General features: G+C 37.9%; 60 protein-coding genes, 1 pseudogene and 4 riboswitches (1 of these 65 running past the window's edge). Of the genes and pseudogenes, 9 read left to right on the top strand and 52 right to left on the bottom strand.

The window, feature by feature from the left end; genetic code table 11:
- Both mprF and RV13_RS11300 read left to right on the top strand, forming a co-directional pair.
- Nucleotides 1-2,450: the 3' portion of a bifunctional lysylphosphatidylglycerol flippase/synthetase MprF gene (gene mprF, locus RV13_RS11305; RefSeq protein WP_010744602.1), read on the top strand. The gene continues 130 nt to the left of window position 1, outside the view; the window shows 2,450 of its 2,580 coding nt (coding positions 131-2,580); its start codon lies beyond the left edge, outside the window; the stop codon is at nucleotides 2,448-2,450.
- A 357-nt stretch (nucleotides 2,451-2,807) separates the two neighbouring features.
- Nucleotides 2,808-3,554 carry a hypothetical protein gene (locus RV13_RS11300; protein ID WP_010744601.1) on the top strand — a complete coding sequence of 249 codons (747 nt, stop codon included), beginning with the start codon at nucleotides 2,808-2,810 and terminating at the stop codon, nucleotides 3,552-3,554.
- A 42-nt stretch (nucleotides 3,555-3,596) separates the two neighbouring features.
- Here the strand turns inward: RV13_RS11300 and RV13_RS11295 are convergent, their stop codons facing one another.
- The 35 genes and pseudogenes from RV13_RS11295 to RV13_RS11125 form a co-directional block, all read right to left on the bottom strand.
- The gene (locus RV13_RS11295; RefSeq protein ID WP_010744600.1) at nucleotides 3,597-4,583 is read right to left on the bottom strand and encodes a plasmid pRiA4b ORF-3 family protein; all 987 of its coding nucleotides are present in this window, start codon (nucleotides 4,581-4,583) and stop codon (nucleotides 3,597-3,599) included.
- A 98-nt stretch (nucleotides 4,584-4,681) separates the two neighbouring features.
- A complete protein-coding gene (dnaJ, locus tag RV13_RS11290) occupies nucleotides 4,682-5,842 on the bottom strand; it encodes a molecular chaperone DnaJ (protein WP_010744599.1) in 1,161 nt (386 codons plus the stop codon).
- Nucleotides 5,843-5,991: 149 nt separating this feature from the next.
- Complete coding sequence (gene dnaK / locus RV13_RS11285; RefSeq protein WP_010744598.1) at nucleotides 5,992-7,821, bottom strand: molecular chaperone DnaK; 1,830 nt, start codon at nucleotides 7,819-7,821, stop codon at nucleotides 5,992-5,994.
- Nucleotides 7,822-7,871: 50 nt separating this feature from the next.
- Nucleotides 7,872-8,429: a nucleotide exchange factor GrpE gene (grpE, locus tag RV13_RS11280; RefSeq protein WP_010744597.1), complete on the bottom strand. Its 558-nt coding sequence runs from the start codon at nucleotides 8,427-8,429 to the stop codon at nucleotides 7,872-7,874.
- A 33-nt stretch (nucleotides 8,430-8,462) separates the two neighbouring features.
- Entirely contained in the window at nucleotides 8,463-9,503 is a 1,041-nt protein-coding gene (gene hrcA, locus RV13_RS11275) for a heat-inducible transcriptional repressor HrcA (protein ID WP_010744596.1), read from the bottom strand.
- 121 nt (nucleotides 9,504-9,624) lie between these two features.
- The gene (gene hemW, locus RV13_RS11270; RefSeq protein WP_010744595.1) at nucleotides 9,625-10,773 is read right to left on the bottom strand and encodes a radical SAM family heme chaperone HemW; all 1,149 of its coding nucleotides are present in this window, start codon (nucleotides 10,771-10,773) and stop codon (nucleotides 9,625-9,627) included.
- A gap of 127 nt (nucleotides 10,774-10,900) precedes the next feature.
- On the bottom strand, nucleotides 10,901-11,794 hold the full coding sequence (locus RV13_RS11265; RefSeq protein ID WP_010744594.1) for an LCP family protein: 894 nt from the start codon (nucleotides 11,792-11,794) through the stop codon (nucleotides 10,901-10,903).
- A gap of 178 nt (nucleotides 11,795-11,972) precedes the next feature.
- A complete protein-coding gene (locus RV13_RS11260) occupies nucleotides 11,973-12,551 on the bottom strand; it encodes a histidine phosphatase family protein (protein ID WP_010744593.1) in 579 nt (192 codons plus the stop codon).
- The gene (gene cobS, locus RV13_RS11255; RefSeq protein WP_010744592.1) at nucleotides 12,548-13,309 is read right to left on the bottom strand and encodes an adenosylcobinamide-GDP ribazoletransferase; all 762 of its coding nucleotides are present in this window, start codon (nucleotides 13,307-13,309) and stop codon (nucleotides 12,548-12,550) included. Before cobS ends, RV13_RS11260 begins: the two co-directional genes overlap by 4 nt.
- Nucleotides 13,306-13,893: a bifunctional adenosylcobinamide kinase/adenosylcobinamide-phosphate guanylyltransferase gene (gene cobU / locus RV13_RS11250; RefSeq protein ID WP_010744591.1), complete on the bottom strand. Its 588-nt coding sequence runs from the start codon at nucleotides 13,891-13,893 to the stop codon at nucleotides 13,306-13,308. Before cobU ends, cobS begins: the two co-directional genes overlap by 4 nt.
- 6 nt (nucleotides 13,894-13,899) lie before the next feature.
- On the bottom strand, nucleotides 13,900-14,679 hold the full coding sequence (locus RV13_RS11245) for an AIR synthase related protein (protein WP_010744590.1): 780 nt from the start codon (nucleotides 14,677-14,679) through the stop codon (nucleotides 13,900-13,902).
- On the bottom strand, nucleotides 14,642-15,337 hold the full coding sequence (locus RV13_RS11240; RefSeq protein ID WP_010744589.1) for a uroporphyrinogen-III synthase: 696 nt from the start codon (nucleotides 15,335-15,337) through the stop codon (nucleotides 14,642-14,644). Before RV13_RS11240 ends, RV13_RS11245 begins: the two co-directional genes overlap by 38 nt.
- 10 nt (nucleotides 15,338-15,347) lie before the next feature.
- A complete protein-coding gene (hemC, locus tag RV13_RS11235; RefSeq protein ID WP_010744588.1) occupies nucleotides 15,348-16,292 on the bottom strand; it encodes a hydroxymethylbilane synthase in 945 nt (314 codons plus the stop codon).
- Between the two features lie 37 nt (nucleotides 16,293-16,329).
- Nucleotides 16,330-16,896 (bottom strand): cob(I)yrinic acid a,c-diamide adenosyltransferase, encoded by a 567-nt coding sequence (locus RV13_RS11230; RefSeq protein WP_010744587.1) that lies wholly within the window; start codon nucleotides 16,894-16,896, stop codon nucleotides 16,330-16,332.
- Complete coding sequence (locus tag RV13_RS11225) at nucleotides 16,893-18,395, bottom strand: cobyric acid synthase (protein ID WP_010744586.1); 1,503 nt, start codon at nucleotides 18,393-18,395, stop codon at nucleotides 16,893-16,895. The genes RV13_RS11230 and RV13_RS11225 overlap by 4 nt, the downstream gene beginning before the upstream one ends.
- Entirely contained in the window at nucleotides 18,395-19,204 is an 810-nt protein-coding gene (locus RV13_RS11220) for an ATP-binding cassette domain-containing protein (RefSeq protein ID WP_010744585.1), read from the bottom strand. Before RV13_RS11220 ends, RV13_RS11225 begins: the two co-directional genes overlap by 1 nt.
- Nucleotides 19,205-19,230: 26 nt before the next feature.
- Nucleotides 19,231-19,872, bottom strand: coding sequence for a cobalt ECF transporter T component CbiQ (cbiQ, locus tag RV13_RS11215; RefSeq protein ID WP_231371789.1), 642 nt, complete (start codon nucleotides 19,870-19,872; stop codon nucleotides 19,231-19,233).
- A 22-nt stretch (nucleotides 19,873-19,894) separates the two neighbouring features.
- Entirely contained in the window at nucleotides 19,895-20,194 is a 300-nt protein-coding gene (locus RV13_RS11210; RefSeq protein ID WP_035016513.1) for an energy-coupling factor ABC transporter substrate-binding protein, read from the bottom strand.
- Entirely contained in the window at nucleotides 20,181-20,939 is a 759-nt protein-coding gene (locus RV13_RS11205; protein ID WP_028020549.1) for an energy-coupling factor ABC transporter permease, read from the bottom strand. Before RV13_RS11205 ends, RV13_RS11210 begins: the two co-directional genes overlap by 14 nt.
- Nucleotides 20,936-21,646, bottom strand: coding sequence for a cobalt-factor II C(20)-methyltransferase (locus RV13_RS11200; RefSeq protein WP_010744581.1), 711 nt, complete (start codon nucleotides 21,644-21,646; stop codon nucleotides 20,936-20,938). The genes RV13_RS11205 and RV13_RS11200 overlap by 4 nt, the downstream gene beginning before the upstream one ends.
- A pseudogene (locus RV13_RS11195) lies at nucleotides 21,639-22,420 on the bottom strand (sirohydrochlorin cobaltochelatase). Before RV13_RS11195 ends, RV13_RS11200 begins: the two are co-directional and overlap by 8 nt.
- 2 nt (nucleotides 22,421-22,422) lie before the next feature.
- Nucleotides 22,423-23,847: a uroporphyrinogen-III C-methyltransferase gene (gene cobA / locus RV13_RS11190; protein WP_010744579.1), complete on the bottom strand. Its 1,425-nt coding sequence runs from the start codon at nucleotides 23,845-23,847 to the stop codon at nucleotides 22,423-22,425.
- A 4-nt stretch (nucleotides 23,848-23,851) separates the two neighbouring features.
- The gene (cobK, locus tag RV13_RS11185; protein WP_010744578.1) at nucleotides 23,852-24,592 is read right to left on the bottom strand and encodes a precorrin-6A reductase; all 741 of its coding nucleotides are present in this window, start codon (nucleotides 24,590-24,592) and stop codon (nucleotides 23,852-23,854) included.
- Nucleotides 24,589-25,314, bottom strand: coding sequence for a precorrin-3B C(17)-methyltransferase (gene cobJ, locus RV13_RS11180; protein WP_010744577.1), 726 nt, complete (start codon nucleotides 25,312-25,314; stop codon nucleotides 24,589-24,591). Before cobJ ends, cobK begins: the two co-directional genes overlap by 4 nt.
- Nucleotides 25,293-26,351 (bottom strand): cobalt-precorrin 5A hydrolase, encoded by a 1,059-nt coding sequence (locus RV13_RS11175; protein WP_010744576.1) that lies wholly within the window; start codon nucleotides 26,349-26,351, stop codon nucleotides 25,293-25,295. The genes cobJ and RV13_RS11175 overlap by 22 nt, the downstream gene beginning before the upstream one ends.
- Complete coding sequence (locus tag RV13_RS11170) at nucleotides 26,344-27,111, bottom strand: cobalt-precorrin-4 methyltransferase (protein WP_010744575.1); 768 nt, start codon at nucleotides 27,109-27,111, stop codon at nucleotides 26,344-26,346. The genes RV13_RS11175 and RV13_RS11170 overlap by 8 nt, the downstream gene beginning before the upstream one ends.
- 4 nt (nucleotides 27,112-27,115) lie before the next feature.
- On the bottom strand, nucleotides 27,116-27,670 hold the full coding sequence (locus RV13_RS11165; protein WP_028020552.1) for a decarboxylating cobalt-precorrin-6B (C(15))-methyltransferase: 555 nt from the start codon (nucleotides 27,668-27,670) through the stop codon (nucleotides 27,116-27,118).
- A complete protein-coding gene (locus RV13_RS11160; protein WP_010744573.1) occupies nucleotides 27,660-28,271 on the bottom strand; it encodes a cobalt-precorrin-7 (C(5))-methyltransferase in 612 nt (203 codons plus the stop codon). Before RV13_RS11160 ends, RV13_RS11165 begins: the two co-directional genes overlap by 11 nt.
- On the bottom strand, nucleotides 28,268-29,389 hold the full coding sequence (gene cbiD / locus RV13_RS11155; RefSeq protein ID WP_028020554.1) for a cobalt-precorrin-5B (C(1))-methyltransferase CbiD: 1,122 nt from the start codon (nucleotides 29,387-29,389) through the stop codon (nucleotides 28,268-28,270). The genes RV13_RS11160 and cbiD overlap by 4 nt, the downstream gene beginning before the upstream one ends.
- A complete protein-coding gene (locus RV13_RS11150) occupies nucleotides 29,389-30,039 on the bottom strand; it encodes a cobalt-precorrin-8 methylmutase (protein ID WP_010744571.1) in 651 nt (216 codons plus the stop codon). Before RV13_RS11150 ends, cbiD begins: the two co-directional genes overlap by 1 nt.
- Nucleotides 30,040-30,053: 14 nt before the next feature.
- Entirely contained in the window at nucleotides 30,054-31,010 is a 957-nt protein-coding gene (gene cbiB, locus RV13_RS11145; RefSeq protein WP_028020555.1) for an adenosylcobinamide-phosphate synthase CbiB, read from the bottom strand.
- A complete protein-coding gene (locus RV13_RS11140) occupies nucleotides 31,007-32,362 on the bottom strand; it encodes a cobyrinic acid a,c-diamide synthase CobB (RefSeq protein WP_028020556.1) in 1,356 nt (451 codons plus the stop codon). The genes cbiB and RV13_RS11140 overlap by 4 nt, the downstream gene beginning before the upstream one ends.
- Nucleotides 32,253-33,242: a GHMP family kinase ATP-binding protein gene (locus tag RV13_RS11135; protein ID WP_010744569.1), complete on the bottom strand. Its 990-nt coding sequence runs from the start codon at nucleotides 33,240-33,242 to the stop codon at nucleotides 32,253-32,255. Before RV13_RS11135 ends, RV13_RS11140 begins: the two co-directional genes overlap by 110 nt.
- Complete coding sequence (cobD, locus tag RV13_RS11130) at nucleotides 33,239-34,303, bottom strand: threonine-phosphate decarboxylase CobD (RefSeq protein WP_010744568.1); 1,065 nt, start codon at nucleotides 34,301-34,303, stop codon at nucleotides 33,239-33,241. Before cobD ends, RV13_RS11135 begins: the two co-directional genes overlap by 4 nt.
- Before the next feature lie 21 nt (nucleotides 34,304-34,324).
- Entirely contained in the window at nucleotides 34,325-34,825 is a 501-nt protein-coding gene (locus RV13_RS11125) for an ECF transporter S component (RefSeq protein ID WP_028020557.1), read from the bottom strand.
- A 107-nt stretch (nucleotides 34,826-34,932) separates the two neighbouring features.
- Nucleotides 34,933-35,103, bottom strand: a riboswitch (cobalamin riboswitch).
- 401 nt (nucleotides 35,104-35,504) lie between these two features.
- Between RV13_RS11125 and RV13_RS11120 the strand changes: the two genes are divergently transcribed.
- Genes RV13_RS11120 through RV13_RS21370 form a run of 3 tightly spaced genes read left to right on the top strand, consistent with a single transcriptional unit; the run spans nucleotide 35,505 to nucleotide 37,501 of the window.
- Nucleotides 35,505-37,025, top strand: a complete 1,521-nt coding sequence (locus RV13_RS11120; protein WP_231371785.1) for an amino acid permease — start codon at nucleotides 35,505-35,507, stop codon at nucleotides 37,023-37,025.
- A gap of 24 nt (nucleotides 37,026-37,049) precedes the next feature.
- The gene (locus RV13_RS21375; RefSeq protein ID WP_010744565.1) at nucleotides 37,050-37,313 is read left to right on the top strand and encodes a precorrin-2 dehydrogenase/sirohydrochlorin ferrochelatase family protein; all 264 of its coding nucleotides are present in this window, start codon (nucleotides 37,050-37,052) and stop codon (nucleotides 37,311-37,313) included.
- Nucleotides 37,220-37,501, top strand: coding sequence for an NAD(P)-dependent oxidoreductase (locus RV13_RS21370; RefSeq protein ID WP_231371784.1), 282 nt, complete (start codon nucleotides 37,220-37,222; stop codon nucleotides 37,499-37,501). The genes RV13_RS21375 and RV13_RS21370 overlap by 94 nt, the downstream gene beginning before the upstream one ends.
- Before the next feature lie 56 nt (nucleotides 37,502-37,557).
- Here the strand turns inward: RV13_RS21370 and RV13_RS21540 are convergent, their stop codons facing one another.
- Together RV13_RS21540 and tenA are read right to left on the bottom strand one after the other, a co-directional pair.
- Complete coding sequence (locus RV13_RS21540) at nucleotides 37,558-37,680, bottom strand: hypothetical protein (protein ID WP_010744564.1); 123 nt, start codon at nucleotides 37,678-37,680, stop codon at nucleotides 37,558-37,560.
- A gap of 118 nt (nucleotides 37,681-37,798) precedes the next feature.
- The gene (gene tenA / locus RV13_RS11110; protein WP_010744563.1) at nucleotides 37,799-38,455 is read right to left on the bottom strand and encodes a thiaminase II; all 657 of its coding nucleotides are present in this window, start codon (nucleotides 38,453-38,455) and stop codon (nucleotides 37,799-37,801) included.
- Between the two features lie 180 nt (nucleotides 38,456-38,635).
- A riboswitch (TPP riboswitch) is annotated at nucleotides 38,636-38,727 on the bottom strand.
- 139 nt (nucleotides 38,728-38,866) lie between these two features.
- Here tenA and RV13_RS11105 point away from each other — a divergent pair.
- Nucleotides 38,867-39,712 carry an aminoglycoside 6-adenylyltransferase gene (locus RV13_RS11105; protein ID WP_010744562.1) on the top strand — a complete coding sequence of 282 codons (846 nt, stop codon included), beginning with the start codon at nucleotides 38,867-38,869 and terminating at the stop codon, nucleotides 39,710-39,712.
- A 50-nt stretch (nucleotides 39,713-39,762) separates the two neighbouring features.
- Here the strand turns inward: RV13_RS11105 and RV13_RS11100 are convergent, their stop codons facing one another.
- On the bottom strand, nucleotides 39,763-40,671 hold the full coding sequence (locus RV13_RS11100; RefSeq protein ID WP_010744561.1) for a DUF2268 domain-containing putative Zn-dependent protease: 909 nt from the start codon (nucleotides 40,669-40,671) through the stop codon (nucleotides 39,763-39,765).
- Nucleotides 40,672-40,821: 150 nt separating this feature from the next.
- Between RV13_RS11100 and RV13_RS11095 the strand changes: the two genes are divergently transcribed.
- Both RV13_RS11095 and RV13_RS11090 read left to right on the top strand, forming a co-directional pair.
- On the top strand, nucleotides 40,822-41,550 hold the full coding sequence (locus RV13_RS11095; protein WP_010744560.1) for a DUF2087 domain-containing protein: 729 nt from the start codon (nucleotides 40,822-40,824) through the stop codon (nucleotides 41,548-41,550).
- A gap of 28 nt (nucleotides 41,551-41,578) precedes the next feature.
- Complete coding sequence (locus RV13_RS11090; protein WP_010744559.1) at nucleotides 41,579-42,016, top strand: VOC family protein; 438 nt, start codon at nucleotides 41,579-41,581, stop codon at nucleotides 42,014-42,016.
- 47 nt (nucleotides 42,017-42,063) lie between these two features.
- On the opposite strand, the gene RV13_RS11085 is transcribed toward RV13_RS11090, so the two are convergent.
- The 12 genes from RV13_RS11085 to RV13_RS11020 form a co-directional block, all read right to left on the bottom strand.
- The gene (locus RV13_RS11085) at nucleotides 42,064-42,930 is read right to left on the bottom strand and encodes an arginase family protein (RefSeq protein WP_010744558.1); all 867 of its coding nucleotides are present in this window, start codon (nucleotides 42,928-42,930) and stop codon (nucleotides 42,064-42,066) included.
- 99 nt (nucleotides 42,931-43,029) lie between these two features.
- On the bottom strand, nucleotides 43,030-43,248 hold the full coding sequence (locus tag RV13_RS11080) for a hypothetical protein (protein ID WP_010744557.1): 219 nt from the start codon (nucleotides 43,246-43,248) through the stop codon (nucleotides 43,030-43,032).
- The gene (locus RV13_RS11075; RefSeq protein WP_010744556.1) at nucleotides 43,229-43,504 is read right to left on the bottom strand and encodes a hypothetical protein; all 276 of its coding nucleotides are present in this window, start codon (nucleotides 43,502-43,504) and stop codon (nucleotides 43,229-43,231) included. Before RV13_RS11075 ends, RV13_RS11080 begins: the two co-directional genes overlap by 20 nt.
- A gap of 243 nt (nucleotides 43,505-43,747) precedes the next feature.
- Nucleotides 43,748-46,018 (bottom strand): ATP-binding cassette domain-containing protein, encoded by a 2,271-nt coding sequence (locus RV13_RS11070; protein WP_010744555.1) that lies wholly within the window; start codon nucleotides 46,016-46,018, stop codon nucleotides 43,748-43,750.
- A 383-nt stretch (nucleotides 46,019-46,401) separates the two neighbouring features.
- Complete coding sequence (gene grdD / locus RV13_RS11065; protein ID WP_010744554.1) at nucleotides 46,402-47,559, bottom strand: glycine/sarcosine/betaine reductase complex component C subunit alpha; 1,158 nt, start codon at nucleotides 47,557-47,559, stop codon at nucleotides 46,402-46,404.
- Between the two features lie 10 nt (nucleotides 47,560-47,569).
- Nucleotides 47,570-49,105 carry a glycine/sarcosine/betaine reductase complex component C subunit beta gene (gene grdC, locus RV13_RS11060; RefSeq protein WP_010744553.1) on the bottom strand — a complete coding sequence of 512 codons (1,536 nt, stop codon included), beginning with the start codon at nucleotides 49,103-49,105 and terminating at the stop codon, nucleotides 47,570-47,572.
- Between the two features lie 11 nt (nucleotides 49,106-49,116).
- Entirely contained in the window at nucleotides 49,117-49,440 is a 324-nt protein-coding gene (gene trxA, locus RV13_RS11055) for a thioredoxin TrxA (protein ID WP_010744552.1), read from the bottom strand.
- Complete coding sequence (locus RV13_RS11050; protein WP_010744551.1) at nucleotides 49,437-50,405, bottom strand: NAD(P)/FAD-dependent oxidoreductase; 969 nt, start codon at nucleotides 50,403-50,405, stop codon at nucleotides 49,437-49,439. Before RV13_RS11050 ends, trxA begins: the two co-directional genes overlap by 4 nt.
- 100 nt (nucleotides 50,406-50,505) lie before the next feature.
- Nucleotides 50,506-51,807 (bottom strand): glycine reductase complex selenoprotein B, encoded by a 1,302-nt coding sequence (grdB, locus tag RV13_RS11040; RefSeq protein ID WP_081630576.1) that lies wholly within the window; start codon nucleotides 51,805-51,807, stop codon nucleotides 50,506-50,508.
- Nucleotides 51,808-51,825: 18 nt separating this feature from the next.
- Nucleotides 51,826-52,299 carry a glycine/sarcosine/betaine reductase complex selenoprotein A gene (gene grdA, locus RV13_RS11035; RefSeq protein ID WP_081630575.1) on the bottom strand — a complete coding sequence of 158 codons (474 nt, stop codon included), beginning with the start codon at nucleotides 52,297-52,299 and terminating at the stop codon, nucleotides 51,826-51,828.
- 23 nt (nucleotides 52,300-52,322) lie between these two features.
- On the bottom strand, nucleotides 52,323-53,609 hold the full coding sequence (locus RV13_RS11025; protein WP_010744546.1) for a glycine/sarcosine/betaine reductase component B subunit: 1,287 nt from the start codon (nucleotides 53,607-53,609) through the stop codon (nucleotides 52,323-52,325).
- Between the two features lie 38 nt (nucleotides 53,610-53,647).
- Nucleotides 53,648-54,037, bottom strand: a complete 390-nt coding sequence (locus RV13_RS11020) for a GrdX family protein (protein ID WP_010744545.1) — start codon at nucleotides 54,035-54,037, stop codon at nucleotides 53,648-53,650.
- Nucleotides 54,038-54,148: 111 nt separating this feature from the next.
- Nucleotides 54,149-54,218, bottom strand: a riboswitch (glycine riboswitch).
- Nucleotides 54,219-54,221: 3 nt separating this feature from the next.
- Nucleotides 54,222-54,328, bottom strand: a riboswitch (glycine riboswitch).
- Between the two features lie 741 nt (nucleotides 54,329-55,069).
- Here RV13_RS11020 and RV13_RS11015 point away from each other — a divergent pair.
- Entirely contained in the window at nucleotides 55,070-55,747 is a 678-nt protein-coding gene (locus RV13_RS11015; protein ID WP_010744544.1) for a DUF1003 domain-containing protein, read from the top strand.
- A 128-nt stretch (nucleotides 55,748-55,875) separates the two neighbouring features.
- On the opposite strand, the gene RV13_RS11010 is transcribed toward RV13_RS11015, so the two are convergent.
- Together RV13_RS11010 and RV13_RS11005 are read right to left on the bottom strand one after the other, a co-directional pair.
- Complete coding sequence (locus RV13_RS11010) at nucleotides 55,876-56,811, bottom strand: phosphotransferase family protein (protein ID WP_010744543.1); 936 nt, start codon at nucleotides 56,809-56,811, stop codon at nucleotides 55,876-55,878.
- Nucleotides 56,780-57,671: DMT family transporter (locus RV13_RS11005; protein ID WP_071875961.1), on the bottom strand; the 892-nt coding region annotated here is incomplete at its 5' end. The genes RV13_RS11005 and RV13_RS11010, both read right to left, overlap by 32 nt.

Here is a 57,671-nt window from a genome sequence, read left to right as displayed (position 1 = left end):
CGACTATCTTTAGCACAATCAGTCCTTGGAATATCCTATTCATGGCACTGATTGGTTTAGTTTCAGTCATTCCGATGATCGGCTATGATTTTACCTTGAATAATATTTTAGGACAAAAACCAAAAAAACTTTATGTTTTTGAAACAAGTTGGTTGGTGAATACCTTAAACAATATTGCAGGTTTTGGTGGTTTTGTTAGCGCTGGCTTGCGATCTGAATTTTATGGCAAAAAAACTTCAGGAAAAAAAGTAGTACAGGCTCTGTCCAAAATTTTAGTTTTTACTATGTCTGGATTGTCTATCTATGCCTTGCTCTCTTTTTTCCTTGTTATGTTTGATGATCACAATCAATATTTGCGTCAATATTGGATTTGGTTGATCGGGGGCGGATTATATTTCCCAATTGTCTTCTGTCTTAGTATTTTTGGTAAAGGAGAATATTTAGGGGATCTGAAGAACTCCCATCGTTTAGAATTGATCGGGACATCCTTTTTAGAATGGACTGGTGTCCTCGTCAGTTTTATTTCTACAGGTCTCTTAATGGGCATAGAAGTTAGTATTCGTGATGTTGTCCCTTTGTTTATTGCTGCTACAGTAATTGGAATTGTCTCTATGATCCCTGGAGAACTCGGCAGCTTTGATTTAATGATGATCATCGGCCTTTCTGCTCTAGGCACTCCAAGAGAAACTGTCTTTGCTTGGCTTTTATTATTTCGGTTATTCTACTACTTAGTACCTTTTGCGATTGGGTTAATATTATTTTTCAAAAACTTAGGCACAACAATCAATACGCGATACAAAGGCATTCCTGTTAGTTTACTAAAAGAATTGGCACATAAACTGGAAGGTTTTCTTCTTTATTTCACAGGAATTATGTTAGTTCTATCGGCTACGATTCCCGAAGCATTCATTCGATTGCCTTTTCTGCAACGATTAAATCCGATCCACTCTCGGGTAATCGTCGTTTTCCCAGCAATTTTATTGGGCTTTTTATTAATTGTTTTAGGTAGAGGAATTTCAGCACGAGTTAAGCGTGCGTATATTCCTACGATTATAATTGTTACGTTAACCTTTCTTTACTCGTTATTAGCTGGATTTCGTATTTCAACTGGTATTTTTCTCGCCTTGCTTTTGTTATTTGTTATTTTCTCTAAGAATGAGCTATTTAGAGAACAACTGGTTTATTCTGCCGAATGGATAACGATTGATGGCATCATCATGGGCGGGTTAACGATTTTATACATCATTATCGGTGTTTACAACAGCCCTAAAATCCATCATCGTCATCGGTTGCCGGAATTCTTCCTATTTCCTAGTGAACGAATATGGGGTGTAGGCTTTGTTGCAATTTTAATTGTCGCCTTCATTATTTTGTTACTGATTCGTTTTTTAAAAAACAAACGAAGACAAATTGGCGAACCATTAGATGAACAACGGGTCCAACATATTTTGGAAACCTACGGTGGAAATCCAGATAGTCAACTCGTTTTTCTTAAAGATAAAAAAGTGTTTTATTACAATAATGGCGAGGAAGATACTGTTTTCTTCCAGCTATCAACTTTTAACAACAAAATCTTAATAATGGGAGATCCCTCTGGAAAAACAAGCGATTTCGAAGCTGCTACTGAAGCTCTGATCAATGAAGTAGATCGTTATAACTACTTGCCGGTTTTTTATGAAAATAGCGAAGAGATGGTTATGATCCTTCATGAGTTTGGCTATGATTTTATCAAATTCGGCGAGCGAGCACATGTTTATTTACCAGACTTTACTTTAAGTGGAAAGAAAATGAAGGGACAGCGCTCAAGTTTCAACAAAGTTATTAAAGAAGGCTATCAATTCGATGTGATCCATCCTCCTTTCACAAATGAAATAATCAAACAGTTACGATCCGTCTCAGATGAATGGTTAAATGGACGAAAGGAAAAGGGCTTTTCTCTCGGATTCTTTTCAGAAGATTACTTACAACGTGCGCCAATCGCAGTAATTAAAAACACTGAGCAAGAAATTGTCGCTTTCGCGAACTTTATGCCGACTTATACCAAGAATATCGGAACCATTGATTTGATGCGTCACAGCCCTGAAAAAGCTCCCGGAGGAACCATGGATTTTCTTTTCATCAATTTATTTCAATATATGCGTGATGAAATGGGGATCGAATATTTCGACCTGGGAATGGCGCCTTTGGCCAATGTGGGAACCTCAAGAAAAAGTTTTACTCAAGAGCGAATCGCTTACTTAGTTTACAATTTTGGTTCTCGTTTTTATTCTTTTGGCGGCTTAAAGGAATATAAAGATAAGTATGCGAATAAATGGTTGCCAGAATATGTCTTATATTCGCGAGATAGTTGGATTGGATACGTGATGATAGCGTTACTTATTACTGATAACGCACCTGTTCAGGAAGAAAAAAAATATCGCGGTTTGCGCCGTTTTATTCTCAGAGATTAGCAACTTCGTAAATGAAGTTGCTTTTTTGTCTTGACAAGCCCGAACAATCTGTCTAGAATAAGTCACAACATAAATTAAATCAGTTTGGGGCGTTTATTATGACTCAATTACTTTCTGCACAACTGAATAATTTTTACTTTAGCTATTTTAGATAAGTTTGTATTCATTTTTCATGGATACAGACGTCCTTGTTTGTATCTATGATGGCTAATGCTTTTAACGCTGACTTATTGCCGCATAGATGAAAATCTATTGTGGCTTTTTATTTTTTTCAAGAAGCTCATTGTAGATTTTCAAATCTATAATGAGCTTTTCTTTTTGCATTGCTCGTCAAAAACCAATATTGGAGGAATTATTATGAACAATGGATCAAAAATTATGATGAAACCAGACGCTATTCAATCAATCGGTAGTTACACTGCTTCTTTATGGACAAATAAAAAAATTGTACTCCTATGCGACCAGAAAGCATTCGATACTTATGGCTCAGAAATTCTCCAATACTTAACCATTTTTGGTTTTGACGTTCATTCATGTATTTTAAACGAAGTGATTTATACCTCCGATACTGCAAATCTAGTTTATGACTTTCTGACAGAGCAAAACATGACTGAAGCAGATGGAATAATCGGATTAGGTGACGAAGCACTTTGTCAGCTTAGTGGATACGTAGCTTCAACTTATAGCGGCGGACTATCCATCATTCAAATTCCAACAACTTTGATTGGACAGATTCTTATTTCCAATCAAAGGCAGGCATTTTTGCCGAATCTTAAAGCCAAATATTTACAAACGGCGCCCACCAATCCAGATGGTATCGTGATTCATACTGATTTGGGAAATATTGTAGCAAAAGATGAATTAAAGATTGCTCAGAATTTGCTACTACAGTTAGGCGTACCTCAGGATCACGCTTGTCGTCATGAGCTAAGAAAGAAAGCACAGATAATAGACTACCGACTAGATTATAAACAGTTGCTTGTTGAATTACCTATTCCCCTTTCAAATAGTAAACAACTGAGGTTTATTTTGAATAAAAAAAATATTTTTTCTCAATCAACCTCAAATTTGGATATTGAAAACAAAAAAAGAAAAAGAGTCTAGATGGATATATCTAGACTCCTGGAAATAGGACAATCAAAAAAATTATTCTTTCTTCAGTTGTTTATTTATTCTTGTTATATCATAGGGTTTCCATAGGTCTTCACCACGAGAATCTTCAAGTGGCGTTTCCCCTCTTGCTTTCAAACAGACTGCATGATTAAACTGCGGCGAAGATTGATCAATCTCTTTCTCTACCACAATTTGATGGGCCCAATCACAGCCGAAGTCATAGATATATTCAAGCTTGACACCTTCATGAAAATCCATATCGATCGTACGTTTTGCTTCATCAAACTGTATCATCTCTAGTTCATTGGGGCCAACCATTATCGTTCGATCAACAAAAAAGCTGTGGAGATGACTGTCTTCCCAGCCAAAAGCAACTTGTAAAATCCGATGCAATTGTTGATAAGATAGTTTTGCAGGAATCTGAAGTCTTCGCCAAATCGGCGGTTTGAATCCCTTTAAATCTACACGAATCACGTAGTTTAATGTTTGCTTTTCGGCAGTTTTATTTTGAGCTGGAAATTTTAAAATATTATCTGGCTTATGTTTCTTTACTGGTTCTTTGAGGTCATAATGCTCAACATTGTAGGGATCTTCTACTTCAAAATTCCCCTCACGCCACTCGTCCATAATTGCCAATTTAGTTTTTGACCAATAATTCGGATTGCTCATACGGGTCAAAAAAGCCGTTTTGTTAAGATAAAGAAAATACTGCATATCTTTGCATTCTTCTTCGGTAATAATTTTTTCATGAAATAAGGCACTGTAAAGATCAAGTAAGATTTGATAAGCATAAAAGCTTTCGTCGATAAATAGCGGCATATGTTTAGGCATGTGGTGAATTAATGCATCTTTGACGATTTCCTCATCCAGCAGTTTATCACTAAGCTTTCCCTTATCAACAAAGCTCAAAAAAAATTCTATCGTGCGAACAAGTCCATCCGGTTCAGCAAGTCCTCCAGCAATAAAATAATGCATCATGTCTCTCGTCATTCGGTCAAATAACTTGTCCAGCTTGTCCATACAAACCTCCTTCAACACTTATTCTCTTATTAATAATAGTAAAAGAAAAAAGAGGTTCAATCAATAGCGAATTGATTGAACCTCTAAGTTTATTCAGTTTATTTCTTTCCACCAAAGGCATCTTTCACCTTACCAAAGAAACCCTCTTCTTTTTGTTCGCTAACTGTTTGACCGCCAGCTTCTGCAAACGCTCGTAAGGCCTCTCGCTGTTTATCGTTCAAATTCTTAGGAGTAATGATTTTAACCGTTACTTGTTGGTCACCATTCGTGTTCCCTCGAAGTCTTGGTGCTCCTTTTCCACGAAGTCTAAACTTAGCACCTGTTTGTGTTCCAGCAGGGACTTTTAGTTTCACGTCACCGTGAACTGTTGGTACATTAATTTCATCACCTAAAGCCGCCTGTACAAAACTCAAAGGCAACGTATAATAAATTTCAGCACCATCACGATCAAAGATGTCACTTTGTTTTACTTTAAAGACTACATAGAGGTCTCCATAAGGCCCTCCATTAATCCCAGCTTCGCCTTGATCCGCTAAACGCATTTGTTGTCCATCTTCCACACCAGCTGGAACTTTTACCTTAACAGTATGCGGACGTTTTTCATGTCCAGATCCATGACAAGTTGGACAAGGGTCTTTAATTTCTTTCCCTGTTCCATGACAAACATCACAGGTTTGTCGGCTCATTACACGACCTAGAGGTGTTTGATGTTCTACATTAATTGAACCCGAACCATGACACTTATGACACACTTCTGGTTGGGTTCCAGGTTTTGCACCATTTCCGTGACAAGTATGACATGTCTCTTCACGATTGTATTTGATATCTTTTTCTACACCAAAAATCGCTTCTTCAAATTCCAAATTAATTGAGTATTGAAGGTCAGCACCTTGTCTCGGCGCTTTAGGATCGGCTTGACGAGAACCGCCTCCACCGAAGAACGATTCAAAAATATCTTCAAATCCAAATCCACCTGCTCCGCCAAAACCACCAGCGCCACCGAATCCACCTGCTCCGCCAGCTCCAAAGTTTGGATCTGTTCCAGCATGTCCATATTGATCGTAAGCAGCACGCTTCTGCGGGTCGCTCAGAATCTCATAAGCTTCTGAAATTTCTTTAAACTTTTCTTCAGCATCGGCCTCTTTGTTAATATCCGGATGGTATTGTTTGGAAAGCTTGCGGTATGCCTTTTTGATTTCATCATCCGAAGCCCCTTTTTGTACCCCAAGGACTTCGTAATAATCCCGTTTTGTAGCCATTGGCTTCCCTCCATAATTTCATAGAATCGTTAGTATTGTATCACACTCAAATTCGATACGATACTTTTCTTAGATTTTTTCTAAAGGAATGGCTAATCTTGAAAGAAAAAAGACCAAAGCGATGACTTTGGCCTTTATCAACGAATCAATTATTTGTCGTCATCGTTAACTTCTTCAAAATCAGCATCCACGACATCATCCGCGCCGCCTTGAGCTGCGTTTGGATCAGCCTCAGCTTGTTGTTGTGCTGCTTGTTCATAAAGTTTAACTGTTAAGTTTTGTACGATTTCGTTCAATGCGTCACGTTTTTCCTTCATTTGTTCGATATCGTTTGCTTCAACTGCCGCTTTTAATTCGTCACGAGCATCTTCCGCTTTCTTAACTTCGTCAGCATCCACTTTGCCTTCTAATTCTTTCAATGTTTTATCAACAGAGAATAGCAAAGCATCTACATCATTACGTAAATCTACTTCTTCTTTACGAGCTTTATCTGCATCAGCATTTGCTTCAGCATCTTTCACCATACGTTCGATTTCATCATCTGATAAACCTGATGAAGATTTAATTGTGATTTTTTGTTCCTTTTGTGTTCCCAAGTCTTTCGCAGAAACATTTACAATCCCGTTTTTATCAATATCGAAGGATACTTCGATTTGAGGAATTCCACGTGGTGCCGCAGGAATATCAGTCAATTGGAAACGACCTAATGTTTTATTGTCTGCTGCCATTGGACGTTCACCTTGTAAAACATGAATGTCTACGGCTGGTTGATTGTCAGCGGCCGTTGAGAATACTTGTGATTTGCTTGTTGGGATTGTTGTGTTACGATCAATTAGTTTCGTGAACACACCACCCATAGTTTCAATACCTAATGATAATGGTGTTACATCTAGCAATACTACGTCTTTGACATCACCAGTGATAACCCCACCTTGAATGGCTGCACCCATAGCTACAACTTCATCTGGGTTAACTGATTTGTTTGGTTCTTTTCCAGTTTCTTTACGTACCGCTTCAACAACAGCTGGAATACGAGTAGAACCACCAACTAGAATAACTTCGTCAATATCAGATTGACTTAATCCAGCATCTTTCAAAGCTTGACGAACAGGGGCTTTTGTACGTTCTACTAAATCAGCCGTGATTTCGTCAAATTTTGCACGTGAAAGAGTTGTTTCTAAATGCAATGGACCAGCATCTCCAGCAGTGATAAATGGTAAGCTAATTTGAGTTGAGCTAACGCCAGACAAATCTTTTTTAGCTTTTTCAGCAGCATCTTTCAAACGTTGCATTGCCATTTTGTCTTTAGATAAATCAATACCGTTTGCTTGTTTGAAATCAGCAACTAAATAATCAATGATCTTGTTATCAAAGTCATCCCCACCTAGACTGTTATCACCAGCAGTTGACAATACATCAAAGACGCCATCGCCTAATTCTAGGATAGATACGTCGAAAGTACCACCACCAAGGTCAAATACTAGGATTTTTTCGTCTTTATCTGTTTTATCTAACCCATATGCTAAAGCTGCTGCAGTTGGTTCGTTGACGATACGTTCAACTTCTAATCCAGCAATTTTACCAGCATCTTTTGTTGCTTGACGTTGTGAATCATTGAAATAAGCTGGAACAGTGATAACTGCTTTTTCAACTTTTTCACCTAAATAGTCTTCAGCAAAACCTTTAATGTATTGTAGAACCATTGCAGAGATTTCTTGTGGTGTATAAGATTTTCCGTCTGCTTCTACTTTATAGCCAGCTTCACCCATATGACGTTTAATTGAAGAAATCGTGTTTGGGTTTGTTACTGCTTGACGTTTCGCTACTTCACCAACTTGAATTTCACCATTTTTAAATGAAACGACTGAAGGTGTTGTACGATTTCCCTCAGGATTAGTGATGATTTTAGCTTCTCCGCCTTCTAAAACAGCAACTGCTGAATTTGTAGTACCTAAGTCAATACCAATAATTTTACTCATAATTGAAAATCTCCTTTTCTATTATATGTTTAATTTAGTAGTCTCTATATTTATTGTGCTACAATCACCATTGCTGGACGCAACACGCGATCATGTAGCTGATACCCTTTTTGCAAAACATTAACAACCGTATCAGGTTCAACATCACCCTCCGCAGGAACAGTTTGGACTGCCTGATGCAGATTAGGGTCAAAAGTTTCACCTTCAGCTTTAATTTCTGTAATGCCTTCTTCTTTTAAAGCAACTGTTAAACTTTCAAGAACCATTTCAACACCTTTTTTTAAGCTGGCTCCTTGATCATCCGTAACTTCAGTTGCTAGGGCTCTCTCTAAATTATCGATCGCAGGTAATAATTTTTTCCCGAGATCTTGTGAACGATATCGAACTAATTGTTCACGTTCGTTTTTGTTGCGGTTAGACATATTCGCAATTTCAGCACGAGCTCTTAGGAATTTGTCTTCCATTTCGTTAAACTTGCTTGTTAGTTCCTCAACTTCAGAAACTTCAGGAATATCTATCTCTTCCGCTTCTTTTTCGTTCGAATCATTTTCAGTTGTTTCAACTTCATCTAATTCTTCTTCAACTTCTTGTTTCTTTTCTTCTGCCACTACGCCTACTCCCTTTCTTTTTAGGAATCGTTTCTAGTGATATAAATCCAAAGAACGATAATAATCGTCCAATGCATTTGTCAACTCGTATCGGAATACTTCCAATAAACCGAAAATTTTGGAATATGGCATGGACGTAGGTCCTAACAATGCAATGGTTCCTCGACCATGACCACGTATTTCATAATTAGCCTGAATCATGCTTAGATGATCAAACAAGTCATTCCCCATTTCAGTTCCGATCCGGACATGAATATTATTATCAGAAGGTAATAATAGTTGGGTCAGCTCATCAGAATTCTGCATCAAGGAATACATTGACTTCACGTGGCTGAGATCTTGGTCTGGATTAAAATTCAAAATATTCATCCGCCCACTCACAAACACTTTGTCCTCAAAAGCATCATTCAATACCACATCAAATAGATGACTTATTCCTTCAGTTGTTTGGAAATAACGATGTAAGATCATTGGAATTTCGGTTCTCAACTTTTGATAAACACTCACCAAAGGCTGTCCAACTAAACGATCGTTAATTATTCGAACCATTTTTTCCAAGTCTTGACTATCAACATTTTCAGGTATGCGAAAAACTTGGCTTTCAACATTCCCCTTATCCGTAACGATGATCGCCAAAATCTGCCGGTCATTCAATGGAACGATTCTGAAACCAGTCAATGTTCGATCTTTCATTTCAGGACCTAACGAAAACGCCGTATAGCTTGTAACTTGTGAAAGTATTTTGGCAGATTGTTGAATGATATCATCAATTTCATGGATATCTTTCTTTAACGATCTGCGTATCTGATCTACTTCTTGATTACTCACCTTTGCTGGCGTCAGTAAATGATCCACATAATAACGATAGCCTAATGCAGAAGGAATTCTTCCAGAAGAAGAATGAGTTTTTTCTAGTAGACCCAATTCTTCTAAAGCTTTCATATCATTTCGGATAGTCGCGGAACTTGCTTTTACGCCTTCTTCCATCAAACTTTTTGAGCCAACCGGCTGCCCTGTGTTGGTAAAGTCTTGGATGATTAAGCTGAGAATCAGTTTCTGTCTTTCCGTTAACATTCTTCTCATCCTTTAGTTAGCACTCTTTCTTTTTAAGTGCTAACTCGATTATTAATATACCACATCTGCTTTATAAGTCAAGAAAAAAATACAAAAAATTAGCACTCGATATGCGAGAGTGCTAATTGGGTTTGCTCAATAGAAACTTCTCGAAAACGTCATTTCCTCTAAATAATCCTTGTCGTGTTAAAAAGACGCGTGAATCCGTCTCTACTAAAAGGTTTTGCTCCTTCAAATCGTTAATAACTTCACCATAGATCTCTGACATGCTATGACCGAAGCGCTCGAAAAAAACAGCCTTTTCTATACCTAAAATTTTTCTTAAGCCTAAAAACATCTCTTCTTCAATCTGCTCATAAAGAGAGACCTGTTCTTCTTCAAGCACTGGTAATTTTTCTTCATTCAATGATTTCAAATAATGCTGAATAGGTCCACGATTTTTATAGCGCCGATTTCCAATATACCCGCTGGCACCTGCACCAAGCCCAAAATAATTCTGATTGTTCCAATATACAAGATTGTGTTGACTTTCAAATCCTGGTTTAGCAAAATTACTGATTTCATATTGCTTTCGCCCTGCTTTTTCCATCGCTTCAATCGTTTCGGCGTACATTTGTGCTTCTAATTCTTGCTCCGGCAGATGCATTTTTCCGCGCCGTACCCAATTCATAAACATTGTCTGGTTTTCTAAAATTAATGAGTACAATGCGTAATGTGGTAAATCTAATTCCAATGCGCGGGTCACAGTATCCCGAAAGCTTTCCAAACTTTGGCCTGGCAGAGCATAGATTAAATCAATTGTCACATTCTGAAACTCTTTTTCCTCTAACAATTGAATGGTTTGATAGACATCCTGTGCTGTATGTTTACGGCCTATTTTTTTTAATAAACGATCATCAAAGGTTTGAACACCCATCGACACTCGATTAACCTCATAATTTTTCATTACATCCAATTTATCAGCGGAAAGATCACCGGGGTTTGCTTCAATTGTGAATTCACCTTCTGTATATGGGAGTATTTCTCGCAAGCCACTTAATAATCGATCTAGCTGTAGAGCGTTCAATGAAGTTGGTGTTCCACCTCCAATGTAGAGTGTCTTCATATTATCGATTGGATTTTGTTCAAGGGTGAAACGCGCTTCCTTTAATAAAGCGTCAATATATTCATCTACAGGCTGACCTTCAAGAAAAACCTTATTGAAATCACAGTAATAACAGATGTGTTCACAAAAAGGAATGTGAATATAAGCTGAAGTTGATTGTGTCATTGTATTCCTCTTTCTTCTATTAAATAGTAACAGAAGTATTCTATCATAATTAGTGTTTTTATTAGTGAACTATAGGATTTAATAATGAATAAGCCAGCAAAGTATTTGCTGGCCGATTGTAAAAAGCTTACTCCGTCAGAAATTTATTAATCGCTTTCGCATTTACCTCAGAATCAATTTCCAACACACTTCCACTAGGCGTGTCATTATTAAACTCCCACGACTTATCGATTGGAATAGATAGTGTTTCGACTTTTTTAGTGTTTCCAAGAGCAAAGTCTTTTCCAACACTCAAAATCGTACTTTCAGGTAAATTTGTGTCAACATAGCCTAATAATTTTCCAGTAGTTTGCGGTAATTTACTTAATGAAGTTACGCTTGTAACTTGTTGAGAAATAGCGGATAGAACTTGCTGCTGTCTACGAATACGACCAAAATCGCCTTCTTCATCCTCACGGAAGCGAGAATATTGCAACAAAGTATTGCCATCCATTTTTTGTTTTCCGGATTTAATATAGACTTGATCCAAATCTAAATCCTTTTCTGCATCTATAGTTACCCCTTTTGGAAATAAACTATCAATTGCATCCTTAAAATGATCGAAATCAATCGTGACGTAATACTCAATTGGTATATCAAAATTTTCCTTTAATGTTTTTCTCACTAATTCAATTCCACCATATGAATATGCGGCATTTATTTTATCCTTGCCATGATCAGGAATATCTACATAACTATCTCTCATGATTGAAACCAACTTAGGTTGTTCCTTCTTTTGATCATAGTGGGCAATCATTAGTGAGTCAGAACGCCCACGATCTTCTCCACGAGAATCTGTCCCTATAATCAAGATGTTTAAATCATTTTGATCAGGGGCTTCTTCTCCATTAAAGGCAATTGTTTGTTTTGATTGGGCATGTTTTGTTGATTCATATCCCTGCAAAAATGAAAAAATGAGATAGCACTCAAAAACAAGCAAAATTCCTAACACAATTAAGATAACACGTTTGAAAATTTTCATACTAAAATCCTCTCTGCAACACCAAAGAAGTCAAATAATTCTAAACTTCAACTAGATTGATGACCATTCAATTATTCTTCACTCAGTTTATATTAAAATTCTATTCGTTTCTGGATATATTGTTTTTTTTAAGAATTTTTTGATAAAAAAAGACCGTTCGCAAAGAAACGATCTTCAATCATACTCCTATATTCCATTTTATAAAAGTGAAAGTACCGTTTTCTACTTCTATCAATGAATAATTTCCCTGATCCACATTTATTTCCCAAAAGTCAAACTCTGGAAAGTATTCCATTAAAATAGTCCGTAGTACGCCAAGATGTCCAACAATAGCAAAGTCTTTCTTTTGGTTCAACAATATTTCAAAAATAGTCAACACACGCCGTTGAAAATCCGAAAATTTTTCAGCATTTTTAGGCGTATATTCAAAGGGTGACGTTAACCATTGCTCCCATTCAAGAGGAAAAGCTGAATTAATTTGGTCCGCTGACATTCCTTCCCATATGCCAAAATCCTTCTCGTCTAAATTCCTTAAAGAAAGGATTTTCTTATCTGGAAAAACTATTCGTGCCGTTTCGATTGTTCGCCTTAACGTACTCGTATAAACAATCAAATTATTATTCATTCTTTCGAACTTTTTTGCTAGTAATTTGGCTTGTTCAATCCCTTGATCGTTCAATGATATATCTGTTTTTCCATAAAACAAATGGCATCGATTAAATTCTGTTTCTCCATGCCGCATTAAATATATTTTCATAAGAATCCCCGCATTAAGACCAGTGTTAGCATATACACGCATTGTGAAATTGGGGAAGAAGCTCCTAGTGTGTCTCCGTTGAAGCCGCCAACTTTACTTATCACCAACCTACGATAAAAAAAAGTCATAAGTACAGTTGTCACATAACAGACAATACCAACCTTTCCTAAAAAAAGAACCAATGTTAAGAAAGACAAGAGTTGACATAGACCTATTTCATGATTTTTTACATTTAGAAAGGTTGTTCCTAATCCTTCTGTGTTACTTCCTGCATAGCACATTTGATAAAATAGAAGACTGATGCTATTTTTTCCAATAAGATTCAACAGCAAAACAATGACTGCTTGCTGTGTATATTGAAGATGTGGCACTAGTGTAAAAAAACTGAATAACAAAAATAAATAATAAAAAACAATGGCTAAGACGCCATTACTTCCTACTCTGCTGTCTTTCATGATCTCAAGCATCCGCTCTTTTTGTCGTGACGAAAAAAGTCCATCTGCCATATCTGATAGGGCATCTAAGTGAAAACCACCTGTCAGCATAACATCGAAAAAAAGGATAATAATCCATGAAATACTTGCTCCAAAAAAATGCTGAATTCCCCAATAGACTATTGCTTCAAGAAATCCAAGCATTAATCCGAACAGCGAAAAAAAACGAACCCCAGAACGCATTTTCATTTCAGGCTCGCCAATTACTACAGGTATAGGTATTCGAGTAAAAAATTGAAAATAGAGAATTATGCTATCTATCATTTGATCTTCATGGGAATACCGGCTATCACTAAGTATGCCTTATCCGCTTCCTTTCCTAAGATTTGATTGACATGCCCTAAAACATCTCTAAACCAACGAGAAAAAGAATTTTCTGGTACAATGCCTAAGCCAACTTCATTAGTTACCACAATTAGATGCGAGGAACTATGTTTTGCTGCGACTAGAATTTTTTCCCATTGAATTAAAAGTTTTGCTTCAATATCTTCCTTCTCTTTTTCAGAAAGCCTAGCAATTTCTTTATCAATGACTTCATAATCTTCATCAAATTGTTCCTTCATTAAATGAAAAAAGAAATTTGTAGTTAACATCGTCGCACAATCAAGTAAATGAGCCGAAACAGTCTTTTCTTCAATGACATCGGCAACATTCAAATAAGTTTCGCTAGTTGACCAATTTTTAGACCGTCTTTTTTTATGGTGTAGAATACGAATTCTCATTTCCTCGTCCTGTGCTATACAGTTCGTAGCAATGTAGTTGACGTTTACTTTTGTATCAAGCAAACTTTCGGCAAAAGCTGACTTTCCACTCCGCGCGCCACCGGTCACTAGCGTAATTTCTCCCACAATCGTTCACTCCTTTATGAATTCACCGATTTTCTTTAATTCAGGGTAGCGAGTTAAGATATCTATTTCATCTTTCGTTCTTACCGCCAGCAATACGACTGTTGCTGGCCCAGCAGAACAATCAAGCTCTTTTTCTTCTATAAATTCTACATAAAAATCTGATCCCTCAGTCATTAATTCGGCCTCAAAACGAATTCCCTTTGACCCCACAGGAAGCATATCTAAAACACCATGTTCTGCCTTAAGTGCTTTTACTAAAGGGTAAGAAAAGATATTTTGAGTATTTCTTCTTACCATTTCTCCAACAAAGGGTTGGCCTAGTTGTAAAAGACTGCAGGCTTCACTCATTCTGAACGTTTCTTTTTCTGAAGTCATCTCAGCAATCACTGTAATTCCTAGACTCGTAGTTTTTGTCTCTATGTTTTCCTCCGTACTTCCATTTAGCGGTAAATGGGTAAGATCTGCTTTTTCTAATTCCTTCTTGATCCCTTTGAGCATACGCCTCCCAGTTGTTTCATACTCATTACCGATCAAATCAATCACAGCTATTGGTTCTGCTCCAAAACAAAACAATTCCATCAAAGGAACGCGTAAACAATATGCTGCCGTAATTGCCGGATCAATCTCAACGATATCTTGTTGCTTCTCGCCTATACCCGCAGTTGAATCACAAGCGATCACTAATTTTTTTTCACCAGAAATAGGAATAATAGACAAATCACGATATTTGCTTGCTGGCACGGCTTTCTCACCCTCTTTCCCTAATGTCTTGTAATAGACACTCATATAAATGCTGCATATCATATATTTGGGGTTGGACGGTAACAGAATGATGTTCCATTTCTATTACTTTCGCCGTCACAGGTCCAATAGCAGCAATTTTTATACGCTTCCAAAAATCATCCGGTAATTGTTGAAAATCTTTAATTATCTTTGAAAAAGAATTCCATGCTGAAGGACTAGCAAATAGAACATAATCAAGTGTTTCACTCAACAATAGCTCTTTCAAGCGTTCTTGATCCCTTACTAAAAATTCATTTTTATAGGTTACCTGTTCGAATACGATGTGCCCTCGATTTGTTAATGCATTATAAATTACACGTTTGGCATTAAATGAATGAGGCCAAAAAACACGTTGCTTTGTCTTCGCCAAGCTAAGCCATTCTTCAACTAGACCTTCTGAAAATCCCTCTTTTGGTTGAAAGTCTACATTAATATTTAACTCATTCAGCACTTTTTTTGTCTGATTGCCAATCGCGAGCACTTTAGCTTGTTTGTTTAGTTGAGCAAAATTAAAATACTTTACTGCGTTCGCACTAGTGAAAAAAATCCACTCATAGTTTTTCTCTAGACGCTGATGAGGCAAAGGTATTGTTCTATTCAATGGAATAGAAATTACTTCAGTATCTTCTTGCGCAAATCTTTGTCGAATAGCTTCTGGCATCGGTGATTCTCTAGTGTATAAAAGTTTCTTTTTGATCGTTTTTACACTCCTCAATCAATGAAATTGCACCTTGCTGGATCATTTTGGCCGCTACAGCTTTCCCCAAAATTACTGGATCATTCCCCTGCATCGTTTCTTTTAGAATAATTTCCCCATTTTCACTACCGATCATTCCTGTTAATTCATACGTGTTGGCTTTTGGAAGGCTGTAGGCTCCTACAGGAAAAGTACAACTGCCGTCCATGCTATTTAAAAAAGCTCGCTCTGCTGTTACTGCTATAGCTGTTTCTTTGTGCTCCATTTTTTTGAGCATGGTTAGTACTTCTTTGTTATCTTTGCGACATTCCAAAGCTATGGCCCCTTGTCCAATGGCTGGCAGCATAATTTTAGGCGAAAGTTCTTGGTGATAAACACTTTGATCCAAGCCCAGTCTTTCTAATCCTGCTAAGGCCAACACAATGGCATCATATTGACCCTCATTCATTTTGCGAATTCTAGTATCTATATTTCCTCTTATTGGTTGAATGTTAAAATCTGGACGAGCATGTAATAGCTGTGCCTTTCTGCGTAGACTGCTTGTACCAACGACGGCATTTCTAGGCAAAGAGTTCAAGGTATATCCGACTTCCTTGATAATAAGAGCATCCGTTGGTGAATGACGCTTCATCACACAAGCGAGAATCAGTTCATCATGTATCGTCGTAGGAATATCCTTCAAACTATGTATAGCAAAATCAATATTTCCAACACGAAGTTGATATTCCAATTCTCTAACAAAACAGCCCTGCCCACCAATCGCTTGCAAGTTGTGGGTAGCCAAATGATCTCCTTTGGTTTTGATCTTTACAAGTTCTACCTCTACATCCGGGTTATACTTTTTAAAAATAGCTAGAGCTTGTTTTGTTTGTGTCGTCGCTAGCTTACTACCTCGCGTTCCTACTTTCAGCTTCTTCATTCTCATCCTTCTTTCATTCAGATAGCTCTTTTCTGAATCATTTTTTTCTATTAAACACAGAGACACTATTTTCATAAAAAATTTCTGATTGCCCAGCCTGATTATTGACCCATCGAGCCAATACAAAAAAGTAATCAGATAAACGGTTCAAAAATTTCAACGCCTCCATGTTTACAGCCTCCTGATGCTCGAATAAATCTACAGCATTCCGTTCAGCCTCGCGAGTGAAACAACGACAAAGATGTAAATTTGCGGCTGCAACAGTTCCTCCCGGCAAAATAAATTGATTAATCTTTGGCAATTTACTCCAATATAAATCAATCTTCTCTTCAAGCCATTTGATTAGTTTTCCTTCAACTTTGTATGGACGTTTTTCCTCAGGAGTGGCAAAATCGCTCCCACAATCAAAAATCCATTGTTGAACTTGGACTAGTTCAGCATATAATAAATCTTCTTTCTCTAAGCCCGCAATCGTCAATCCAACTTGAGCATTCAGCGTATCAATAGCCCCATATGTCTGAACACGAGGAGCATTCTTTTTTGCCCTGCCACCACCAACTAGCCGAGTAAAGCCTTGATCTCCGTATCGCGTATAAATACTCATACGGACACCTCCTCCTGACTAATAATTTGATAAATTTTTTCTAAATCCACATTTTCGCGAATCAAATCTGCTAATCTGTCATACTGTTGATTCTTATACTCATCGTAAGGTACAGCAATTTCCTTGATTGGTTGCAATCCCTTCACTTCTCGAACTTGATTCAACAGCGAACGTCTCCAAGCAGTATTATCAAATACTCCATGAAGATACGTTCCGACAACAAGCTTATCCGAGCTAATAGCGCCATCATATTTTGAAGTCTTCTTACCATTTTCAGAGAAAACGTGGGCGAAGTACTGCTGTTCATAATTTTCTGTTCTGCCCATATGAATTTCGTAGCCGTTGATTATTGTTTCTCCAATTTTGGCCTCTACTCTAGTGGTCGTTTTTTGGGATTCAAAATAAGTCTCTGTATCTAACAATCCAAGTCCTTGGAGACTACCATGAGTAGACTCAATTTGCTGAGGGTCATGCAGCATCTTCCCTAATAGTTGAAACCCGCCACAAATACCGAAAATCATCTTACCTTCCGTACGAACACGTTGTATTTCTTTTGCTAAACCTGATTCCTTCAAGTACAAACAATCTTCAAGAGTATTTTTACTTCCCGGCAAAATAACTATGTCAGGGTTGCCCAACTTATCTCCAGGAAAAACATATCGAACAGAGACATCTGGTTCACTTTCTAAGCTCTTAAAATCTGTAAAATTAGACATTTTAGATAATCCGATTACGGCAATATCTAATTCTTTTTGAGTGTTGTACGAACGATTTACTTTTGACAAAGCAACACTATCTTCATCTTCAATATTTAATTGCGCATAAGGAATAACTCCGACCACTGGAATATCTGTTAAATCCTCAATCATTTTTAGTCCAGGATCTAACAAGGCAATGTCACCGCGAAATTTATTAATAATGATTCCTTTAATCCTTGCTCTATCTTCTGGTTCCAATAAATGAACCGTTCCATAAATAGAAGCAAAAACACCACCTTTGTCAATATCTGCCACTAAAAGAACAGGCGCATCCGCAATTTTAGCCATGCCCATATTAGCGATATCACGACTATTTAAATTGATTTCGGCAGGACTACCGGCGCCTTCAAGCACAATCACATCATTTTCCCGTACTAACTCTTGATATAAGTCAGAAATTTTCTCGATTAGTCGTGGTTTGTATTCATGATATTCAACTGCATCCATATCACAGAGAACTTTACCCTTGAAAATAACTTGTGATTTACGATCTGAAGTTGGTTTCAATAAGATAGGATTCATTCGTACATCTGGTTCAACTCCGGCTGCTTCTGCTTGGAAAACTTGTGCACGTCCCATTTCTTTGCCTTGTAGAGTAATGTAAGAGTTAAGCGCCATATTTTGAGATTTAAATGGCATCACCTTTAATCCATCTTGATGAAAGATTCTACACAAGCCAGCAACCAAAATACTCTTGCCAGAATCTGAAGCCGTCCCTTGAATCATTAAACTTTTACCCATTATTTCACCTCGCCTTCTAGTTTTATCTGCATGAATTCTTGTTGATTCTTGACAAGTGGAAACCCTAGTTGCTGATGTACCTTTACTAACCAAGGTTGCTCCAGACCAGCCTGCTTTAATAATTCTCCATCTAAAAAAACTTGATCAGAACTTCCCTCTTGAATAATTGTTCCTTTATCAATCACATATAGGTAATCGCAAACCTCGTACATTAAATCCATGTCATGACTAGATAAAATGATTCTGGTTCCTTGCTGTATTAGTTGAGAAATAATTTCTATCATCTGCTGCTTTCCAGCCGGATCTAGTCCCGAAGTCGGTTCGTCTAGCAGTAGCCACTTAGTTTTAAGCATCAGGACACTTGCAATCGCTACTTTCTTCTTTTGACCGTAGCTCAAGTACTGAACAGGTTTCTTTTTTAAATGTTCAATATTCAGCAGCGAAAAAACTTCCTTCATTCTACTTTCTATCTGAGCCTGCTTAATCCCAAGGTTTTTCAAAGCAAAAGACACATCATCCTCTACGATAGAATAAAAGATTTGATGTTCAGGTTCCTGAAATACAATCCCTACTTCTTGACGATATTGATATAATGCTGATTTATTATAATCTAATGGGCGATTCTCATAGATAATCTCACCTTGATTCGGACGCAACAGACCAACAATTGCCGCAAATAAAGTCGATTTTCCAGAACCATTTGCACCTAAAACCCCTACAGCTTTATGATTGCTAAAATCCAGAGAAAGGTGATGCAATACATCTGTTTGATTTTCGTAACTGATACATAAATCGGTTACTTTAAACATTTTGGTTCCTTCTTTCATTTTGATTATTACAGTGGAAAGTCACCGTCAAAAAATTTCATTTCCAAGGACAAAATCATTTTGTTAAAACGATCAAATGTCTGGAAGAACAACATCTTTATCAAAACACCCAATGATTGATAGCTGTTTTTCAATCCCTTGAATCCAAACCGCATGTCTTGTGCTCGCTTAATAACTAAAAATTCATTCGCAAAAATGAAAATAAATCGATACATAAGCATCGTCAATTCAATTAACAGCGCTGGAAAGTGTGCTCTTTTCATTACTATTAACAACTGACTAAAAGGGACAGTGAGAATAAAGAAATACGTACAAACTAAACAACTAAAAGATCGGAAGAAAAGTTTTAATCCTATTAAAAGTGAAGAATGCGTTACTCCTAAAAAGTGATTAAATAATGGGATTTCGAAAATAAAGCTTTTTGAACTTGAACTAAACGAAAATAAAACAGTCAAAATACTTATCACTAAAAAAGGAGCGGGAACAAGTAACCATTTAAGGTACCTTTTTAGAGTTATCTTAGTAACATAGATAGTAATTACTCCAATAACGATACTTAATCCTCCTTGAACGATTGGCCGAGTTAAAAAACAGGTGATCAGTAATAATAAATACAAAATACTTTTTGATGCGGGAGAAATCTCAATCATTCTGTTTTCGTAAGCAATTTTATCAATTAACAGCATTTTTCTTTTTTCCTTTGTAATACCCTAAAATATAGGTAATGATTCCTACGCCTAAGCTCCCCTGAAGAGTAAATAACAAGCTTTCAATCTCACCACTTTTCGGCTCCAATAGCGAATCAAACCATGGGGTATAATTTGGATCGATTTCTGTGATAACCGATTCTGCTTCCCCATCAGAACCGCCAAATTCTCCATTTTTATTGATTAATAGAGCTCCGATCATTAATACGGCAACCGCTACCAAAAGAATAATATTCAAACTTGTTTTAGATTTATTTTTTTCCATCATTCAAAATACCTCCCTCTTGAAAAGGAAAATTTGCTGAAATCAAATTGTAGGCAACAACTGTTAATAGACCTTCGGCAATAGCTATTGGAATCTGTGTTAACATGAAGACTCCTACAAATTTCATAATTGCTCCTACAACACCTGAAGAAGGATCTGGAAAAACAAGACCCAATTGGAGCGACGTGGTAAAATAAGTTGCTAAATCAGCGATGAACGCACATAAAAATAGACTGATTGAATGTGAAACATTGATTTTTTTTAGAATAAGATAAACACCATAGCCTACGAAAGGACCTACTACCGCCATTGAAAAAGCATTAGCCCCCAAAGTTGTTATACCACCATGCGCAAGAAGTAAGGCTTGAAAAAGTAAACAAATCGTTCCAAGCACACTGATTACTCCAGGGCCGAATAGAGCCGTTCCAATACCGACACCTGTCGGATGCGAGGTAGAGCCGGTTACTGAAGGAATTTTTAATGCTGATAGGATAAAAATAAATGCCCCACTAAAAGCTAACAGAACTTTGTTTTGTGGATTATCTGAGACAGTTCTTCGTATGCTGATCAAACCGTAGATAAAAAAAGGAATGAACGCCGCAAACCAGAACAAACACCACCCTAGAGGTAAGAATCCCTCCATAATATGCATAGCATGAGCCTTTTGAGGCCATATTAAAATCATGAGAAGCACTGCAAGAAATAGTCTTTCCATCGTTTTACGGTTCCACTTCATTTTTTTCATCCTTTCAACGTTCTGTTCTTGTAAATAATCATCGTGCTGAAATATGATAAATCATCTTCTGCATTCAACTCGCTTAGGCCAATTACTATTTTTTCTGATTCCATTGAAGAATCGCTGACTAGTATTGTTTGTTCCAAAAGATCCAATCTTGTTAAGATTTTTAATACTTTAGGTAAGGCAATGGACACTTTCATCAATACTACTGTTGAAAGTTGCTCTAAAGCCATTTGTAGAATTGTTTCTTCTGCTGTTGCTGGTAATACGGCGTAACTTTCTTCATCAATGACTAGAGGAATCTGTAAGTGATTTGAAATTTGACTAAAAGATGAAATTCCTGGTATTGTTTCTGTTTCAACGTGATCTGCTATTCGTTCCAATAAATAACTGTATGTGCTATAAACCATTGGATCTCCAAGTGTAATAAAGGCGACATCTAAACCACTTTTAACATCATTAATAATTTCTTTAGCAATTTCATTCCAAGCCTTTTGCTTTTCATCCCAATCTTTAACCATTGGAAAGTATCGTTGCTTAATTATCGTTCTTTCTCTTACATAAGGAGTCACGATTTGTAAAGCAAGACTTTTTCCCCCTTTTTTGGGTTCTGGAGTGTAAAGACAATCCACCCGTTCAATGACTTCTTTCCCTCGAATTGTCAATAAATCCGATGCGCCAGGGCCAGTACCAACACCGTAGAATTTAGCCATTAGATTTTCCTTTCATTATCATCGCCGCATGTTCAATAAACAGTTCCTGAATTTCAGTTGCTTCACCCATTCCCTTAAGAAATGTCTCAACATGAAATCCGGTTCGTTCCAATTGAGATTTCCAAGAATTTTCGTCATCAGAAGCCATATCATTTGTTGCGTGATCTCCTGCTACTAGCATTAACGGATATAACTTGATTTTTTTATAGCTGCTTTTTTTCAGTCGCTCAATCAATGAAGAGATTTCAGGATAGCTTTCCACTGCGCAAACAAAAATAGGTTTTTCCATTAACATATGATCTAAACAGGCATAAACTGTGAAGGAGGAATGTTGACTTCCATGCCCCATAAGAACCAAAGCCTCGTCTTCATCAAGATTCTTCGCTAATAAATCCAACCAGGCAATAACCTTTTGATAATCTTCTATACCACTTAATAACGGTCGCCCAACTTCTAATTTTTTAAAGTCATTCTTGTATCTCATTGCTTGGTGAAGTGCTTTAGAATATTCACTTCCAGGAATGATGTGTAGTGGTTGAACATATACCTCTTCGTAACCTTTATCAATTAATTGTTGCATTTGTTGATCTACTGTCAAAATGGTTGTCTTTTCTTGTTCTTTGATTTTTTTGATTACTTTATTAGAAGTAAAAGCTCGAAAAACATCACAACTCGGATACGTTTGACTTAGTTTTTTCTCTACAGCCTCAATCGTTTTTTTCTCGTTTCTGGATAACTTGTACCAAAGCTTACGGCCACTAATGCAGGCTTCATTGCTACATCTCCTCTATTAATTTATCGATCACACTTTTATAACTAGGCTCATTTGTCACAATTACTGGAAGATGGTAGTCTTCAAAAATCGCTTTTGTCTTATTTCCCATCACTACAACTTTTTTCTTCCGAACAATCGCTAATTCTTCCGTAGACAAAGCCGTTAAAAATAATCGAGCGGATTTTGAATTAGGAAAGTACATAAAATCTGTTTCTTGCCACAACTTAGGTATCTCTGCTGTAATTTTTTCCTCATGACTTATCACCTTTTTGCCTGGAATTCTTTGTTCATTCAGACGCGCTATCTCAAAGGAATCTCCTAAAAATAGTGTATTAGAAGTAACTTGAAACTCTTGCAAACACTGTGGTACATCTATAAAATCATGATCTGGGCAAATCCCTATTCTTTTCAAAGCTGTCCCCGTATGATGGCCTACTGTAATAAAGCACCAATCCATTAAATTACGCCAATCGATACCACATATTTTCATGGCTCGAATGAACATCTCAATACTAAGTTGATCTGTAAAAACGATATTTTTAGGTTCAGAAAAATCTATTTTTTCGTCAAATATTTGAATACTACTTGCTGGCAGTTCAACAATTTCTGCCCCTAAATCTGATAAACAATTTGTCATATTTCTTTTTTTTGAATAGGGGACTGTAATGCTTAATGAAAAAAGTGGACGCTCTTCGAAAAAATTCAAGTCTTTTCGGCGGTTTACAACGTTTCCAATCACAATTAAACTAGGTGGTTCCAACTTTGCTTTTTGAGCTTGTTCAAAAATTGTCGCAAGTGTACCTGTTACTGTTTTCTGCTGTTTGCGACTTGCCCACTGAATCACTGCTGCTGGAGTCGTTTCATCTCTCCCATGACTTATCAGTTGATTTGTAATTTCTTGTAAACTAGACATCCCCATCAAAAAAACCAATGTTCCTTCTGCCGCCGCAGCTGTTTTCCAATCCACTTGTTGATCTGATTTGTTTAGATGTCCTGTATAGACATGGAAACTTGCAGCTAAATCTCTGTGTGTAATTGGAATTCCGGCATAAGCGAGCCCACCAATAGATGAGGTAATCCCAGGAATCGTCTCAAATGGAATTCCAGCTTTCTTTAGAGATGCCCCCTCTTCGCCACCACGACCAAAAACATAAGGATCTCCGCTTTTAAGTCGGACTACATTAAGGTCCAACTTCGCTTTTTCAATCATGATCTCCTCAATCTTATCTTGTGGAACTGGATGATAGTTTGGCTTTTTGCCAACGTAAATCTTCTCACAAGCAATTTTACAGGCATTTAAAATCGCAGGATTGATCAAGCGATCATATACAATCACATCTGCCTGTTCGATTTTTCTTAATCCTTTGACCGTTAGCAACTCTGGATCTCCTAGTCCCGCACCAACTAATGAAATTTTTCCGACCATTTCATTACTCCTTTACTTGATGAACAAGCTCTTCAATAGTTGAAAACTTATTCGGATAGTTTATCTTTTTACGTCTCAGCACAATACACGGAATATTCAAATCATGACAGGCTTCGACTTTTTCTAGAAAACCACCTGCGTTGCCACTTTCTTTTGTAATCATCACGCCCGCTTTATTGTGAAGCAATAATTCACGATTCAACGTTCTAGAAAAGGGTCCCTTTATTGCTTCTACTTGACTAGTTGTTAATCCCAACTTTTCAATAGCATTCATGACTTCGGTTGTTGGTAATACTCTGGCAATTATCGCCTTTTTAGGTAGATATTTTAAAAACTCTCCTAACGTTTTACTTCCTGTCGTTAAATAAATGTTTCCTGAATATTCTTGAGCCTTCTGGCAAGCCTCCTTTACTGAGTCTACTTCGAGTATTCCCTCAGCACTAAATGAAGGACGCTCAAAACGAAAATAAGGAGTGGCTGTTGCTTCACAAGCAGAGATCGCATTTTTCGAAACTTCCTCTGCAAATGGATGTGTTGCATCAACAATTTTATTTACTTGATGATTTTGAATAAATTCCACCATCTCTGCTTTAGTTAAACGGCCTTTAATAATATTTTCCGCAACGGATTTTGCAAGACTTTCACCATAATCTGAAACGACGGACAGATAGAAGTTTATATCATTCTTATTGAATGCTTTTGCAATATTTTGGCTATCAGAGGTCCCTCCCAAAAGTAAAATCATAATTGGTACCCTCGGGGAGTAATCATCCGTTCATTGTGAATATAGGTTTCCTTGTTTCCTACTAAAACAACGGTTGTCATATCCACCATTGTTTCATCTAATTGTGCCATTGTTGTAAGAATGGCTTTTTCCTTTTTTCGTCCAATATCCTTCGCTAATCCAAGAATGGTCTCTTTTGGTTTATATTGTTGAATGATTTCTAATGCCTTGGTTAAATGATTAGGTCTACCTTTACTTCTAGGGTTGTATAAACAAATGACAAAATCCGCACTAGCGGCAGCATGCAGTCGTTTTTCAATCATTTCCCAAGGCGTCATCAAATCGCTAAGACTGATATGACAAAAGTCATTCATTAAAGGAGCGCCTAATAACGCTGCACCTGCAATACTAGCGGTAATTCCTGGAACAATTTTGACATTAATTTCATCATTCGTTTGACTTAAAAGTTCCAAGACCAAACCTGCCATACCATACACACCTGCATCACCACTTGAAATTACAGCAACATTTTTTCCTTCTTTTGCTACCTCAATCGCTTTTTTACATCGATCGATTTCTTGTTTCATTCCGGTACTGATTATTTCTTTTCCACTGACTAATTCGTGAATTAATCGGACATATGTGGTGTACCCCACAATTACTTCTACTTTACGGATGACCTCCATCGCTTCAAGCGACATTTTTCCTTTTTCACCTGGCCCTAATCCCACCACGTACAACATGTGTCGTCCTCATTCCTTCCCAATGCAAAGGTGACGCCTTGGCCGGCATAACGTTTCGTCACCACTTGTCCATTACTTGCTAAATCTGCTGCTGCCAAACTCACACTACCTACACCAGTTATTTTTTTTACGAAATCTGATTGAGGATATTTTTTTGAAACAGCTGATAATTCTTTTGAAGTATAAGTTGTAAATGGTACATTAAGCCATTCGGCCAATTGGCGTATGCCCGCTTCATTTTTTTTCAATTCAATACTGACAATTTCTTTTATACTTCGATAATGAACATTGTTTAAATCACAAAAATTAAGATACTCTTGCTTAATAATTGGAAAAGCAAGTGCTTTTCTTGCCCCAATCCCTAATACATATCTTCGAGGAACTACTTGAATAATTTTTTCAGAAAAAAGTTGCTCCTTTTTATCTGAAATAAGCAGCACAGCTTGAAAGTCGTCCACTGAGTCACTAGCCTCCATTAGAGTTAACCCTCGAAAATCTTTGATCCATTCTTCATGTTGTATTAAGCCTACCTTTTGATGGTCGGCTAGAAGGCCGTTAACTTTTTTTGTTGTCTCATCAAAATTGTCATACCAGCCATTAATTTCTTTACTCAGTAAATCCAAAGCCGTTACTTCTTGCACATCTGTCGCTGTAGTTATTACTGGACAGCTATTTAATTTTTCGGCAATTTCAAGGGTCAGTTGATTTCCTCCTCCAATATGCCCAGATAATAGGCTGATTGTATGTCTGCCTTTCTCATCAATAACTATTACTGCAGGATCTTTTCGCTTGTCCTCTAACACACCAGCAACGCTGCGAACTACAATTCCCATTGCCATGATGCAAATCAGTGCCTCGTATTGTGAAAAAAGAGCGTGAATACCTGATAAAACTTTCTCTGTAGGAAGAACCAATAGATCCGTTTCAGCTTTATTCTCAGGTACAAAAATAGGCGCACTTTTATCCCAACTATCCCGTAATTCTCGAGCTAATTTAATTCCCGATGAAGTGATGGCTATAATTGCTCGCTTATTCATCGCTTTTCTCATTTCGATATTCATGCGCAAATGATGCATCATAGAGTTTAGAGTAATAAAACTCATTTCCTAAGAAATCCCCCACCATAATCAGCGCCGTTTTCGTAATATCTGTCTCTTCAATTTTTTTTGTAATATTTTCTAATGTGCCATAAATTTTCTTTTCTTCGGGCCAGGTCGCTTTATAAATAACTGCTACAGGGGTTTTCATTTGATAGCCCCCAGCAAGCAGCTCCTCAACTACTCTCTCTATCCCTTGAATCGAGAGAAAAATGACCATTGAAGTTTGATGTTGCGCAAAAGAACGTAAACTCTCTCTTTCTGGCACAGGCGTCCTTCCCGCCATTCGTGTGATAATTACACTTTGAGAAATTTCTGGAACGGTATATTCTACACCTAAACTTGACGCCGCACCTAAAAATGAACTAACACCTGGCGTACAAGTAAATTCAATTTTGCGTTTTTTTAATTCTTCGATTTGCTCTCGAATTGATCCATAGATGGAAAAATCTCCCGTTTGCAAGCGGACAACTTCTTTATTCGCCTTTACACCTCGTTCCATTTCATCAATAATCTCCGTTAAGTTCATGGTGGCACTATTGAATAGTTGACAATCGGAGGAACAATAATTTAGAAGCTCCGGATTTACTAATGAACCTGCATAAATGACACAGTCGGCTGATTTAAGCAACTGGTATCCTTTAAATGTAATCAATTCCGGCTCTCCTGGTCCGGCACCCACGAAATGTACTTTTGCCATATGGTTATCCCTCTTTTCTCGATTCAATAATAATCACTGGGTTTTGCCCTTTAAAATAATGGCCTTGACCTAATTTCGTATAATGACCGACTTGAAGCTGAATGGCTTGATATAAATGATTATTGTTCTCCAGCCACTTAGTCGCTTCGATCGCGTGTTCGATTAAAATAAAATTTAGTACTAAACGTCCTCCCGTTTGTAGTCGTCGAAAACTCCATTCTAAAATTTCCGACAAGTTTCCTCCTGTTCCACCAACAAAAATAGCATCGAATCTCTCAGTTAAATTAATAGGAGCCTTCCCTAGGACACTCTTTATATTAGTCAATTGAAATTTATTTTGATTTTTCTTCAATATATCAAGAGCAGTTTGATTTGAATCAATTGTCGTAACCTTTAAGTTAGGGTATGAATAAGCAGCTTCAATCGCCATTGTGCCTGTTCCTGTCCCTATATCTAAAAAGGTCTCTGCTTCTCCCAACTGTAACTTTGCTAAACTAACTGTTCGTATCTCTTCTTTTGTCATTGGAACACTTCCGCGAATGAAACAATCATCCTTCATTAATTATCACCACTGCATTCATTTGATAGTCTTCATCTGGCACATCAGAAGCCTTGTAGCATCTGATTTTTTCATCGGTATAACTAAGATTCTCACCAATATAAAAAATTGCGTGTTTAGGATACTTTATTGATTCCTGTGCTAATTGATAAGGTCCTATTGTTTTATCGGTTACAATTCCGACTTTAGGTAAGTTGAAAATCATCGAATAGTCAGGAATTCTGCCATGACTGCTAGTAATAAAACAATCTTCCATGGGAATATCTATGCGATTGAACAAGTACTGCAAAGAACTAATTCCGGGAAGAATTGTTAATTTTTCTGCTGGAAATCGCTGAATCAGCCATTTTCCAATTCCGTAAGTCAGTGGATCTCCCGAAGCCAATAGCACGAGATTGTCGTCTTGGTAATCATTTAAAAGTATCAATAGGTCCTCTAATTTACTTGGGAGTATCTGACAATTTTTCTTTTTCTTGATCGGAACAAGCTTCAATTGCCGTTTGCTTCCAATAATTTTGTCTGCTGCCTCAATTGCAGATTGAGCTTTGTTAAAGAGATAATCTTGCGTTCCGCCCGGACCAATCCCAACGACAGTGATCATTTCCATTCCTCCTTCAACAGTTCCAAAGATTTGGTTGACGCTAAGTATCCTCGTTGAGAAGAAAATAAAACGACTTCAATGGATGGTTCAGGCTTACGATATTTTAATAGTCCTTCAGAACGTTTTTTCACTTTTTGTGCAATAATTTGATAAACTGCCTCATACCCTGCTTGAGCAATAATTTCTCCAGCCGCCTCAGTCGTTAAACATTGTTCAATTTGTTGCAGCTGAGTCACAGGCATTCCTAATAGCGCTAGATTGGCCACTAAAATCTCTGCTCGTGCATCGGCATCCCTGCTATGTGTTGAAAAGATTCCCGCAGAAACTTTGATCAATTTCCCTAGATGTCCAACCATCAGTACTTTTTCAAATTTTAGTCGTTGTATTTCCTTTAATACGTATCCGACAAAATTACTCATAGATACAATGCGTGTTTCATTTAGCTTTAATGTCTTTAAAGCAAAGGTCTCACCATAATTACCTGGACATAAGATTACAGAGTTATACCCTTGACTTTTTTTCATCTCTAATTCCAGGGAGATTGATTGTTTCCAGCCTTCTTCAGACATAGGAGTGACAATACCTGTCGTACCTAAAATTGAAATTCCACCTTGAATACCTAACCGACGATTCATCGTTTGTTTTGCAATCTCTTCTCCCTCTGGGGCAAAAACAGTAATTCTTGCTCCAATGTTCGAGCCAATTATTTTTCGTACCGATCTTTCAATCATCTTTCTTGGAACTGAGTTGATTGCGGCTTCACCAACAGGTAATTGCAAGCCAATTTCAGTGACTCGACCGATCCCTACTCCCCCCTCAATGATTAGTTGATTGGTCGTATTACGAGTGACTTCTACACCAATGAGCATGCCATCAGTAGCATCCACATCATCCCCACCATCTTTAACAACAAACGCTTGACAGCCATCCTTCTTCACTTCTATGGAATGAATTGGAATCATTATCTTTTCTTTATTTGGAAGCTCAATTTTGATTTCTTCGTAAGCTTTATCGTGAAAAAGAAAATAGGCTGCTGCACTTGCTGCCGCAGTTGCACATGATCCTGTCGTATAGCCCTTACGTAACTTTTTCCCATTATAAAAGACAAATTCCCCCATTAGTTTTCCCTTTCTACTAACTGATACAATAGGGCATTGATAATGGCAGCCGCAACATTACTGCCACCTTTTCGTCCTCTAGCTACTATCGCTGGAACATCACTTTCAAATAATGCCTCCTTTGATTCAGCAGCACCGACAAAACCAACAGGAACACCAATTACCGCCGCGGCATCTAACTCTCCTTTTTCGATGAGCTCTAATAATTTAAAAATGGCTGTTGGTGCATTCCCGATAACAAATAGTTTTGGCCCGTCTTTTTTTGCGGCGTGTTCGATTCCTGCCATTGAACGAGTCATTCCTTTGCTTTTAGCCTGCTCAGATATTTTAGGATCGGCTATGTAACATTCATAACGAATAGTTAACTTGTCTAATACACGCTTATTTATTCCACTTAACGCCATTGTTGTGTCAGTAAAAATTGTTCCGTTTCCTGTTAAGAAAAAATCTTTCAGCTCTGTGATAACATCATTGGTAAAAACGAGATTTTTTAAATAGTCAAAATCAGCACTCGTATGAATGACGCGTTTTATAATCATTTCCTCCTCTGGGCAAGAGTAAACAAAGTCAGGAAAATCTTGATCAATTATTCTTTGAATGATCGTAAAACTCTTTGATTCAATTAACTGAGGATCTCTTATATAGTCCACACGTTTCCCTCTTCTCAAAATAAGTAATAGGTAAAGAAAATTGCTATACTGCTGAAAATGCTTAGACTTAAAATTGACGTTACATATAGCAACGTATTTGTAATCAAAATATCCCTAGGTTCTGCCGAACGAAGTGTTACACCAATGGTTGGTTTATAAATTTCGACGCCATGATAACAATGTGTTCCACCTAGCTGTATTCCTAAAGCACCAGCAACAATAGATTCAGGAAAACCGCTGTTTGGGCTTTTATGCTTGCGGCAATCCTTTTTACCAACTGCCCAAGCATTCGCCACATTTAAGTTCAGCAATTTGGCCGAAGCTAATAAAAATAGCCAAGTTAATCGGGCAGGGATAAAATTCCATAAATCATCCATTTTTGCTGAGAACCAACCAATTGCTTGGTACTTTGGAGTCACATAGCCAACCATTGAATCGAGTGTATTGACAGCTTTGTACATCATTGCTAATACTGGTCCCCCAATAAATAGATAGAGTAACGGCGCTACGACCCCATCACTGGTGTTTTCAGCAACTGTTTCGATTGTCGCTTTTGTGATTTCTTCTTCCGTTAACTCACTAGTATCTCTACCTACAATCATCGCAACTTGTTTTCGGGCGCTATTTAAAGTATCTAATGTCAATTTCTGATACACTTTTTTCCCTTCCAAAGACAAACTTTTAGTTGCCAATGTTGTGTAGGCTAAATATACATAGCAAAATGTCCCGAAAAAAGGATGAATTAGAAAACTTATTTTGAGAATGAAATACGTGATCAAACCAGTACCGAAAACCGTAACTAAAAACAACAGGATGCCCCAACGATATTTTTCATTTTCACTTTTTGTTTGCGTATATCTTTGCTGAAACCAATCAATGAAATTACCGATACTCTTAATTGGATGGGGCCAATTATAAGGATCGCCGATCAACAGATCTAACAGAAATGCAGTAACAATCCAAATAGTCATAGATCATTCCTCACTTGTTGTAATAAATTCTGTAGAAAGCTCTCGTTTTGATAGAAATGGAGATGTAGATAACTCCCAAAAGTATTTTTCTTTTGATAGCCACCTGCCCATTCCTTGATGACTTCTCCATCTCTTTTTTTTGTCATTTTCAAGACAGTAGGTTCCTGACTATTGAAGACAGAATGGTGAAATTCGTGCCCAACAACAACCGTCCCCTTTTTCCCGATCAGAGTATCTCTTTCAATTTCTCCGTAACAATAGCCAAATTTTCTGAGTCCAGAAGACATCTCACTGACTCCTTCAAAAATCCCCACCATCGGATAGAACTCATTTCCACTTTTAAATGAAGAACCTAAGTACATCAGCCCCCCACACTCAGCTAGGATAAATGCTTCCTGCTCATGCTTATCCTTAATACTTTGTCGCATCGAAGAATTTTCAGCGAGTCGTTCCGCAAACTCTTCAGGATATCCACCACCAAAATAGTACAAGTCTGCACTTGGCAACTCACGATCTCTGATTGGGCTAAAGGAAATCAATTCTACTCCATATTCAGACAGCAATTCGAGATTATCTTGATAATAAAAATGGAATGCCTCATCTAGCGCATAAGCTAGTGTAATTTTAGGATAGTGAGGATATTTCGGTGCCTTATATGAAAGTTCTTCTTCCGGCAAGGATTCTACTAATCGTTTAAAATCAAAAGTTTTTTCTAATGATTCAGATATTTTTTGTATTTTTTGGGTAGCATCCTTACTTTCTCTATCAGGGATCAGTCCGAGTTGTCTAGAAGGAAGTTCTGCTCCTTTCTCACGCTTTAAATAGCCGAAAACAGGAATATCCGTATATTTTTCAACCGCTTTTCTTATCAATTGATAGTGTGTTTCGGAAGCCACCTTATTAATTAACACTCCACAAATATTGACCTCAGGATCAAAATTTGCAAAGCCCTTTACAACAGCTGCTACAGATGTTGAGGCCGATTGACCATCCACTACTAACAGTACTGGACAATTCAACAATTTCGCTATTCCTGCACTTGAACAATAGTCCTTATCAACACCTAAACCGTCAAAAAGACCCATCACCCCTTCTATTACACATATATCTGCTTGATGCGCTTCTTTTTCAAATAGCGATCGTAAACAATCGGTATTTGGGACTAAAAACATATCTAGATTTCGTGAATGTTTTCCTGTGATACGAGTATGGTATTCTGTATCTACATAATCAGGGCCAACCTTATAGGGCTGAATTTTGTACCCCTGCTTTTGCAAGAGTTTCATCAAGCCAAGTGCTATCGTCGTTTTCCCCGACCCGCTGGATACTGCGGCAACCATTAATTTTTTCATTGTTTCTCCCCACCTCTAACAGCTGTACTCCTCCGTAAAAGCTATGATGTACACTTATCTTTGAATACCATTCGCTGAGTTTAGACCGTTGAATCACTCGCATTGCCTCTTTTATTTCTTCAACTGTTTCCAGCATGATTCCAACGACCGAACCACTATGTGCGACATTAATACCCAGCCATTTAAAATATTGCTGAAACTTTAATAATTCAGAGAAATATGGTTTGGGTAAGATATTTTGATTCAAAACAGCGCTTTGAGTTGCTGCCTCACCAAGAAATTTTAAAGATTGTTTTTTTACCGCATGTTGATAACGTTGGTGGACCTCAATAAATTGCTTGCGTTGTTGATAGAACAATCGGTCGGTTTCAGTAGAATGAAAAACCTCTGTTGTTAGAGTTTCATTCGGTTCAAGTACAAGCACATAGAACAAAGGAGCCCAGCCGCTTTGTTCCCTAATGGAACCCGTTCTTTGCTCAAATAAGGTAAGCGTTGGAAAAAGAATACTGTCCGTTCGTTCGATTGCCAAACAAATCTCTATTATCTGATCTCTTGAAATCTGCTTTCCAAAAAACGCCGCAACAGCCTGACAGGTTGCAGCAATATCAGCTGTACTGCTTGCCATTCCTTTGGCTACTGGTAAATCTGAATTTATTGTAAGTGAAAGCCTCGAACTTACTTCGCTCGGAAGATCAAAACAAGTCAATGTTCGTCGCAAAGCTTCTTCGGCTTTTAAATGACCCGTTTTGGAGGTTTCTTTTAAACTTACTTCAGCCATGGAAAAACGATTAATTCCATAACTGACTAATTTTTGTGAATCACCCAACCATCCTTGAATGAGTTCCCCACAGGAGCCTGGACAAGAAGCAACCGCCTTCATAAAATCCCCTCCAATGCATTCAAAAGCACTTGATTCTCCGTTCTGGATTTAACCGCAATGCGATAGTACTTTTTAGTTAATCCTTTAAAATCACTGCAATCCCGAATCACTATGTTTTTATGAATCAAGCTTTTATACAGACATCCGCTGCCTAGATAACGAAAGAATAAAAAATTTGTTTGACTTGGAAAAAGTTCTATCTCTTCAAAAGCAGATAAACCCTTTTCTAAAAAAAGACGCTCTTTCTGAATATATCGCTGACTCTCCTCAATAAAGCTATGTTCCTTTAGCGCTTGTCTGCCTGCTAAATCCGCAAATGTATTAATATGCCAAGGAATTGACCTCTTTTTAATTGCACGTAAAGTGGATAAATTGCTCGTCAATAAATACCCTAAACGTAATCCAGGAATCGCAAACATTTTAGTTAGTGAACGTAAAATATATAAATTGGGATAATCATTGATTGACGAAATGAGCGAGTTTTCCTCCTTTGTAAAATCTACAAAGGCTTCATCTAGAATAAGTACCACTTCGTTTTTACAACAAAATTCGAATAATTTATCAAGTTCCCTTTTAGAAAGAATTTGTCCGACTGGATTATTGGGGTTACAAAGGCAAATACCATCAACCTTTTGCGTTTCTGCTACCTGAATCAGTTCCGTAACCGACCATTTAAAATTTCGCTCTTCTAAATAGAAATAACAAAATTCTGTCCCTGATTGACTAAACGCTGCCTCGTATTCTCCAAAAGTCGGCGCCAACAAAAGAAGTTTATTCACCTTTAATGTGCTTCCTAACATAAAAATAGCTTCAGCCGCTCCGTTAGATGGGTAGATAAACGCTTCTGAAATTTCATGAAAATTGGCAATTGATCGAATCAGTGTTTGGTAACGACTATCGGGATAATGTATCAATTGTGTAATACTATTCGCGATCACTCGTTCAACGCCTTCGGGAATACCCAAGGGATTAATATTTGCACTAAAATCAATTAACCGTTCCTTACCCTTTTGATAAACTTCACTAATTTCCTGAATATTCCCACCATGTTTGACCGTCATAATTATGGCTCCGCTTCTTCTTTATTTTAGAAAAATTGCTTCTTTATATTTTTGTGGAATGCCTAAAATAACAACCTCGGATAAGCACAAGTTAACTACTGTGGCAAGTGTTAAAGGGACAAAAAGCATAAAAACAACCGGACCCATTAGTGGGTAAAGTAATAACAAATCAAGGGGTACATTGATCGTATAACCTACTAACATAGAAACAATCGATGCAACCACTTTATTTTTTGACAATTTTTTACGCGTCCAGCTATAGAAAAACATGCAGACTGCCATCAAGATCGCAATAATCAAATGGATCGGCAGCGTATTTGGAAAACCAGATAGTAAGGCAGAAATCATGTGTCCGAAAAATCCTAAAAATGCGCCTGCAACAGGTCCAAGAATAATCGCACCAATAAAGGCTGGAAAAGAATCCAGGGCAATGGAACCTAGAATTTTGATATTTGCACCGATCACACAGAGAGCCAAGAGTATTGCTAATGTTGCTAATTTCTTTGTAGAGTACTTCATCATAATTCCCTCCTTAAAAATAAACACGGCGAGACCGAAAGTGGTCTCGCCGTGTTTTATTTGTCCAAAAAAGATACAGACAACCAGCAAAATAACCTTCCCAATCCAATTATTTCTTAATCTCTATATAAGGTATCCTGACTTTGCATCTCCTTACTATCTCGCCTTCCCGAAGAGTGGCTGTTGAGAGTTCATCCGCATATACAGTAGAAAGGGGCTGTTGAGGATTCTCACCTCATTCCCTTACACAGTGATTACTTTATTTAGTTTTCATTTATTATAGCAAACGTTTACATAGATACTGGTTCTTTCAAGGGAACTCAGCCGCATTGTGCTATTTTTTATAGCGAATGGGCAAAATATTATAATAAAATACCAGCCTAATCCCTACTACATCATCCTTTAGTTCCTTTTATTGAACGGAATTTATTAAAGTCTCATTTACAAATTAACAAAATTCAATTTGATCAAGTAAGTTGAGCCAAAATTTGTTATTTCTCGTAAAAACAAAGCAAGATATTGTTATTGACTCTACCAGATGAATGATAAATGTTGATTTAACAAGCTTTTAGTCAATTTCCATTCTCTCATTTTTATGAACAAACAATTTTTTACCATCCTAAGTCATCTTGTCTTTTTTTTTGAAAGAAAATAAGATAGGAGAAAAGGACGCTAGGAGCAGATGATGAAAAAAGAGAACGCTTCTCAGAATTTAATTTTGATCATTACCACTACTGTGTATTCATTTTCCAGCATGATCTCTGCTTTCTTTATGCTGGGAAGTCAATCACTTATTTGGTTTTTTATCAGCGCGTTATTTTACTTTATCCCTTATGCGCTGATTGTTGCTCAATATACCAAAAAATATGCTCATCGTTCGGGAGCAATATATGATTGGTTAAAAGAGTCTCTATCTCCTAAGGCAGCCTTCACCACTGTCTTCCTTTGGTATAGTAGTTACTTTATTTGGATGATCAGCCTATTTATGAAACTGTTGATTCCAATTTCTATCCTTATTTTCGGAAAAGATATTACTGGCACAATCGATTGGCTAGGTATTTCGCCACAAATTTGGCTAGCCGTGTTTTCAATTTTTTCGGTACTATTTATTACCTGGATGAACAAACGAGGATTTCAAGTTATCTTCAGATTTCTACACATTAGCGGGTATGCCATGGTAGGGCTTTTACTCCTTTCTACTATTGGCAACTTATTGCTAATTACTAAAAATCCTGAACAAGTAATTGGAAATATCAATCATAGCCTATCTGTTACTAGCTTTTTTCAAGGTTCTTCAAACCGACTATTATCTCAACTGCCCTTCTTTATTTTTTCGATCACAGCTTTCGGTGGACTGGATACTATTGCTAGTCTTGCTGATAAGACAAAAAAAAGCCGCAAGAGGTTTCCTCGAGCAGTTATCATCAGTTCATTTGTTGTATTGCTACTCTATGTCAGTGGCATTATCCTGTGGAGTTGTGCAAATAACATTGGCACCATTCGAGGTACAACTTCTTTGCATCTTGGAAATCTAATGTATGGCGTCATGGAGCAGTTGGCTCTATCATTAGGCACCGTCTTTAAGCTATCCGCAGACCACACGCATTTATTGGTTCAGCTTTTTATTCGCTATACTGCACTGACTATGGGTCTTGCCTATTTGAGTCTGCTTAGTTCCATCAGTTATGGTCCATTAAAGAGTTTGATCAAAAGTACGCCTAAGTTCTTTTGGCCAAGGTTCTCTGCTTTAAATGAGAACGATATGCCAGAAAATGCGTTGTGGATTCAGGCAATCCTTATCTCCCTGTTTATCGGACTACTCTCATTCAGCAATACTTTTCTGTCTGAATTATTTAATCAATTGACCTATATGACAAACGTTTCCCGAGCAATCCCTTACTTTATTGTTGCTGCCAGCTTTCCTTTTTCTTTAAAAAAGAAAATTATTTCAAAGGAAACTTTATTGATTAAAAATAGCGGTCTTAATTACTCGCTTTCTATCAGTGTCTGCATATGTATATTTGTAGCCATTGCTTTTCAAATTTATGAACCTCTTAAATTAGGGAATTACGTAAATTTTTCTACTTTACTGTTGGGGCCTGTCTTCTTTGGCCTTCTTTCAAATTTTATTTATTTTCGCTTGGAGCAAAAGAAACGTCTAACGACTCTCTCTCAACAAAATAACGATAAGCACTCACTATAATTAGATTGCTAAGGAGCTAGAAGAATGTATCCAATTTTAGTTGATATTAAACAATTCTCAATTCTCGTTGTTGGCGGTGGGAAAATAGCCACTAGAAAAGTGTCTGCATTGATCGAGGCGGGAGCGAAACCAACAGTTATTTCACCAAGCTTCTCAGACACCTTATTAAATGAAAAAAGAACGGTACAGTCTTATTGCGCGAACGATCTTTTCAATACGGAGATACTAGTAATTTTCAAGTTATTTTTATTTGTACAGATAATGACGCGGTCAATCATGCGATTTTAAATGAAACCACCCCACGTCAACTCGTAAACGATACAACGAATCAAGACAACAGTAATTTTTTTAATATGGCATTCATGAAGGAAAGAGATTTCGGGATCGCCATAACAACAAATGGAAATAATCCTAAAAAAGCGAAGATTCTATTGAAATCTTTAAGTAAGTATTTAAAGAGAATAAAAATGGATTAAAAAGCACCTGAATGATTGTCCTTATTTCATAAAAGGATGATTACTCAGGTGTTCTTTCAATTTAACCCATTAATAAAGGGCATCAAATGAATCAATTGCCTGTCCACCAGGATAAGCAAAAATACCTCAACATTCTCTTGGATAAATGCTTTTACAACCATTTCTGCTCCCGAAACCATTGTTAGTCCCTCCTAATAATGCAAGTGTTAATTTTTGTTTTATAGAACACAAAGAATGTCTGTCAATCGTTTTCAAACAAAAAAGACCGTTCACTATGAACGATCCCGAGTTTTGCTATCACCATTTTTCTAAAGTGAGAGCCATTTCCCAAAAATCATACTCCATTTTACTGCTAATAACGAATGCTTCCATCATTTTTCGCTGCTCATCTTTTCCGCTTTCTTGATATAAACGATCTAACAGTGCACGCTCCTTTTCAATTCCTTGCACAGCTTCTTCCCCTGCATATGTCTTAATCCATCGCTGATATAACGGGTTGGGAGAACCCATCTCAATTAAGCGTACACCAATCTCCTGATATAACCATGCGCAAGGTAACATTCCAGCAATAGCTGTCTTTGGTGTACCATCAATCAGCTGTCGGTACATATGTGAAACGTAATTATACGCTGTTGGGGCTATCGGCGTTTCGGCTATCTCCTTTTCAGTAATAGCTAATTCAGTGAAAAATTCACCTCGGATTGCTAGCTCACCCAATTCAAGATTCTTGGCATTTTCGTTTAACTGAGCCTGAATTTCTTTATCATCAGTTTGCTCAGCAATATAATGGTAAAGCTTACTGAAATGTTCAAGATAGTACCGATCTTGCAGTAAATAATAGCGAAAAATCTCTGGGGCTAAATCTCCTGCTGCTAACGATTGAATAAACGGATGCGAAAAGCTTCCATCCCAAAATACTGCCGCTTCTTCTCTTGCTAACTTCGTAAACGTCATTTAATTTCTCCTTTTCAAAAAATGATTAAACAGCATCCAACTTAAACTATAAAAGTGACATTTTTTCTCTAACGCAACAAAAAACCTCCTTTATCCCTATTTAGAATGAAAAGGAGGCTTTTATGTTTGGAAATTCATACATAAGAAAGCCCGACCACAAAAAAGCGATCGGGTACAAATTTATAAACCATTACACATTCCCTGCGTCAGTCCTAACTGCTTCAGGTTCAATGGGTATAATCTCAGCTTCAAAAGCACCCCTAGTGTCATTCAATTACTAAAAGTATAGCATACTCTTCTTGTAAAAAATGCCGACTAAATTAAACTTCTGTGTATTTAATAAAGCATCCTACTTTCTTTATAAAACTTGGTATACTAAAAAAAGATAGTTTCCGAAAGGAATGATTCCTCATGAGAAGCGAAAAAGAAATGTACCACATTATCCTCGAAACAGCAAAAAAAGACGATCGCATTCGCGCGGTATTTTTAAATGGTTCTCGTGCCAATAAGAACGTCCCAACAGATATCTATCAAGATTATGATATTGTCTATGTAGTAACAGAACTCGAATCCTTCAAAAGGGATCCTGAATGGATCGATAGTTTCGGAGAACGTTTGATTCTGCAAACGCCTGAAACAATGCGCTCCCCCAGTGGATTAGGACACTTTAATTGGATGATGCTCTTTTCTGATGGCAATCGACTTGATTTGACTCTTATTCCGATTCCACTACTTGAATCCTTTAGTAAGGATAGTCTGACAGTACCTTTGCTTGATAAGGATGATCTGCTACCAGCCTTTCCACCCGCCTCAGACAAGGACTACCTCATAACACCTCCAACCAAAATTGAATTTGAATCGTGTTGTAATAATTTTTGGTGGTGTTTACAAAATGTTGCCAAAGGAATTGCACGCGACCAACTTCCTTACGCTCTGATGATGTATAATACTGTCGTTCGAAAAGAGCTTCATGACATGATTGATTGGTTTATCGGCATTAAAAATAGTTTTAGTGTGTCCTCTGGAAAAATGGGTAAATACTATAAACGTTTTTTACCGAAAGATTTGTATGAACAGTATTGTGCCACTTATTCAAATACCGAGACGGAGAATATTTGGTGTGCTATGTTTGTTGCGTGTGAGTTATTCCATACTTTGGCAGTATTTACTGCAAACCATTTTGACTATTCTTATCAACAAGAGGATGAAAATGGCATTCGTGAATACTTAATAAAAACCCAAAACAATGATTATTAGAAAAACCTATTATTAGTCTATAAGCCCAAGAAAAATGGGCTTATTTGATTCTATTCAAATATTTTTGATTCTTTAACAAGCGTTCGGCTCGGAGTTAATGTCGCCTCCGCAATTGATTTCCCAGTATTTTTCAAATAGGCTTTTACGAGATGGTATCCAACTGTGTAGCCAGCATTTCTTGAAAGTCCAACAGGCGCGTACCCCTGCTCCTTAGCGACTTCATCCCCATACATATAAGCCGAGACTTGATCAAAACCACGTGCTTCACGACCATCCTTCATTACTTCAATCGTATAATCCATCTTCTCCTTATCGTAGTCTTGTACCCAAGGGCCACGGGATTCAACTCCATATAATTCCTCAGCGAAAACTTCTGCTAATCCCTCAATCACCAAATAATCCTCAACACTTACATCACCATGATTAAATGGTTCATAAGTAAATCGCACATTATGATTAAACTCATGTGCTAATGCAGATTTTAAACGCGTTCGATTAAACTCATTTGGTACAACAATCAAAAACATAAAACCTGGTATCCCACCAAAGCCACTGTATCCTTCACTCGCCATCAATACACTATTGTCTGAATCTCCCAATAAAACAGCGACAGTAAAATCATTCACAGGAATATCATAACCAATGTCACTAAAAAGTTGCGCACCATTAGCAATCACTTGCTTATACTCGGAAAAAATCTTCGTCTTCTCTAACAGATCTATTTTTGTTTGAATTTGATCAACACTTTTTCGCGGAGTCCAAATGCCTAACATCTCTGAAGCCATCACTACATCATATCCACCAGGTGTTTTTGGAGTAAGCGGTGCGTTTAAGTACCGCCACATTGGTTCAAACGGCTGCATGATTTCATACCGAAAAGCATTTTCATCTACCTTTTCTTTCAGACATCTTTTGTAAAAAGACAACGAATCAATCATCGTAACATTTATCTTATTCATGATCTAACCTCCTTGCTTATATGATAATGGTTGACGTTGCGTGAAGGTCAAGAAAAAGTGAATCATAGACCAGTAGCAACAATTTTAAATTTGCAACCAAATTTGCAAACATTTTTTAATTATGTTAGCATATATACAGGAGGAGATCGTATGGAGAGTGAATTAACAATCAAGGAAATAAAAAAAGGCTATGCCAAAAAAGGGGAATTTCTTTTTCAGTGTCTGTATTGTGATCAAACGTTTGACGATCGTTTCGTCTACCCCATCAGCGAATCAAACAGCCAATTAGCACGAGCGGAAGGCGCGATGATCTATCATTTAAAACACGAACACAATGGGCCTTTTGATGCACTGCTGACTCTTGATAAGAATCAAACCGGCTTAAGCGAGACACAAAAGAACTTTTTGACTCTGTTTTCCAAAGGATTCGAGGATCAGGAAATAGCCAATCAACTGAACATTACGACATCTGCAGTAAGAAATCATCGTTTCAAATTTAAAGAAAAGAAACGTCAGGCAAAAATTCTTTTGGCCTTATTGGAATTGATCGACGAAAAGGAACAAAGTGATTTTATCGCAAACTCCTTAATCGATTCCGATGAACGGTTTGTATCCAGCAAAAAAGAAAGAGACAAAGTCTTCAGCGTTTTTCTTGATGCTAATGGGAAAGCCACTCAAATCCCGAAAAAAGAAAAAAAGCGGATTATTCTGATTCAAAAACTGGCAGAAAACTTTGTTCCTGAAAAACAATATACAGAAAAAGAAATCAATACGATTATTTCGAAAATGTTCGATGATTATGTAACGATCAGACGCTACCTCATTGAATATGGAATTTTAGGTCGTACGGTGGATGGCACTACTTACTGGAAAATATAACTGGTTTTACTAGAATGGGGGAAGAATGATGGCATTACCAATGAAAGTCGATCATTTGCAGGTAACGGTGAAAGATGTTAATAAAGTAGAAGCCTTTTACGATGGATTAATGGAAGCTTTGGGTTTTGATTTAAACAAAAAAATCAATGTTTATTTGGAAGAGCTGGATATGCAGGTCATTGAATATCTCGACAGTTCCTATGATTTTGGTATCTGTTCAGCATTAAGTCAATTTGAAGATCAAACTGTGCACAGAAGAAAGCCCGGTGCGGTTCATCATATTGCTTTTAGAGCCTCCTCTAGAAACGAAGTCGATCGAATGTATCAAATAGCGCGTGGTCTTGGCGCTGAAATCTTAGATAAGCCGCAAATTTTTCCACAACATGGACCAAACTATTATGCTCTCTTCTTTAACGATCCAGATGGAATTAAATATGAGATCGTCAATAATGATGATCATTGTTGACGATGGTTACAACGTTTCAAACAGCCAGCACCTGCTGGCTGTTTTTTCTATTCCCTAAATATTTCCACACTCGCCAATGCATTCCGCAAGTTAATCGCATCCCACGGTAGATGTTCCCCAATGCTAAATCCAACGATTTCAGCCTTTTCAGAAACATCGTGAATGATTCGCGTGATTTGATCTAGTGTCATTGTGCCAACTGGTGCAGGAAATTTATCAATTGCTAGATGAGGTTTCCCTGGATGAGTCGAACGAAAATCCTGCGGGGACAGGACATCCAAATCAAAATGAATCGCTAACTGTTTAATGTGGTTCTGATTGATCCAACCGACCAACGCTTGACTATCGGCTGCCAATTTGTCGGGTGTCAGGTAATTCATCTGTAACTCATTGACTTGATGGTCGCAGGGTCGAAGTTCTTCATATTTCAAGCCAGCTAGCATCACTTGCTCTACTTTAAAGGGATGCTGAACTTTTTCCGCAAATTGTGGTGCGCCATGTCCTAATAAATTACCTAGAACCATCATATGTTCACGATTGCTGTCATTAATCGTGGACATATCAGAGTGAGCATCTATCCAAAGAATTCCTAATGTATTAGGGTATTTCCCATGTAAGTAATCAAATGGTGCCTGTGATATCGAACAATCTCCGCCTAGTGTGATAACTTTTTCCGGTGCTTTTTCTTCCAAAATCCTAGCCGCTTCTGCCAGTTGTTTCAACAATCCGCTTTCACCGATTACGCCATGTTCAAGCGGTAATTCTTGTGAAGGCTCCTTGTAAACGGAGACTCGCACCATTTCGGCTTGACTGCCTTGCGGAACGATATGACTCAATAGTTCAGAACCAAAATAATAATTTGGGTTGTTTCCTCCCTGCCACTGGGGAAAGAGCAATCTGAGCGTTTTACTCATAAAAATTTTCTCCTTTAATCGGGGCATAAGCAACATCAAAACTTTTCATTATCTATAGTATACTCATATTTATCTTCCGAAAAAAATCAAAAAAAAGGACTAGCAATCTAGTCCTAATTCTTCATGTACATATAAAGACATTTCATCATTTTCATCAATCAATTTGTAAAAGTATTGTAGCTGATCATCTTTTCTGGCTGCAACGAATGCCTCACGCAAATCCATGCATTTTTGGATAGCGAATATCCATATATCGGCAATAAACTCATCACACATCTTTTGATGAATGATACTTAAGTTAAACGTATTCACTGACATAATCTTCCACCTCCTGCCCCTCTTGCTCTGGCTTGAAGATAATGACTAATCCTTTAGTATCAGCCGTCAACACCATATCAGCACCTTCAATCTCACTGCCATGTTTCAACACATGATAATATAACTGGTCCACACTCCAGCCTTTTGTCGCTAATGTGACCATTTCTAAACATAACTTATCTACCTTTGCTTCTACTTCTGGTGTTGCATACACCATCATGGGTGCATAGCAACAGATGTTTTTTAATCGATCCATCACAATCATCCCCCTTTAAGTATAACAAAAAATCCCGTCATTTAGACGACAAGACCTATCCAACAACTTTTAAAAAAATGAAAGAAAAGCCAGCGAGCCTACTCTCTGTTGAGCTTTTCGCCTTTAAATAATAATTAATCTAAACAATTCTTTTTATTAATATTTTCTACTATAAATTAATCTAACGTCCTTCATATTTTGAAAATCTCCAGGTGAGATGGCGTTAAAAAATCTCCTGCTGAATTAGCAGGAGATCGCATGCTCGATTTGTTCACTACTTTTCTTCAAATACTCACCCGTAATCGTTCCGCTTTCTAATAAATCTTCAGGAACACCGCTGAAAACAACGTTGCCGCCCTTCACACCGCCCTCTGGTCCGATATCAATAATCCAATCGGCTTGCTTAATGATTTCACTATGATGTTCAATGATAATCAATGTGTTTCCTTTATCCACCATCCGTTGAAACAGCCCGTTTAACTTTTTGATGTCTGATAGATGCAGTCCAGTCGTCGGTTCATCAAGAATAAAAACAGTTTCATTTTGCGTGATCGCCTTGGTTAATTTTAGTCTTTGTCGTTCCCCGCCAGAGAGTGTGGTCAAGGTACGTCCGATCGGTAGATACGTTAACCCAGTATCAATCATCGCCTGCAGCTTATCGTTCATTTTTTTACTACCGATACCGCAATAGAAGTCTTGCAGCTCTTTGGGTGTCATTGCCAGCACGTCTAAAATTGTGGATCCTTTCAAACGATAACTCAATGCTTCATCAGAGAAGCGCGTCCCGCCACAAGCTTCACATTCATTCACGATTGGATCCATGAATACCAGTTCCACTGTCGTCTCTCCTTTTCCGTGACATGCCGGACAAGCCCCCGTTGAATTGAAACTGAACATACCAACTGGAACATGATTCGCTTTAGCAAAGGTTCGGCGAATCTCATCATAGATTCCAAGATATGTCGCTGGTGTCGCTCGGTTAGTTGCTTTGATTGGCGCTTGATTAATGATAGATAGTTCGTTTGGAAATTGTTCTGGCAGAACTTTTGTAATCAGCGTTGACTTTCCAGAGCCAGCTACGCCAGTCACCACTGTTAGAACGTGTTTAGGAATATCTACAGTCACATTCTTTAGATTATGCAAGTTGGCCTCTTTGATGGTCATTTTCTCATGCCACTTACGGGGATGGGTATTGATTGGTAGGCTTTGGCAGATTTCCTTCCCAGTTAAACTATCTGACCGAAGAAGCGCTGAATACTCTCCTCGAAAAACGATTTCCCCACCTTGTTTTCCAGCTAGTGGTCCGATATCAATCACTTCATCAGCGACCGCGATCACATCAGGGTCGTGTTCCACGACAAATACTGTATTTTCCTTATCTCGCAAATCTTGCAGAAGTCGATTGATGCGTGAAACGTCGCGAGCATGCATTCCAGTACTCGGTTCATCAAAAATGTAAAACAGCCCATTCAAGGCACTACCCATATACTTCACTAATTTTACTCGCTGCGCTTCCCCACCTGATAAGCTTGGTGTCTGCCGATCCAACTGGAGATAATCCAATCCGATATCAATCAGACGTTGAACTTGACGCTTAAGTTCATCAATTACTTCCTTTACTTCTGGATAGTACAGCTCATCTAGAAAATGAAGCAGATCGTTCATATCCATCGCTACACAATCAGCAATCGAACAGTCGTTGATTTTTACTGATAACGTTTCTTTGTTTAATCGTTGCCCTTCACAGTCAGGACAAGGTGCTTCAAAAAGTAATTCTTTCATCTTATCCTCATACATTTTACTGTGGCCTGATAAGTCGCGTTTCAAAATAATCCGTTCGTAATTCCTACAGATTCCTTCTAGTTTTGGATTCACCGGTGTTGGCTCTTGATCTGGATGCCCATAGATTAATTGATTCCACTGAGCAGTAGTCAATTCTTTTAATGGTTGATCATTGTCAAAAAAATCAGCGGCAGCATACTGTTTCCAGTACCAATTGCCGACTGCATATCTGGTATCCATAACAGCACCCTGGTTCCAAGATTTTTCCCGATCAATCAATTTGTCCAAATTGATTTGATTAACACGTCCTAATCCAGAACATTTTAAACACATACCTTGAGGATGATTAAAAGAAAATTGACTGGCAGATCCAATGTGAGGCTGACCGATTCGCGAGTATAATAAACGAAGCAACGAATAGGTTTCAGTAATCGTTCCAACCGTAGAACGTTGATTTCCGCCAAGCGGAGTTTGATCGATGACGATCGCTGGATTCAGATTTTCGATTCGCTCCGCTTTCGGTTTGAGGAACTTGGGCATCCGGTTCCGTACGAATGCAGAGTAGTTGGCATTCATTTGTCGCTGCGCTTCTGCAGCAATCGTGTCAAAGACCAAACTGGACTTTCCTGAACCTGACACGCCTGTAAACACAATCAGCTGGTTCTTTTTGATCTCCAATGAGAGATCCTGCAGATTGTTTTGTGTGAGACCGATTAATCTTAGTGGTTTCATCTGATTCCCCCCTTACCTTTCTAGTCTAAAGTCTTCCGCAACTGGAGAGTCAAGGAGAATTCAACTTTTTTACAAAAAGTAATTCTTTAGAATCATTTAAATCTTAATCGTCTCATTGAGGTTGCAACCCATCGCTTCGAAATGTTGTGAGATTTTTTGATTCGACAAAAAAGAAATAGCCGCTTCTTAGTAAATGTGCTGAAATTCCGCAAAAATTCGAGAAGTAATTTTGGCAAATTTCTCCTTATTTTTTTAAGCAGACTACTTCTTTCACAGTCTCACTTCAGGTCGCCGATATTTTTATGCTTTGACTTTGGTTCTTCGACCATTGTTTCTCGCATTGAGCAATAAAAAACCAGCCCATTGATTGAGCTGGCTTCCGTTTATAAATAATTCGCTTTTTTTAATTCATCCTGTGCAGCTTGTACATTTTTTTCATTGACTAACACGATTGGACCAGTACAGCCCATTCCACTTTCGGCATAAATATTAGCAGCCCACAGAGCCTTCACTGCATCGTCTAATTCCATGATCTCGATTCCTGCGATCTCACTCGTTACGATTTCTTTAGCCGGCGGTTCAACTTCTTGCTTTTCCGTTGCTGGTGTCGCAGTTAAGTCAGCACAAATTTGCTTCAAGCCTGCTTGATCCGCTTTTTGATATTCTGTATAACTGATTTTTGCAAGCTTGCCTTTGGCCAACTCATAGGCATATTCCAATGCATTAGCAATCACCGGTGCCCCACTAGCACGAGAAATAATACAAATATTGCGATCATAATTACAACCTATTCCTGGACCATAACCTGCTCCTAAAGTTTCATAATTTCCACCGCTCGAGTAAGCTGAGAAAAGCTTCATCAAAATATTTCCAGTCAGACTATCACAAACAACAACATCGACACTCCCCATCAGTAAATCATTGCCACGTAGAACTTTTCCGCCATCTTCTCGTTGGCTTTCGCCAAAAGTAAGTTCGTAGCCATTTTCTTGCAGTTCATTTAATGAGCGTTCAACCGTTTTCGCACCTTCAATATTTAAAATACCGATTGACGGTTGCTGGATACCGCAAGCTTTCGCTACAGCGATACCATTAATTGCATTCAACACCATCGCTTCATTTCGATTGCCGCTTGTTGTCCCAGTTGTGGTCGCGATAAAAAGTTCACGTCCCAATGCAGGCGTGACTACTTTCCCAACCGTAGAAACGCCGATCGGAAAATTATAATGCAACGTTACACAGCCTTGGAGTTCTCCGCTATCTAACAGTTCCTCCATTAAATCAGCCGCTTCTTTTTGACAATCTGCGGTCGAATAATGGTCAAAATCAGTTGCCCAATCAACATTGCTGCCAATCAAGACTAAATCAAAGAGATTCTTTTTCTTGATAGCTAACGCTGCCTGCTTCATTACATCCATGCCAAGTTCGCTGCCATCGATGGTCAAACCAATCTTGATTCTCGACTCCATTCGACCGGTTTCTAAACTAGTCGCTAAATCCTCAAAAACTTTTTTTACTGTTTGTTTTACTTGATCAGACATTGACTCACCTCTATTCTACTGAAAGATTGGCAGCAAAACTTCTCAATGCCTGCGCAACTTCACGTTTCACCAGTTCTTCTAGATCTTGCTGATTTTCTTCTGAAGACTTACCGTTGTTTCGATCGAGTAAAATCGATACGCCATCAAATAAATTCGTCATCCGTCCTAAGAAAAGTGAACCTTTCCCAACAATCATCGCACGATTTTTGTTGCCGCTGGCTAAGTCCTCTGCCGCAAAACCCAAATACGGAATGCCGCTTGGAATATGACCTTGGGTTGGTGCCCAACCGACAAGGGCTTTTTCGTTAACAAAGGCCATCAGTTCTTTTTTCTCAATATCTTTACGTAACACCCCGATTGCCCCAATCATTTTCAGATTGGCCAACGGGACATCCCCAGCACCAGCCGGTTTAGTGATATCGGGATTTTGCATTTCAACAGAATAGACGTCAATATCTTTGATCGTTAACTGTGCTTTTTCTAAAACACTAGCGATCAAGGCAGTGGTGACCGCTTGCGGACTCGATCCGCTGCCAACTTCATGTTTTCCAGTCAAATCATGACGCAAAATCGGATGGATTCCATCATTTTCGCTGATTAAAGCCGCAAAACCGCCTAGAACATCTTCTAAAATGGGAAATCCTTTTCCAACATGGGATTTTCCGTTCATTCCTAATTTAGCAGTCGCTCCGCCAGCCACTAAAACTACATTTTTGTGCGTTCCTGCCGCAACAAGAGAAGCGGCTGTAATTAAGGCATGGGTTGGTCCAGCACAAAAACTTCGTATATCTGAACCGGTCGCATGTTCACATCCGCATAATTCGGCGATTGATTTGGCGAAGTTTCCGCCGCCTCGCTGATTCATATCTCCGCAAGCTTCCTCACTACATTCGATCACATAATCAATTTCTTTTGGATCAAGCTGGTGCTTGTCGATTAATTGACGTAACGCGAACACACCGCTTGCCTTAACTACCAAATTTTCCAGCATTACATGGGCATTGAGATTCACATCAATTTGATGAGCAGGACTTACGCAGCCAACCAATTCACGCTCATAATACAGGCCTTCTCCATGATTTTCGGCTATATCCTTTTTAATCCATTCAAGAGTTTTTCCTTCTTTAATTTTTTCCACATCCTGTTTAAACAAAGGATGACTGCTTAACGCCTCGCGAACCTTTAAAGCAAAGTTTTCCTCCAAATGGACTAACTCAAATACATCAACAATCTGCAACAAGCCATAAAATTCCAATTCCGGCATAATCTCGCCGAATTTGCCTTCACGCGTACCTTCAATTGGTTGATTGACCCATGGTTGTGGAATTTCTTTTAATTCTTGATAACTCATGTTTCCGATAAATGTCTGATTCGGTGCATAATTGACCACTTCATCAAAACTGCGCAGGTGATCATACAGGTTCGCCAAATATGGACTATCTGGTGTCGTGATCTTTTCAGTTGTTTGGGTCGTGCCATTATGTTCGATCATATCTGGTGTATGAACCAAAATATAGCTCGCCCCACGTAAAGTCGAATAGTTCATGGGCATTCTCCCTAAATGTATTTCTGAATCATTGCTTCAATAGATTCTTTGGTACAGTCATCTTTCGCTACTTCATCAACTTTCTCGCCATTTTGATAAATCGAGATAACCGGCAGACCAAGTATTTTATGTTGGATACAAAAACGGCGAACTTTTTTCTGTGACGTATTAAATTTGGTGAAACGAATGCTATCCTTGTATTGTGCATAAAGTTCTTCTACGTCTGGCATAAGGGCTAAGCAGTTTTCACAGGTTTCTCCCCACCAATCTACTAATACGGGTGATTCTTGCTCTAATACCTCTGCGCTGAAATTATCGACAGTTAGTTCGATCATGTCGTTGGTACCTCCCTTTTGATTTTTTCTACATATTTTTGCGCTGAGAAGGCAGCGATTGCCCCATCCCCGGTAGCCGTTACGACTTGACGCAATACTTTGGGACGCATATCCCCTGCCGCAAAAACGCCTGGTACTTTCGTACACATTGCATCATCGGTAATCATATAGCCATACTCATTTAATGGAATTTTTCCTTCATAAAGTTTCGTACTTGGTACGTTTCCGATAAAGACGAAAATACCAAATAAACCATCGTCTTCATCCGCTTCAAAGCGTGTTACTTCATCGGTTTTCGTATTTCGGATCGTCATAGCTTCTACCATGCCATCGCCTTCAATACTTTCTACAACCGAGTCAAAAATATAATCAATCTTGTCATTGGCTTTCACCTGTTCAACAGCAATCGCATCAGCAGTCAGATCACTTAAATTTTGAATAATCGTCACTTTACAAGCAAATGTCGTAATGAACATCGCTTCTTCCACCGCTGAGTTTCCGCCACCAATGACAAATACTTCCATATCTTCGAAAAAGGCACCATCACATGTTGCACAATAAGAAACACCTTTACCAGCTAATTCCCGCTCACCCGCACAACCAATTTCTCTTGGAAATGCACCATTTGCACAAATAACTGCATGAGACTCGTAAACGCTACCATCCTTACACTTAATCTTTTTGACGCTGCCTTCAAGATCCAAATCAGTTACTTCTTTGCGCAATTGGATTTCAGCACCAAACTGCTGGGCTTGATCCGCCATGCGTTTAATCAATTCTGGGCCTGAAGTTTCTTTTTCCGTGGTTTTAATTGATCCTGGGAAGTTCGCAATTTCATGCGTAGAAACAATTTGTCCGCCTAATTTTGTTTTTTCTAAAAGTAAAACTTTAAGTCGTGCCCTTGCATTATATAAAGCAGCTGTTAATCCAGCTGGACCGCCTCCGATAATAATCACATCGTACATCTCTTTAAGCTCCTCTCACAAATATGAAAACAATTTCTTGAGCTTTGATATTCTTCTGTTCTAAGTTGTCTGAGTGAAACCTCACCCAGGCAACCATCAATTAATCAAAGACTGTTTGTTCGTCTACAGGGGTCGTCATTGCCTTTAAGGCTTTCTCGACAATTCCGTGGCGAAGTTTTTTCTCTTCCTTCAAGCTTAGGCTTGGATTGCCTAATGGGTGAGGGATTGCAATGGCTGGAACGATACGATTCGCTCCAACTGTTTGCGAGATAGGAACGACTGTACAGATGTGAACCACAGGTAATCCTGTTTTTTCAATTTCTTTTACCATCGTTGCACCGCAACGCGTACAGGTTCCTCAGGTGGATGTCAGAATGACTGCATCAACACCATCAGCGACTAATTTTTGTGCGATTTCAGCCGCATATTTCTTAGCATTAGCAACAGCAGTTCCATTTCCAACTGTCGTATAGAAATAATCATGCAGGCTGCCGATCACACCTTCTTTTTCCATTTCTCTCACTATATCTAATGGCAATACTCGATTTGGATCTTGATTTGCATAAACAGGGTCATACCCACCGTGAGCCGTTTCGTAAGAATCAGCGCTCAAAGTATCCACATTTTCAATTGAATACGTTCCATACTTTGAAGCACTACTGGATTCAATACGGTCTGGATTGCCTTTTGGAACAATTCCACCAGAAGTCACAAGAGCTATTCTTGCTTTAGACAGATCACTTATCGCGGTGGCTGGCGCGACGTTATCAAATTCAGGCATCGGATATTCAGTCGTAAACGCTTCGTCCTTCAACTTACGAACTAGCATATCCACGGCTCGAGCTGAACCGCGCTTTTCATCCTGAAAATTCTTTCGATAACGAACAAAGTAACTGTCCGCTTCTGGTGAAACTTGTTCATTCTTCAACAATTTCAACGCAAGATTCGCAATAACAGGAACCGCTTTTCTCATACCCGCCGCACTATTTCTAGTTGGCACAATATAAGCACCCCTTTTATACATTTCAACACCAGGGTTTTCCTCGTACATTCCGGTCACTGCTGGAACACCCAACTCAGTCATCACTGCTTGTGCTACTTCTCCACAGGCGATTCCATATCTGCCAGCATTAAACGCAGGTCCTGCAATAACGATATCTGGTTCAAATTGTTTGATACGATCTAATACATCCTTTTTGGCACTATCCAAGTTCTCATTAAAGAAACTATCGCCACACACAACGGTGCCGATGATTTCTGCTTCATCACCAAATGAATTCATAAAAGCAAGTCCTGGACCAACTACTTTTGCTTCTGAGAATGGTTGGATATCCGCCTTTTCTTCACCACCAATCCCAGCATAAAACTGATTGATGTAGTGAACAACTTTAAACTTAGTCATAAGACGCTCCTTTACTAGTTAGTATTTAGCGTATTGATTCCTCATTTCCGATACTTCTTCTATGATGTCATCAACATCTAAAACCATTTCCATCATGCCGATTTGCTCTTCAAAAACATCTGGGTCGACAACCTCTTTAAATTCTGGCTCTACAGCGTGATATACAGCTAAACCTAGCTGTTCATTGGTCAATGGACCGGCATACGTAGGGTCACCATTTGTGACAGTTTCAGCAGCTAAACCAGCTGCCTCTCCTTCAGCAGCACCGATCAGAACAACAACATTCTCTGCTCCGAAGTTTTCTGCTGCTTCTTTTACTCTACGTTGATTTTCTAAGTCCATTGCCCCAGCGGCCGTTCAGACGAAACATTCTGTAGATGAGAATATTACGTCAGCTCCGGTACCTTCAATACAAGCTTCAATGGCTTGTCCTGGGATACCGTCGCGGTCGCCGATCACTAAGACTTTTTTGTTCTTGAAATCTAAAGTCATTAGTATTTCCTCCCTATTATGATTTAAACGCCTTTTGCAGACATTTTGTTAAAACCAAGTTCGTTCGTTGCACCGGTAATAGCCTGGATTTCAACTTCAATCGTGCCATCATCCTTCAAGCTGCCATCAAAGCCGCCTGCGATCACATCGACATAATCTAATTGTCCGATTAAACGATCCATTTTTGGTAATTGGATCGTTTCATTTGCATTTCCGCCAGTAACCACTGCAGTCGCCAATTTATCGGCATCTGCTAATGACTGGCTAGCACCATCTCTTCCTGCATATTCATCTGTAACAATAACTGTTTTTATTCCTTTTTGTTCGACTTTCTTACAGTTCATAATCAAGTCCGTATCAGGATTTCCAAAGCCTTCCTGCGAGATAATGACACCGTCTAAGCCAATATACTCAGTCAGTTTTGCGACAAAATCACTGGAACGGTGTTTATCTTTCAAATAAACTGTTTCATTAGTGACAATTACACCTACAAAGTTGATTTCCTTCCCATGTTGCTTATACAAATCTTTGATCACTGGATTATTCAAGTGATGGTAAGTTGTGTTCTTATCACATGCAGACACACAGTTTCCACTGATGATTGCCCCATCCATGACTTCTGTTGGATAGAGGATCGTAGGAATGATGTGTTTCGCATCTGTCCCATAAACGTAGGTGTCATGCAATAAGCCCTGTGTTTGAAGCATGTAAACGTATCCAACTTTTGGCAAATTCGGATATTGTTGGATTTGTTCTAATAACGGCAATGTTTCAAATGTCTCAATGTTGTCGGGCTCGACCTTTTTACCCAGCTTTCCGATGTAATCAGCAGCCTTTAGTCCAGCTAAACGAGCCGCTTCTTCATATAAATGAGGATCTAACTCTGCTTGTGGTTTCAAAACTAAACAAATTTCGATTAATTGTGAAAATGGGGTCAGCTCAGAACCAGGTCCTTGCATATCCACGATGCCTTCTTGGAAGCCGACGATTTTCCCCACCGTCATAACGCCGCAACCTTTCAATACATGTGTGCGGCCGCTGCCGACAACATCCACTTTATTGATGACTCCCGGAAAAATCCCTGTTTCTGAATCAACTTTGCATCTTGGTTCGATCACATCTTTTACTGGTGTGATACGAACACTCTCACCCGGTTTGGCGATTTCGATTTCACAGTCCGCTAAACGATCGTCTTCTAAAACCAATTCTTTGATTTTCGTCGGATCAAGGGTTAACGTGCCATTTTCAATTTTCTCTTCTTCGCCTAAAATTACTTCTTTGATTTCAATGTTTCCAATTTCGAGTTTCATTTATTCACCTCAGTTCTAATTGGTTGCAAGCCGTTGAACTACTCGATCGACACCCCCATTCTGTCCAACGTACTTTGCGCGATATAAAAATCTACAAAAGAAAAATCCTGCAGCACTGCTAAGGACCAGTTAGGCCGCTGCTTATTCTTGATAAATTTTTCGTAGACCTCGATCGCTGATTCAATATATTCTAAACTCTCAATATCAATATATTGAGAAGTGGTCTCTGAAGTAAAAATCGTCATATAGTAAGTCTCATTGGGTTTGATACTGCCGCTTAATGGATGAGAGAGTAAGCAAATGTGTTCTTCAATAATCTGTCTTTTTACCTCATCTAACACATCTCTGTATTCGCCTTTCACAAAATGAATAGAAGACTTTTTACCAATTTTTTCTTTTACTTTTGGATTATTGGTTATTACATTCATTAACTCATCCCTTCCTTTTGTTCCGTTAATCACAAATATTTTATTTATCCTATTCTTCGATCTGCTTTTCTAGACATAAAAAAGAAGACAACAACACCTTGTGCTGTTGTCCTCTGTTCCTAGCCTGAGAGATTCCCCCCTTTCAGGGGTTGCTCCTTCGGCGCATTTCTGCTCTCCAGAGTTTTATCCAATTACGGTCCATTTACCTGAGATGTTCACTACAAAAATCAGCAAATCTTGCAGCTTATACCTTCGGTGACAGTCTGTTCTGCACTCTCCCGCAATTTTCCATTTATTGTAACCGCTTTCTTCAATCACATGTTAACAACTTCACTAAAGAAAAACAAGTAGTAATTTCGTGCCCTATTTAAATAAATGACAGTTCAACATTCATTTAGACATAAAAACAACTGTTGATATCTTGCCAAACCTAAACTAGTAGCTTTTAAAAACAAGGAATCATGAATGAGAAATCTTAGAATAACAAGTAATGAAAAAGAGAAAATTCAAAACTTATTATTTTCTCATTTTTAATGAGTCTCGTGCCCTATTAAATGATATGTGATCCAAAGTATTAAGCTACCTGTTTCCATCTGTATTTTTCTGATTTACTAAACATACGCAAATTAATTGGTTCTTTTGTTTACTTTTACTCATGTATTTCTATTTCGACTATAGACTAATCAAATTAGGACTGTCAAACGATACTTTTTTACAGAAATTTTCTTTTCACAAATGAACAATCCACTTATAGCGCACAATCTAGCTCGTTAAAAAGGAAACTTTTTTTATTTTTTACTCTCATTATAAAAAAATATGAAAATACCAAGTTATGCTGTTATAAAATTCGACATATCAAAGAAAAATCGATAGAGTTTGAAAAAGTAATCTATTCATGGAATACAGTTTTACTTTTTCTGCCAATATTCTATTGTCGTCACATTCAATATCGTTTCTTTTTTATTATTTAAGCATCTTGGAAATAGATCATACTACTTAGTGCTATGATTAAAAGAAAAGCAGGTGATTCTTTTGTCGAATAAACATTCTGATCAATTTTTTCAAATTTCTAGTCTAGATGTCGAACTTCAAGAATTCATTTTACAGATGGATAGCAAATTAACTACTCACTCCACTATTTCTCGAATGACACTGCTAAATTTTCGTATTCTATATATGAATCATTTATTAAGTAAGGAGTGTTCTACTTCAAAGCAGTTTAATCAAAAGCTGAAGCATAGAATACGATCAGAAGAGGTTCATATAAAAAATGTTAATGACAAACTGAAACACAAAGAAACATTTGGTCAAAAAGTTGCGGATGACATTGCGAAATTTGGTGGAAGCTGGACCTTTATTATATTCTTCATTCTTGTCTTAGCAGCTTGGATTACTTTAAATACATTTCCGTTATTTTTTGAACCTTTTGATAAATTTCCATACATTTTGCTAAACTTAGCCTTATCTTGTCTAGCTGCTATTCAAGCACCCATAATTTTAATGAGTCAAAATCGCCAGACAGAACGGGATCGAGTCGAAGCAGACAACGATTATGAAGTAAATGTTAAATCTGAAGTGGAAATCCACCTCCTTCATGAAAAACTTGACTACTTGATGGAATCAAAATGGCAACTTCTTATTGAACTTCAGCAGCTCCAAATTGAGCTTTTACAAGAAATAACAAAACATTCTGATCAAGAAAAAAACTAAAACAATACTTAAACCGCTAAACGAGTGGCAATGTTTAGCGGTTTAAGTATTGTTATTTAATCGGTAGTACCTCTTTGAATCAAAAAAAACGACGCGTCAGAAATAATATTATCTCTAGTAGTTGTTTACTAGAGGTAATATTTCGTTTTATCTTCTTTCAAAATATTCTCTTCATATCCTTCTATGCCCTTTTGAATGCTATGAATACTTTCGTCTAATAGTTCCTTCATCTCGAATTCTTTTCCTAAATAGATATTTTCAAGTTGATTATAAAAACCAGTAAAATTGAACTTATTGATCAGACTAGCGGGATCAACCCCATAGTAATCTATCAACTTTTGAACAAACTCTTGATCGAATCCTTCTTCGTAATCATACATCAAACAAACAAATTCCATATCACGATCATAAATCGCACTATCACCGAAATCGATTACACCATTAATCTCATTGGTTGATAAATCGTAGTAAACATTACTAGCACCAAAATCATTGTGAATCAAGCAATTCTTATCATGAAATTCCTGATTTAGTAATCTTTGATAAACTTTATCAATTTGATTTTTAACAGAATCCTTCAAAAATGGATATGCACTTTCCTTAATTACTTTATATTCATGTTTTGCTTTACTCTTTTTCTCTACCTCAAGTCCCTCGATCGTAATTGACAGATCAATTCCATGAAGTGCTTTGAAAAAAGCAGCAAGCTCCTTGGCTAATTTATCCTTCCGTTCTTTCGTCAATGTCGCTAAAATCTCTGCAACTAGAGGAACACCCTCCATTTTTTCATACCCTACAAATTGTAGTTCGTTTAATGCATCTGATTCTCCGACAAAGCAAATGTCGCGAACCTTCAACGGTACCTGACCTTTTATTTCCTTCAATATCAAAGCTTCCTTATAAAGATTTTTGGCCGCCTTTTGATGGCGAGGAAACTTAAAAACATAGATCTGATTTATTAGAAAAGCTTCACTATCAAAGCCTGATCCCAGAAACTCTATTTTCTCAATAAAAAAATCAGGGTATTCAAGATTAATTTGATTGACCGCACTCTGCTTGTCCATTATCTATCTCCTCTATTATATCTAATTGTAAATACAATACTTCAAACAGTAAGTGGGAGAAATTCTCACTACAAACAATTTGGTAGCCGTTTCTTTGGTACCACTCTTTTAATCGATTATTTTCTTTAATGATTCCAATGTTTATCTGTTTCATTTGGTCGTTTTGGGCAATCCTTCGAGCGTTGTTTAATATAAATTCACCGTACTTATTTTCTCTTTCTACCGGGATAATCCCTACTTTATCGAGGGTTGCTTGTTGATTTTCTTTATAAACCAATTCAAAAAAAACAATCATTTTCCTTCCGAAAAAGACACCAAACAGCTGATTCCCATTTTCTAAATCGCTTCTCAAATGCTTTGCCTCAGTAAAGGCGCCATTGGTCGGACAGTTATCGCAAGTCAATCCAAATTCATCCGCTACAGTAGCAAAACTTTCTCGAATTACGCGGGCTGCTTCTTCTAATTCTTCCATCTTCAAGCGCCTGATTTCTACTTTTTTTGAAAATAACTGACCACTATTAAACAAAAGTAATCCAGATAAAATAATCAAACCGCCAAAAACCTTAGATAGATTTAATGATTCTTTTGCAATAGCTAGTCCCAATACTGTGGTCAATAAGGGCGTTATATACGTATAATTGCTAACGGATGCTGCATTTTCTGCTACTTCAAAGGCCTTTGTCCATGAAACGTACGCGACAGCGCTCGAAAAGATCCCCATTATCAATATAAGTAGTATTGAATTGAGCGTAAGAGCGGGAACTTCATTGATCGTCTTTGGTAGAAAAATGGCCAGCATCATGGTTCCAGAAAAAATACTCATCATCGTGCTGAGCCGACCCCCAAAAGTTAGACCAAAA

The sequence above is a fragment of the Enterococcus raffinosus genome (genome assembly GCF_001886185.1).
GTDB classification, from domain to species: Bacteria; Bacillota; Bacilli; order Lactobacillales; family Enterococcaceae; genus Enterococcus_A; species Enterococcus_A raffinosus.
This window is presented reverse-complemented; position numbering and strand designations above follow the sequence as displayed.

Excerpts from the sequence above, each read along its gene's own strand:
- RV13_RS11300 (WP_010744601.1), top strand. The coding sequence starts at position 2,808 with ATGAACAATGGATCAAAAATTATGATGAAACCAGACGCTATTCAATCA.
- RV13_RS11295 (WP_010744600.1), bottom strand. The coding sequence starts at position 4,583 with ATGGACAAGCTGGACAAGTTATTTGACCGAATGACGAGAGACATGATG.
- dnaJ (WP_010744599.1), bottom strand. The coding sequence starts at position 5,842 with ATGGCTACAAAACGGGATTATTACGAAGTCCTTGGGGTACAAAAAGGG.
- dnaK (WP_010744598.1), bottom strand. The coding sequence starts at position 7,821 with ATGAGTAAAATTATTGGTATTGACTTAGGTACTACAAATTCAGCAGTT.
- hrcA (WP_010744596.1), bottom strand. The coding sequence starts at position 9,503 with ATGTTAACGGAAAGACAGAAACTGATTCTCAGCTTAATCATCCAAGAC.
- hemW (WP_010744595.1), bottom strand. The coding sequence starts at position 10,773 with ATGACACAATCAACTTCAGCTTATATTCACATTCCTTTTTGTGAACAC.
- RV13_RS11265 (WP_010744594.1), bottom strand. The coding sequence starts at position 11,794 with ATGAAAATTTTCAAACGTGTTATCTTAATTGTGTTAGGAATTTTGCTT.
- RV13_RS11260 (WP_010744593.1), bottom strand. The coding sequence starts at position 12,551 with ATGAAAATATATTTAATGCGGCATGGAGAAACAGAATTTAATCGATGC.
- cobS (WP_010744592.1), bottom strand. The coding sequence starts at position 13,309 with ATGATAGATAGCATAATTCTCTATTTTCAATTTTTTACTCGAATACCT.
- RV13_RS11245 (WP_010744590.1), bottom strand. The coding sequence starts at position 14,679 with ATGAGTGTCTATTACAAGACATTAGGGAAAGAGGGTGAGAAAGCCGTG.
- RV13_RS11240 (WP_010744589.1), bottom strand. The coding sequence starts at position 15,337 with ATGCCAGAAGCTATTCGACAAAGATTTGCGCAAGAAGATACTGAAGTA.
- hemC (WP_010744588.1), bottom strand. The coding sequence starts at position 16,292 with ATGAAGAAGCTGAAAGTAGGAACGCGAGGTAGTAAGCTAGCGACGACA.
- RV13_RS11230 (WP_010744587.1), bottom strand. The coding sequence starts at position 16,896 with ATGAGTATTTATACGCGATACGGAGATCAAGGCTTTACTCGGCTAGTT.
- RV13_RS11225 (WP_010744586.1), bottom strand. The coding sequence starts at position 18,395 with ATGGGTAAAAGTTTAATGATTCAAGGGACGGCTTCAGATTCTGGCAAG.
- RV13_RS11220 (WP_010744585.1), bottom strand. The coding sequence starts at position 19,204 with ATGTTTAAAGTAACCGATTTATGTATCAGTTACGAAAATCAAACAGAT.
- cbiQ (WP_231371789.1), bottom strand. The coding sequence starts at position 19,872 with ATGATTGAGATTTCTCCCGCATCAAAAAGTATTTTGTATTTATTATTA.
- RV13_RS11210 (WP_035016513.1), bottom strand. The coding sequence starts at position 20,194 with ATGGAAAAAAATAAATCTAAAACAAGTTTGAATATTATTCTTTTGGTA.
- RV13_RS11205 (WP_028020549.1), bottom strand. The coding sequence starts at position 20,939 with ATGAAAAAAATGAAGTGGAACCGTAAAACGATGGAAAGACTATTTCTT.
- RV13_RS11200 (WP_010744581.1), bottom strand. The coding sequence starts at position 21,646 with ATGGCTAAATTCTACGGTGTTGGTACTGGCCCTGGCGCATCGGATTTA.
- cobA (WP_010744579.1), bottom strand. The coding sequence starts at position 23,847 with ATGGTCGGAAAAATTTCATTAGTTGGTGCGGGACTAGGAGATCCAGAG.
- cobK (WP_010744578.1), bottom strand. The coding sequence starts at position 24,592 with ATGATTTTACTTTTGGGAGGGACCTCTGATAGCCAAAATATTGCAAAA.
- cobJ (WP_010744577.1), bottom strand. The coding sequence starts at position 25,314 with ATGTTGTACGTGGTGGGATTAGGGCCAGGTGAAAAAGGAAAAATGTCG.
- RV13_RS11175 (WP_010744576.1), bottom strand. The coding sequence starts at position 26,351 with ATGAATAAGCGAGCAATTATAGCCATCACTTCATCGGGAATTAAATTA.
- RV13_RS11170 (WP_010744575.1), bottom strand. The coding sequence starts at position 27,111 with ATGGCAAAAGTACATTTCGTGGGTGCCGGACCAGGAGAGCCGGAATTG.
- RV13_RS11165 (WP_028020552.1), bottom strand. The coding sequence starts at position 27,670 with ATGAAGGATGATTGTTTCATTCGCGGAAGTGTTCCAATGACAAAAGAA.
- RV13_RS11160 (WP_010744573.1), bottom strand. The coding sequence starts at position 28,271 with ATGATCACTGTCGTTGGGATTGGTCCGGGCGGAACGCAAGATTATCTC.
- cbiD (WP_028020554.1), bottom strand. The coding sequence starts at position 29,389 with ATGGGGGAATTTGTCTTTTATAATGGGAAAAAGTTACGTAAGGGCTAT.
- cbiB (WP_028020555.1), bottom strand. The coding sequence starts at position 31,010 with ATGACTATTTGGATTGTTACTGCATTTCTGTTAGATCTGTTGATCGGC.
- RV13_RS11140 (WP_028020556.1), bottom strand. The coding sequence starts at position 32,362 with ATGAAAAAATTAATGGTTGCCGCAGTATCCAGCGGGTCGGGGAAAACG.
- RV13_RS11135 (WP_010744569.1), bottom strand. The coding sequence starts at position 33,242 with ATGAAGGCGGTTGCTTCTTGTCCAGGCTCCTGTGGGGAACTCATTCAA.
- cobD (WP_010744568.1), bottom strand. The coding sequence starts at position 34,303 with ATGACGGTCAAACATGGTGGGAATATTCAGGAAATTAGTGAAGTTTAT.
- RV13_RS11125 (WP_028020557.1), bottom strand. The coding sequence starts at position 34,825 with ATGATGAAGTACTCTACAAAGAAATTAGCAACATTAGCAATACTCTTG.
- RV13_RS11120 (WP_231371785.1), top strand. The coding sequence starts at position 35,505 with ATGATGAAAAAAGAGAACGCTTCTCAGAATTTAATTTTGATCATTACC.
- RV13_RS21375 (WP_010744565.1), top strand. The coding sequence starts at position 37,050 with ATGTATCCAATTTTAGTTGATATTAAACAATTCTCAATTCTCGTTGTT.
- RV13_RS21540 (WP_010744564.1), bottom strand. The coding sequence starts at position 37,680 with ATGGTTTCGGGAGCAGAAATGGTTGTAAAAGCATTTATCCAAGAGAAT.
- tenA (WP_010744563.1), bottom strand. The coding sequence starts at position 38,455 with ATGACGTTTACGAAGTTAGCAAGAGAAGAAGCGGCAGTATTTTGGGAT.
- RV13_RS11105 (WP_010744562.1), top strand. The coding sequence starts at position 38,867 with ATGAGAAGCGAAAAAGAAATGTACCACATTATCCTCGAAACAGCAAAA.
- RV13_RS11100 (WP_010744561.1), bottom strand. The coding sequence starts at position 40,671 with ATGAATAAGATAAATGTTACGATGATTGATTCGTTGTCTTTTTACAAA.
- RV13_RS11095 (WP_010744560.1), top strand. The coding sequence starts at position 40,822 with ATGGAGAGTGAATTAACAATCAAGGAAATAAAAAAAGGCTATGCCAAA.
- RV13_RS11090 (WP_010744559.1), top strand. The coding sequence starts at position 41,579 with ATGGCATTACCAATGAAAGTCGATCATTTGCAGGTAACGGTGAAAGAT.
- RV13_RS11085 (WP_010744558.1), bottom strand. The coding sequence starts at position 42,930 with ATGAGTAAAACGCTCAGATTGCTCTTTCCCCAGTGGCAGGGAGGAAAC.
- RV13_RS11080 (WP_010744557.1), bottom strand. The coding sequence starts at position 43,248 with ATGTCAGTGAATACGTTTAACTTAAGTATCATTCATCAAAAGATGTGT.
- RV13_RS11075 (WP_010744556.1), bottom strand. The coding sequence starts at position 43,504 with ATGGATCGATTAAAAAACATCTGTTGCTATGCACCCATGATGGTGTAT.
- RV13_RS11070 (WP_010744555.1), bottom strand. The coding sequence starts at position 46,018 with ATGAAACCACTAAGATTAATCGGTCTCACACAAAACAATCTGCAGGAT.
- grdD (WP_010744554.1), bottom strand. The coding sequence starts at position 47,559 with ATGTCTGATCAAGTAAAACAAACAGTAAAAAAAGTTTTTGAGGATTTA.
- grdC (WP_010744553.1), bottom strand. The coding sequence starts at position 49,105 with ATGAACTATTCGACTTTACGTGGGGCGAGCTATATTTTGGTTCATACA.
- trxA (WP_010744552.1), bottom strand. The coding sequence starts at position 49,440 with ATGATCGAACTAACTGTCGATAATTTCAGCGCAGAGGTATTAGAGCAA.
- RV13_RS11050 (WP_010744551.1), bottom strand. The coding sequence starts at position 50,405 with ATGTACGATGTGATTATTATCGGAGGCGGTCCAGCTGGATTAACAGCT.
- RV13_RS11025 (WP_010744546.1), bottom strand. The coding sequence starts at position 53,609 with ATGAAACTCGAAATTGGAAACATTGAAATCAAAGAAGTAATTTTAGGC.
- RV13_RS11020 (WP_010744545.1), bottom strand. The coding sequence starts at position 54,037 with ATGAATGTAATAACCAATAATCCAAAAGTAAAAGAAAAAATTGGTAAA.
- RV13_RS11010 (WP_010744543.1), bottom strand. The coding sequence starts at position 56,811 with ATGGACAAGCAGAGTGCGGTCAATCAAATTAATCTTGAATACCCTGAT.